Here is a 57,413-nt window from a genome sequence, read left to right as displayed (position 1 = left end):
GTCGTGGGCGGAGGTCTGGTCCGTCACGATGTCGATCGGGGCGCCCTCGGCGAGCATCTGCGGGAGGAGCTCGGCGGCGTTGCCGAGCAGGCCGATGGAGAGCGGCTTGCGGGCGTCGCGGGCCTCGGTGGCCAGCTGGAGGGCGTGGCGCAGGTTGTCGGCCTTGACGTCCAGGTAGCGGTGCTCGATGCGGCGGTCGATGGCGCGCGGGTCCACGTCGATGCAGATGGCGACGCCGTCGTTCATCGTCACGGCGAGCGGCTGGGCGCCGCCCATGCCGCCGAGGCCGGCGGTGAGGGTGATGGTGCCGGCGAGGGTCCCGTTGAACTTCTTGGCCGCCACGGCCGCGAAGGTCTCGTAGGTGCCCTGGAGGATGCCCTGGGTGCCGATGTAGATCCAGGAACCGGCCGTCATCTGGCCGTACATGGTCAGGCCCAGGTTCTCCAGGCGGCGGAACTCCTCCCAGTTGGCCCAGTCGCCGACGAGGTTGGAGTTGGCGAGCAGGACGCGCGGCGCCCACTCGTGGGTCTGCATCACGCCGACCGGGCGGCCGGACTGGACGAGCATCGTCTCGTCCTGCTTGAGGGTCTGGAGGGTGCGCACCATGGCGTCGTACGAGCGCCAGTCGCGGGCGGCCTTGCCGGTGCCGCCGTAGACCACGAGCTTGTCGGGGTGCTCGGCGACCTCGGGGTCGAGGTTGTTCTGGAGCATCCGCAGCGCGGCCTCCTGCTGCCATCCCAGGGTGCTCAGCTCGGTACCTCGTGCGGCACGTACGGGGCGGGGTCCTGACATGGCGGTGCCTCCTCCGGTGTTGGTTAATCCATTCACATACTTGCTCCCTGAATAGATTCAGTCAACAGCTGCGGGCGAACGCGCCGGGCGGCGGACCGGCGGACACTGACGGACATGGCAGACGAAACGCGTGCGCACACCGCCGGCGGGCCGGCCCTCCGGCGCGACCTGGCCGTGCGGGCCGCCGTCCGGCAGGGCCTGATCGACGAGGGGTCGCCCCTGGTCTGCCTGCTCGACGTGGCCGGCATCCGCACCTCCGCGGCCGCGCTGACCAGCGCCTTCGCCGAGGCCTTCGCGGCCGCCGGCGCCCCCGGCACCCCCGTCCTGCACGCCTTCGCCGTCAAGGCCGCCCCGCTCGTCCCGGTCCTGCGGCTGCTCGCCGACGCCGGGCTCGGCTGCGAGGTGGCCAGCCCCGGCGAACTGGCCCTGGCCCGCGCGGCCGGGGTCCCGCCGGAGCGCACCGTGCTCGACTCCCCCGCCAAGACGGCCGCCGAGCTGCGGGAGGCGCTCGCGCTGGGCATCGCGGTGAACGCCGACAACCGCCAGGAGCTGGAACGCCTGGACGGGCTCGTCGCCGGGGCGGGCGGGGCGGCGGGGGCGGGGGCGGCGGGGGCCTCCCCGATCGGTGTACGGATCAACACCCAGACCGGCGCGGGCAGCATCGGCGCCCTCTCCACCGCCACGGCCACCTCGAAGTTCGGCGTCGGCCTGCGCGATCCGGGCGCGCGCGAATGGCTCGTACGGGCGTACTTGGAACGGCCCTGGCTCACCCGCCTGCACACCCATTCGGGCTCCCAGGGGGTTCCGCTGCCGCTGATCGCCGAAGGGGTGCGGGAGCTGTACGCGCTGGCCGAGGAGATCAACGCGGCGGCCGGGCGGCGGCAGGTCGACACCCTGGACATCGGCGGCGGGCTGCCGGTGAACTTCGCCTCGGACGCGGTCGCGCCCACCTTCGCCGAGTACGTGGCGGCCCTGCGGGAGGCCGTCCCCGGGCTCTTCTCGGGCGCGTACGGGCTGGTCACGGAGTTCGGGCGGTCCCTGACGGCCAAGCACGGGCTCGTGCTCTCGCGCGTCGAGTACACGAAGACGACCGGCGGGCGGGCGATCGCGCTGACGCACGCGGGGGTTCAGGTGGCCACCCGTACGGTGTACGCGCCGGCGGCCTGGCCACTGCGGATCGTGCCCTACGACGCCGGGGGTGCTCCGCTGACGGGGCCGGACGTCGTCCAGGACGTCGCGGGGCCGGCCTGCTTCGCGGGGGACCTGCTGGCGGCCGGGCGGGAGCTGCCGCTGCTGTCCCCCGGGGACCTGATCGCCGTCCCCGACACGGGGGCGTACGCCTTCACCGCCCACTACGGCTACAACAGCCTGCCGCGGCCGGCGGTGCACGGCTTCACCGTCTCCCCGGCGGGCGGGGTCCGCTTCGCCCTGGCCCGCGCGGCGCAGTCACCGTCCACGATCCCCGCCGAAGCGGGCGGGGCCGCCCCGGACGCCCTCCTCTGACGGGGCGCGCCCGCCGCCCTCCCGAACCGGCGCCCTCCCGAACCGGCGCCCCCTCGGACCGGCGCCCTCCCGAAGCGCCGCCCTCCCGAACCGGCGCCCTCCCGAAGCGCCGCCCTCCCGGAACACCGCCATCCCGGACCGCTGCCCTCCCGGAACACCGCCCTCCCGGACCACCGCCCCTTCGGACCGACGCCCTCCCGGCCGCCGCCCTCCCGGACCGCTGCCCGGGCGCGCCCGCCGCTCTCCCGGAGCGCCGCCCGGGGTGACCCGCTGCACGGGGCAGGCCCTGTGCTCGGCCCGGGCCGAGCCGCTGCGCGGGGCGAGTCCCCTACCCGCCCTTCCACCGTTCCCCGAGCGCTGCCCGGAGCCCGGTCCTCAGGCGCCGGACGGGCTGGAAGGGGTCCCGGGCTCCGCCCTGACCCGCGGGCCCCGGGCTGCGCCCGAGCCCCTGGGGCTCCGCCCCAGACCCCGCTCCTCAAACGCCGGAGGGGCTGGATTTCGGCCAACGTCAGCCAAATCCAGGAGCGGGGGGCCGGCCCCCGGCAACGGCGCCGCGGCGTGCGCACGGACCGGCAGCACACTCCAGCCCTGCCGGCGATTGAGGCCGGGGCCGGAGGCCGGAGGCCGGGGCCGGAGGCCGGAGGCCGGGGCCGGAGGCCGGAGGCCGGGGCCGGAGGCCGGAGGCCGGGGCCGGAGGCCGGAGGCCGGGGCCAGAGGCCGGGGCCGGAGGCCGGAGGCCGGGGCCAGAGGCCGGGGCCAGAGGCCGGGGCCGGAGGCCGGAGGCCGGGGCCAGAGGCCGGGGCCGGGGCCAGAGGCCGGGGTCAGAGGCCGGGGCCGGGGCCAGAGGCCGGGGTCAGAGGCCGGGGCCGGAGGCCGGAGGCCGGGGTCAGAGGCCCGGGGCCCGGGGGCTACTCCACGAACAGGCCCCGTGCAGCGGCCCGGGCGTCGAAGGACTCCAGGCGGGCCTGCGCGTCCGGTAGGGCGTCCGCCATCGCCTCCAGCAGCACCCGCCCCAGCAGCATCGGCGCGCACGCGGTGTCGAAGGCCAGCCCGGTCCCGACCGGGGCGGGGATCAGCAGGTCCGAATGGCGGGCCACCGGCGCGAAGGCCGAGTCGGCGACCGTCACCACGGTCAGCCCGGCCGCCCGCGCGTGGTCCAGGGCCTCGGCGACCTCCTTCGGGTACCGGGGCAGCGCGAAGCACAGCAGGGCCGAGGCCCCGGCCGCCACGGTCGCGTCGATCCGGTCGGCGAGCATCGAGCCGCCCTCGTCGAGGAGCCGTACGTCCGGATGGACCTTCGCGGCGAAGTACGCGAACCCGCGCGCCTGCGAGGAGGCCGCGCGCAGCCCCAGTACGGGCAGCGGGCTCGACCCGGCCAGCAGCCGCCCCGCCTCCCGCACCGGCGCCGGGTCGGCGAGCATCGCGGACAGCCGGCGCAGGTTCTCGATCTCCCCCTGCACCGCCTGCTGGTACTCGTTGTACGAGTCCGCGTCCCCGGCCCCGGCCCGTTCGGCGGGGGCCACCTCCCGCAGGTGGCGGCGGAGCGCCGGATAGCCGTCGAAGCCCAGCGCCACCGCGAACCTCGTCACCGAGGGCTGGCTCACGCCGGCCAGCTCGGCGAGCTCCACGCTCGACAGGAACGGCACCTCCGCCGCACCGCGCACCATGCAGTGCGCGATGCGCCGCTGGGTCGGCGTCAGCCGGTGTCCCTCGAACAGCTTCTGCAGCCTCGCCGCAGGGCTCTCGCTCATCCCGTTCCCCTCCGTCCCGTCCGTCGCCGGTGGGATATTCAGTCACCGAGCACTCTGCATGCGGTTATGCAGGACGGCAACCCGCGCTCGCGATCCGGGACCTCCCGGACCCCGCCCGGAGCCCCGCGCAATTCGTTTGACGACCGAGGGCCCGCGCTTGATCCTCAAGTGCCGGCCACCGCGGTTCGCCCGGCCAACGCCCCCCACACCCAAGCGAATTGGCCCTCCATGGTGTCTTCGTCCGTCTCCGCCCCGCCCGTTCCCGGTGCCCGCCTCTGGACCAGGGACTTCGGTCTGTTCTTCACCGCCCGCGTCGTCTCGATGCTGGGCGACACGATGATGCCCGTCGCGATGGCCGTCGCCATGATCTCCCTCGGCTACGGGGTGAGCGGCATCGGGTACGCGCTGGGTGCGTGGATGGGGGCCTTCGCCCTCTTCGTCGTCTTCGGCGGGGTGTTCGCGGACCGGTTCCACCCCCTGCCCCAGATGATCGGCGCCGACGCGGTCCGGTGCGTGGCCCAGGGCTCCTTCGCCCTCTACCTCTGGCTCGGCCACCCCACCCTGTGGTTCGTCATCGGCGGATCGGTCCTCGGCGGCATGGCCACCGCGATGTTCCAGCCGGGCACCAACAGCCTCGTGCCCCAGGTCTCCGCCGACCCGACGCAGGCCAACGGGGTGCTGCGGGTGAGCGAGGGGATGTCCACGATGGCCGGTCCGGCCCTCGCGGGCGTCCTCGTCGCCGCCACCTCCACGGCCTGGGTGTTCCTGATCGACGCCACCACCTTCGCGGTGAGCGCGCTCTGCCTGCTGGCGCTGCGGCTGCCCCGCTTCGTGCCCGACCGCTCGGAGTCCACGCTCGCGAACCTGCGGGAAGGCTGGCAGGAGTTCCGCTCCAGGTCCTGGCTGTGGGCGGTCATCCTGATCTGGTGGGTGCTCGGCGTCTTCGTCTGGGGCCCGCTCACCCCGCTCGGCGCGGCCTCGGTCATCGCCGAACACGGCAAGGCGGCCTTCGGGTACGCCGAGGCCGCGTTCGGGGCCGGCTGCGTACTCGGCGGACTCGTCGCGATCCGGCTCCGCCCGGTCCGCCCGCTGCTCGGCGGCGGCTTCGCGATGTGCCTGTTCCCGATGATGCCGCTGGCGGCGGCCCTGGTCCCCGCCCTCCCGCTGCTCATGCTCGGCTACGCGGTCAGCGGCGTGGGCTGGGCGTTCTGGGGCGTCCAGTGGTCCACCACGGTGCAGACCCAGATCCCCCGGGACCGGCTCAACCGGGTGACCGCGTACGAGATCGGCGGCTCGATCCTCGCCATCCCCTTCGGGCAGGTCCTCTCGGGCCCCGCCAGCGCCCTGTTCGGCGTCCGCCCGCTCCTGCTGGCCGGCGCCGCCATCGGCCTCGGCTGCGCCCTCGCCCTGATCCTCGTACGCCCCGTCCGCACCCTCGTGCGACGCGATACGGGGGCTACCCCCAGTGCCGGGCCGGGCGGCGGTTCCTAGGCTGGCGGCATGGAGTCCCAAGAGCTGAAGAAGGAACTCTCCGCCACGCTCGACGCCCGGCGGGAGCTGGGGCCGGAGTACGAGGCCGCGCTGGTGGACTCGTTCGTGGAGAAGATCGACACGCAGGTCCGCCGGCGCCTCGCGGAGGAGCGCCTCACCGCGGCCCGCGGCGGGCCCGGGGCCGCGGCGGATTCCCCGGACGGGAACTTCGGCGAACGGTTCGGCTTCGCGATCATCACGCTGGTGCTGGCGGTCCCGCTGTCCGCGATCGGCGCCGCACAGGCCCATCTCAGCGGCCTGGTCGTCGCCTGGCTCGGCATCCTGGGCGTCAACTACGTCCACGCGGCGAAGTTCCGCGGCCGCCGTCACCAGCGGCCCGGCGGTCCCGACCCGCTCGACTGATCCGGGCCGACCGGAAGGGCCCGAAAAGGGCCTGACCCCGCCGGTCCTGGGCGCCGGGCCCCGGCCGTTCCGGGCCCGGAAAAGGAGTGAGCGCGGGGACCGCCGCACCCCGGTTGCCCGGGGGCGGGACGACGGCGGTCCCCGCGCTGGACACGGGCCGGGTCAGGGCCGTCCGCGCGTCCGTGGCGTCCAACGCGGTCCGGGAGCCGCTCCGGAAGTGCGTCGACGCCGTTCGTGGCGCCGGCCGGGTCCCGGTCTCCCGGGCTTCCCTGCCGACAACCACCACTGTGCCGGAGCCGTGTTAAGCGGGTGCTGCCGTCACGTGTCGGGCCCGTACCGATTGCGCGACGCCCGCGCGCGGCCCCGTACGGGCTACTTGGCGCCCTTCGCCAGGAACGCCAGCAGGTCCTGACGGCTCACCACACCGGTCGGCTTGCCCTCGACCAGCACGATCGCCGCGTCCGCCTCGCCCAGGACCGCCATCAGCTCGGACACCGGCTCGCCGGAGCCGACCTGCGGCAGGGGCGCGCTCATGTGCTTCTCCAGCGGGTCGGTCAGGGACGCGTGCTGCGCGAACAGCGCCGCCAGCAGCTCCTTCTCGACCACGGAGCCGATGACCTCGGCCGCCATCACGTCGGGGTGACCCGCGCCCGGCTTGACGATCGGCATCTGCGAGACGCCGTACTCGCGCAGCACCTCGATGGCCTCGCCGACGGTCTCCTCGGGGTGCATGTGGACCAGGGAGGGGATGCCGCCCGCCTTGTCCGCGAGCACGTCGCGGATGCGGGCGGAGGGGCCCGCGTCCTCCAGGAAGCCGTGTCCGGCCATCCACTCGTCGTTGAAGATCTTGCTGATGTATCCGCGACCGCTGTCCGGGAGCAGGACCACGACCACGTCGTCCGGGCCCAGGCCCTCGGCCGCCCGCAGCGCGGCGACGACCGCCATGCCGCAGGAGCCGCCGACGAGCAGGCCCTCCTCCTTGGCGAGGCGGCGGGTCATCTGGAAGGAGTCCTTGTCGGACACCGCGATGATCTCGTCCGTCACGTTGGGGTCGTAGGCGGTCGGCCAGAAGTCCTCGCCGACGCCCTCGACGAGGTACGGACGGCCCGAGCCGCCCGAGTAGACCGAGCCCTCGGGGTCGGCGCCGATGATCTTCACCTGGCCGCCGGACGCCTCCTTGAGGTACCTGCCGGTGCCGGAGATCGTGCCGCCCGTGCCGACGCCGGCCACGAAGTGGGTGATCTTCCCGGCCGTCTGCTCCCAGAGCTCGGGACCGGTGGTCTCGTAGTGGGAGCGCGAGTTGTTCGCGTTGCTGTACTGGTCCGGCTTCCAGGCGCCGGGCGTCTCGCGCACCAGGCGGTCGGACACGTTGTAGTACGAGTCCGGGTGCTCGGGGTCGACGGCGGTCGGGCAGACCACGACCTCGGCGCCGTACGCGCGCATGACGTTGATCTTGTCCGCCGAGACCTTGTCAGGGCAGACGAAGATGCACTTGTAGCCCTTCTGCTGGGCCACGATGGCGAGTCCTACACCCGTGTTGCCGCTCGTCGGCTCCACGATGGTGCCACCGGGCTTGAGCGCACCGCTCTGTTCGGCGGCCTCGATCATCCGGACGGCGATCCGGTCCTTCACGGACCCGCCGGGGTTGAAGTACTCAACCTTGGCAAGGACGGTGGCCTGCAGGCCTTCGGTCACACGGTTGAGCTTCACCAGCGGGGTGTTGCCGACGAGGCTGATCATCGAGTCGTGGAATTGCACCATGTTCTCCAAGGAGGGGACTCCACGGGTTCTCCGGGAGGCACCGCCAGACTAAGCGGAAAGGGATTGGCCGACCCGCACTACGGGGCAGGTAGGTCATCAGGACCGAGTGACAGAGGAAAGATCCGGCCGAGGGACCGAGGAGGTGGCTTGAAGGGTGTCCAGAGCGAGGACGGCCCGCCGCATCGCGGCGGGCGCGGCGTACGGCGGGGGCGGGCTCGGGCTCGTCGGGGCCGCCGCGGTGGGGCTGGTCGTGGCGGAGATGCAGTTCGCGAAGCGGACGGTCGGCACCGGACTGCCGGATCCGCCGCACGCGGACGGGCTGTACGGGAGCGAGTTCGGCGGGCCGGAGCTGAGTCCGGGCCCGCTGCGCCTGGGCATGCTGGGCGATTCCACGGCGGCCGGGCTGGGCGTGCGGCGGGCGCGGCAGACCCCGGGCGCACTGCTCGCCTCGGGGCTGGCGGCGGTGGCCGAGCGTCCGGTGGAGCTGCGCAACGTGGCGTTGTGCGGGGCCATGTCGGACGACCTGGACCGGCAGACGGGGCTGCTGCTGGACGGTGACGGGCCGGCCCCCGACGTGTGCGTGATCATGATCGGCGCCAATGACGTGACCCGGCGGATGCCGCCGACCCAGTCGGTACGGCTGCTGACCTCGGCCGTACGCAGACTGCGGCTCGCGGGCTCCGAGGTCGTGGTCGGCACCTGCCCGGACCTGGGCACCATCGAGCCGGTCTACCAGCCGCTGCGGTGGCTGGCCCGCCGGGTCTCGCGCCAGCTGGCCGCCGCCCAGACGATCGGGGTGCTCGCGCTGGGCGCCCGTACGGTCTCGATCGGCGACCTGATGGGGACGGAGTTCGCGGCGAACCCGCGCGAGATGTTCGGCCCGGACTCCTACCACCCGTCCGCGGAGGGGTACGCGACCGCCGCGATGGCCGTGCTGCCCACGCTGTGCGCGGCCCTGGGCGTCTGGCCCGAGTCGGACCGGCTGGACGTGTCGCGCAACGAGGACATGCTCCCGGTGGCCAAGGCCGCCTCGGCGGCTGCGGGGCAGGCGGGCACCGAGGTGACGGCGGCGCGCGGACCGTGGGCCCTGCTCAAGTACCGGCGCAGGCGCCGGGTGCCGGGCGAGGACCTCACGGAGCAGACCGGAGGGACCGGCGGGGCGGCCACGGCGGCGCGGACGGGCGGGAAGCCGTCCGGGACGGGCGGGACGGCCGGGAAGCCGTCCGGGACGGCGGCCGGGGGCGGGGCCAGAGCGACCGGTGTCACATCGCAAGGGCAGTGACCTCGACGGTACGGGGCGGTAACTTCGCATGCGGTCCCGGTACGACACCACCTCCCTTGGAGCCCCGATGCCCGAAGCCGTCATCGTTTCCACCGCCCGTTCGCCGATCGGGCGCGCTTTCAAGGGATCCCTGAAGGACGTCCGCCCGGACGACCTGACCGCCACGGTCATCCAGGCCGCGCTCGCCAAGGTCCCCGGGCTGGACCCCCGCGAGATCGACGACCTGATGCTGGGCTGCGGCCTGCCGGGCGGCGAGCAGGGCCACAACCTCGGCCGGATCGTGGCCGTGCAGATGGGCATGGACCACCTGCCCGCCACCACGATCACCCGCTACTGCGCCTCCTCGCTGCAGACCTCCCGGATGGCGCTGCACGCCATCAAGGCGGGCGAGGGCGACGTCTTCATCTCCGCGGGCGTGGAGATGGTGTCCCGGACCGTGAACGGCTCCTCCGACGGGATCCCGGGCACCCACAACCCGCTCTTCGCCGATTCCGAGGCGCGTACCGCCGAGGTCGCCCAGTCCACCGGCTCCTCCTGGCACGACCCGCGCGAGGACGGCCGGACCCCCGACGCGTACATCGCGATGGGGCAGACCGCCGAGAACCTGGCCCGCCTCAAGGGCGTGACCCGCGCCGACATGGACGAGTTCGGCGTGCGCTCGCAGAACCTGGCCGAGGAAGCCATCAAGAACGGCTTCTGGGCCCGCGAGATCACCCCGGTCACCACCCCGGACGGCACGGTCGTCTCGCAGGACGACGGCCCGCGCGCCGGGGTCACCCTGGAGGCCGTCCAGGGCCTCAAGCCCGTCTTCCGCCCCGACGGCCTGATCACGGCCGGCAACTGCTGTCCGCTGAACGACGGCGCCGCGGCGCTGGTCGTCATGAGCGACACCAAGGCGCGCGAGCTCGGCCTGACCCCGCTGGCCCGGATCGTCTCCACCGGCGTGACCGGCCTCTCCCCCGAGATCATGGGCCTGGGCCCGGTCGAGGCCTCCAGGCAGGCGCTGAAGCGGGCGGGCCTGACCGTCGGCGACATCGACCTGTTCGAGATCAACGAGGCCTTCGCGGCCCAGGTGATCCCCTCCTACCGGGACCTGGAGATCCCGCTGGAGAAGCTGAACGTCAACGGCGGGGCCATCGCCATCGGCCACCCCTTCGGGATGACCGGCGCGCGCATCACCGGCACGCTGATCAACAGCCTGCAGTTCCACGACAAGCAGTTCGGTCTGGAGACCATGTGCGTCGGCGGCGGTCAGGGCATGGCCATGGTGATCGAGCGCCTGAGCTGAGCCGATTCGGCCACCGGTTCGTCGGGATCAAGGGCCGATGCCAGGCGCCGTAAGGGATCCGCTTGATCCCTTGCGCCGTACTGACAGCGAATCTAACCCTGTCGCGGCCATTCTGTGACCAAATGTCCCCCAGGATGTGACATACGCCCTGGGGGATCATCGTTTCCGCAGGTCAGGCCGTGCTTGGGGGTGGCCGCCAGGCCTAAAGGCCTGTCCAATTCGTGACGTAATGCACTGCACGCCATTCCCAGGGCAGGACAAGCTGATGTAGGAAGTCGGGGGATCGAATCAATCAGGAGTTAGTCAGTGAGCGCCATGTCTCTTGCCCTACTGCTGACCACGGCCGCTGCCACGACCGTGGGCGCTGCTGCGCTGCACGCCGTCCACGGCCTGCGCAAGCAGGTCACGGCCCTTCGCGGTGAGCTGACGGTGGTGCACCCTCGCGGTGCGACCGTCCCGCACGCCCGCAGCGCCGTGGAGTCCCCCGCCGCCGAGATACGAGCCGCCGTCGCCGAGGCCCTGGCCGAGGAGCGCGAGCGCGAGCTCGCCGAGGCACGTGCCTTCTGGGCCGCCCAGGAGGCCCGTGACGCCGCGGACGCCCCCTCGCTGCTGGGCGGCCTGTCCGGCCTCGGCGAGGAGAGCCCGGTCTTCCTGCCCCGGCAGGCGGACATGGTCGGCCTGGAGCCGCTCCTGAGCGAGGAGGCCGAGGCTGCCGCCGAGTACCTCGCCTACCCCGAGGACTCGGCCGAGCTGGCCGCCGCCCGCCGGCGCCACCCCTCGCACCCCGACTTCGTGCCGGTCCAGGCCTCGCACCCCGGCGCCGACCACGAGCGCACGGTCAGCCGCCTGGAGGAGCTCGCGCACGCCCGTACGGCGCTCGCGGACGTCCGCCCCGGCCCGCTGGGCACCCTGGACGTGTACGTCTTCACGGACGGCACCACGCTCTGCATGACCCCGGGGCACCGGGAGACCGCCGAGCGCCTCGCCGAGGCCCTGCGCTCGGGCCGCGCGCCCGTCCTGCTGGGCGGCTCGGGCATCTCCGGCGCCTACGCCCTGACCTTCTCCTGCGGTGACTCCGAGGACCCGGACGGCAACGTCTACATCCTCGCGGACCGCGTCATCGCATCGCTCTGACTTCCGCCTGCTCCACCAGTCGAACGGCCTCGTCCAGCACCTCGGACGGGGCCGTCGCCACGTCTGCGGGGGCTGCGGTCGCGGAGCCTGCCGCCGCTGGGGCGGCCGTCGCCGGGGCGGCCGTCGCTCCCGCTCCGGACCAGGCGGCGTGGAGCGCCTCGGCGAGGTCCTGCCCGGCCACGGCGAGCTGGTCGCCGACGACGAAGATCCCGGCGTCCGGCATCCTGCGCGCCGGAGCCGCCCCCGCGCCGCCCCCGGCGGCCCCGGCGCCCCCGGTGGCCGCCTCCAGCCGCTGGGCCCGTACGGAGAGCTCCCGGGCCAGGTCCAGCGCCACCTCGGCGGCGCCCTGCTGGAGCCGGCTCTGCGGTGCGGCCCGCAGCCGGTCGGCGAAACGTTCCACGGCGGCGGTCAGGGGTGAGGTATCGAGCACGCGGCCGACCTTACGCGCCGCCCCGGCGCCATTGCCAACGGGCGAACTCTCCGGCACGGTGGCGTCAAGAGAGCAGCACGGCGATACCTCCGGAGGCGCCCATGTCCGTAGAGTTCTCCGAGCAGACACACCGCAACATGATCGACAGAATCCCGCAGACCACCGGTCGTGACGTGTCCGACTGGCTCCGGGCCGTGGACGAAGGTCCCTCCCTGGTCCGGTTCGAGGAGAAGGTCAGCTGGCTGCTCGGCGCGCACGAGCTGTCGTACGGCCAGGCCAAAGCGATCATCCACGAGTACGACCTGCGCCGCGCCGCCCGCAAGTTCGGCTGAGCCCGGCATGCGGGAAGGCCCCGCGAGCACGTGCTCGCGGGGCCTTCCTCTGCTCAACCGCTCAGCTGCTGAACCGGTCAAGGGGTACGGGCACTAGTCACCCTTGAGGATGGAGATCAGGCGCAGCATCTCCATGTAGATCCACACCAGGGTCATGGTGAGGCCGAAGGCCGCCAGCCAGGACTCTTCGCGCGGGGCGCCGTAGGTCACGCCGTCCTCGACCTGCTTGAAGTCGATGGCGAGGAAGCAGGCACCGAGGATGATGCCGATGACGCCGAAGAGGATGCCGAGGCCGCCGCTGCGGAAGCCGAGGCCGTCGCCGCCCCCGAAGGCGGAGAACAGCAGGTTGACGACCATCAGCAGCATGAAGCCGATGGCGGCCGCCGTCACGAAGCCGACGAAGCGCCGGTTCACGTTGATCCAGCGCATCCGGTAGGCGATCAGCACGCCGGCGAAGACGCACATCGTGCCCATCACGGCCTGGATCACCGTGCCCGGGCCGGTGTAGGTGCTGAAGGCCGAGCTGATGACGCCGAGGAAGACGCCCTCGAACGCCGCGTAGGCCAGGATCAGCGCGGGGACCGGCTTGCGCTTGAACGACTGGATCATCGCGAAGACGAAGGCGATGAGCGCGGCCCCGATGGCGATGCCGTACGAGGTCTTGAGGTTGGCCTGGTCGACGGGAAGCGCGATCCAGGAGATGGCCGCCGTCACGATGACCGTGCCGAGCGTCAGGGCCGTACGGCTCACGACGTCGTCGATGGTCATCGCGTTGCCACGGACCGGCGCCTGCGGCATACCCGTGGCCGGGTCGGTCGCGTAGGGGTTGGTCGCGTACGGGTTGGTGGCGGTCCCGGCCTGTGCCTGGGGCTGCTGCGTGCCGAAGCCCGCATAAGCACCGTTGTCGCGGCTGAACCCCCGTCGCGAGAAGACCGGGTTGCTGCTCCTCATCTCACTCCTCCGTGGCCACCGTGCGCGGCCTAGGTGTCAAGAGTAATGCGGACGCAAAGAAATCGCCCTACTGCTGAAGGAGGATCTTTCCCGGTGGTACCGGTGTGCTCTCGGGGGAAGGCGGGGGAACCCGTGGCGCCCCCGCCCCTCACGTGTTCCGGCCTGAAACGGAACGTCATCGTGCCCGAAGCCGGACTTGAACCGGCACGACCCGAGGGTCAGCGAGGTTTAAGCTCGCCGTGTCTGCATTCCACCATCCGGGCAGGGCGTAGCGGCCCCGTGGGAAAAGCCATGAACGCTGCGCCGAGCCTATCCGGAACGCTTACGCCCCGACCTGGGCGTCTCGCCGATGTTGTCTGATTTTATTGGTGATTGATGGGCAGTCAGGGTGGAGAAGGCGCGGTCGGCCCGCTCCGGGCGTCGATCATGGCCGTTGTGGGATTGACGGGATTTCGATGGCCCGCGCCACCCCGTACGCCACCCCTCTGAGCTCGGATCCTCTCGAAACCTCCGCGGGACCTCCCCGGGACCCCCCCAGGACCGCCCCGGGAGCCCGACCCCCACTCCCGGCCCGGCTCCCGTCATACCAAAGGAGGAGACGGACCCCTCCGCGATCAGACTCCAGTGGACCCGAGAACGGGCACCGCGGCTGATCCGCGGCGGGGGTGGGCGACGCGACGATGAAGGGGTCCCGCCGATCGCGGACGGTGAGCCCGGTCCGCAGCCCAAGGAGTCGCTCCGTGACCACCATGAACTACGCCCCGCACACCACCCAGGCCGTCGCCGCGCGCGCCACCGGCCTGTCCAAGGTGTACGGCCAGGGCGAGACCCAGGTGGTCGCCCTGGACAACGTCACCGTGGACTTCGCCCAGGGACAGTTCACCGCGATCATGGGCCCCTCGGGTTCGGGCAAGTCCACCCTGATGCACTGCGTAGCCGGCCTGGACACCTTCTCCGCCGGATCCGTCCGCATCGGCGACACCGAGCTCTCCACCCTGAAGGACAAGCAGCTCACGCAGTTGCGCCGGGACAAGATCGGCTTCATCTTCCAGGCCTTCAACCTGCTGCCGACCCTGACCGCCCTGGAGAACATCACGCTCCCCATGGACATCGCCGGCCGCAAGCCCGACAAGCGGTGGCTGGACTCGGTCATCTCCATGGTCGGCCTCTCCGAGCGCCTCTCCCACCGCCCCACCCAGCTCTCCGGCGGCCAGCAGCAGCGCGTGGCCGTCGCCCGCGCCCTGGCCTCCCGACCCGAAATCATCTTCGGCGACGAGCCCACCGGAAACCTCGACTCCCGCTCCGGCGCCGAGGTCCTCGGCTTCCTGCGCAACTCCGTGCGCGAGCTGGGCCAGACCGTCGTCATGGTCACCCACGACCCGGTCGCCGCCTCCTACGCGGACCGCGTCATCTTCCTCGCCGACGGCAGCATCGTCGACGAGATGCTCAGCCCGACCGCGGACGGCGTCCTCGACCGCATGAAGGCCTTCGACGCCAAGGGCCGCACCAGCTGAGGGACGACCGCCCTCGCAGACGTCCGTCCCCGCTGACCCCTTACCCCTGGACTCCTCCACCATGTTCCGAACCGCCCTGCGCAACGTGCTCGCGCACAAGGCCAGGCTGCTGATGACGGTGCTCGCCGTCGTCCTCGGCGTCGCCTTCGTCTCCGGCACCCTCGTCTTCACCGACACCCTCAAGAAGTCCCTGAGCGGCCAGTCCGCCAAGAGCTACGACGGCGTCGCCGTCTCGGTCACCTCCTACGGCGCCTCGCGCGGCGAGGACGGCCTCAAGCAGGGCGACCCCGGCATCAGCCAGCAGACCCTCGACAAGGTCAAGGCCCTGCCCGGCGTCGACTCGGCCTCCGGGCGCGTGACCGGCTTCGCCGGCGTCGGCGACGAGAGCGGCAAGCTCATCGGCCAGGGCTGGTCGAACAAGGGCTCCAACTTCGCCCCCGGCAAGGACGGCAAGGACCCGCGGTACACCTTCACGGAGGGCGCGGGCCCGGCCGGGGACGGCCAGATCGCCCTCGACAAGGAGACTGCGGCCGCCGGCAAGTACAAGGTCGGTGACAAGGTCCGCGTGGCCACCAACGGCCCGGTGAAGGAGTACTCCCTCGGCGGCGTCTTCACCACCGAGGACGGCGCGGTCCAGGCCGGCGGCAGCCTGGTCCTCTTCGACACCTCCGTGGCCCAGAAGCTCTACCTCCAGCCCGGCTTCTACGACGAGCTGGCCGTGGCCGCCACCTCCGGCACCTCCGCCGACAAGCTGCTCGCCGAGGTCAAGCCGCTGCTCGACGCCAAGAACACCAAGGCCCAGACCGGCGCCGAGCTCGCCAAGGAACAGGCCGAGCAGATCGGGAAGGTGCTCGGCGGCATGAGCACCATGCTGCTCGCCTTCGCCGGCATCTCCCTCTTCGTCGGCATCTTCCTGATCTACAACACCTTCACCATGCTGGTCGCCCAGCGCACCAAGGAGCTGGCCCTGCTGCGCGCCGTCGGCGCCAACCGCGGCCAGGTCATGCGCTCGGTGCTCGCCGAGGCCCTCGTCGTCGGTGTCATCTCCGCCGCCGTCGGTCTGGTGACCGGCATCGGGCTGGCCGTCGGCATGCGCTCCGCGATGGGCGCCTTCGGTGCGAAGCTCCCGGGCGGCGCCCTCGTCATCGCCCCGGGCACCATCGTGGCGGCCCTCGTCATCGGCGTCCTCGTCACCGTGGTCGCCGCGCTCTTCCCCGCCTGGCGCACCGGCCGGATCGCCCCGGTCGCGGCCATGGGCAGCGCCCACCTGCCCGCCAGCAGCAAGTCCCTCGTCGTGCGCAACGTCCTCGGCAGCCTCATCACCGTCCTCGGCTTCGCCGTGGTCTTCGGCGGCGTGGCCATGGGAGCCGACGGCCGGATGGTCATCGGTGCCGGAGCCTTCTTCCTGCTCGTCGGCCTGATCGTGCTGCTCCCGCTGCTGTCCCGGCCGGTCATCGCCGCCCTGCGGCCGCCGCTGGAGAAGATCTTCGGGGTCCCGGGCAAGCTCGCCGCGCAGAACGCCGTGCGCAACCCCCGCCGCACCGCCGTCACCGCCGCCTCCCTGGCCATCGGCCTGACCCTGGTCACCACGATGTCGGTCCTCGGCGTCACCATCGGCAAGGCCGTGGACAAGGAGACCACCGACAAGATCAAGGCCGACTACAAGGTCTCCATGGCCAGCGGCGGCAGCCTGGACAAGGCCGTGGCCGACACCCTCGCCAAGGCCCCCGGCATCAAGGCGGTCTCCCCGGTAGCCGAGGCCGGAGTGAGCCTCAAGGGCCAGGTCCGGTCGGTCTCGGGCGTCACCCCGGCCGCCATCGGCGAGATGCTGAACCTGGAGACCACCGGCGGCTCGCTGAGCGCGCTCGGCAAGGGCGAGCTCGCGGTCTCCGACAAGGCCGCCAAGGCCGATGGCCTGGCCGTCGGATCCTCCGTCGAGGCCCGGTTCGACGACGGCCAGAAGGCCACCCTCAAGGTCGGCACGGTCTACAAGGAACTCGGCGGGATGCTGGCCGCCCCGTACCTCCTCGACAACAAGGTGCTGAGCGCCCACTCCGACAGCCAGTACACCCTCGCCGTCTACGTGAACACCGACGGCGGCGAGTCCAAGGCCGGCGAGGCGGCGATCGTCGACGCCCTCGGCAAGAACCCGGCGCTCACGGTCGCCACCCAGCAGGACATGCGCAACGAGAGCGGCGGCCTCATCAACACGGCGCTGAACATCATGTACGGCCTGCTCGGCATGGCGCTGATCATCTCCGTCCTCGGAGTCGTCAACACCCTGGCGATGTCCGTGTACGAGCGGACGCAGGAGATCGGCATGCTGCGCGCCATCGGTCTCGACCGGAGCCGGGTCAAGAACATGATCCGCCTGGAGGCCGTCGTGATCTCGCTCTTCGGCGCGGTCCTCGGTGTCGCCGTCGGCATGTTCCTCGCCTGGGCGGTCGGCTCGACCCTCGCCAAGACGATCACGGACTACGAGCTGGTCCTCCCGTGGGACCGGATCGGCATCTTCCTCCTGCTGGCCGGCGTGGTCGGCGTCCTGGCCGCCATGTGGCCCGCCCGCAGCGCGGCCCGGCTGAACATGCTGACCGCGATCAAGACGGAGTAGCGGTACGGCGCCACCGCGCCACCGCCACCCGTACGAACGAAGGCCAAGGGCCCCGCGACCTCTCCCGTCGCGGGGCCCTTCGCCGTTCCCGTCCCGTACCCGTACCCGTACTCGCACTCGTACGCGCACCCGTACGGCTACGCCGGCCACTCCCGGGCGCGCAGCGGCATCCCGGACGCCGCCCGGGCCCCGGTGCGCACCGCGAGCACCTGGTTGACCCCGAGCCGGTTGTGCTCGAAGCCGAGCGCCGAGGCGGCCATGTACAGCTGCCAGACCCGGGCCCGCCCGGGCGAGGTCAGCCGTACCGCCTCCTCCCAGTGCTCCTCCAGCCGGGCCACCCAGGCCCGCAGGGTGAGGGCGTAGTGCTCGCGCAGCGCCTCCACGTCGCGGACCTCGAAGCCGGCCCGTTCCAGCTCGCCGACGGTGGTGCCGACCGGGGACAGCTCCCCGTCGGGGAAGACGTAGGCGTCTATGAACTCGTCGATCCGGTACGCCTCCTCGTCCGGCTCGGGCCGCCGCGCGATCTGGTGGTTCAGCAGCCTCCCGCCCGGCTTCAGCAGGCCGTACAGGGTGTGCGCGTACGTGCGGTAGCGCTCGGCGCCGACGTGTTCGGCCATCCCGATGGAGGAAATGGCGTCGTACGGACCGTCCTTGACGTCCCGGTAGTCCTGGACCCGGATCTCGACCAGGTCGGCCAGGCCCTCCTCCGCGACCCGCTTGCGGGCGTAGGCGGCCTGTTCGCGCGAGAGCGTGATGCCGGTGACCCGGGCGCCGTACTCCCGGGCCGCGTGCAGGGCCATGGAGCCCCAGCCGCAGCCGACGTCCAGGAGCCGGTCCCCGGGGCGCAGGGCGAGCTTGCGGCAGACCAGGTCCAGCTTGTCGCGCTGGGCGTCCTCCAGACTGCCGCCGGGGCTCCAGTAGGCGCAGGAGTAGACCATGGACGGGCCGAGGACCCGCTCGTAGAACTCGTTGCCCACGTCGTAGTGGTGGCTGATGGCCTGCTTGTCGCTGCCCTTGGTGTGCCGGGGGCCGCCGCGGCGGACCGCTTCCTCGGGCGGCGGTGCGGGCGCGGGCCACGGCCGGGCCAGACCCACGAGCGAGCGCACGGCGGCGCGGGCCGCCGGATCGCGCAGCAGGGCGGCGGGCCCGCGGCCGCCGCCGTCCTGCCCGGGAGCCGCGGGGTCGCGCTCCCAGAGCAGCCCGCCGACGCGGTCCAGCAGGTCGAAGAGGTCGCCCTCGACGGTCAGGTCCCCGGCCACCCAGGCGCGGGCCAGGCCCAGCTCGCCCGGCTTCCACAGGATCCGGCGCAGCGCGCGCCGGTGGTTCAGGACCAGCGTGGGACCGCTCGGGGGACCGGCCTCGCTGCCGTCCCAGGCCCGTATGCGGACGGGAAGGGGGGCGCCCAGCAGGGTTTCGGCTAAAGCGGCCAGCCGCGGCGCGGCGTCATTCATCGTAGGCACCTCCGATAAGTTCCGACGCGACGAACTACCCCGTTCCGAGCCCGGATAAGCGCACCCATTGGTTTCTTCGATGGGTGCGGGGGGTATTGCGCGCGCGGGAACGCCGAAGGGGCCGCCCGCACCACGGATGGCGGGCGGCCCCTTCGGGGTCACGCTGGGTCGAACGGGGTCACGCTGGTCCTGCGGGGTCACGCCGCTCCGGCCCGGGGGCCGGACCGGGTCAGGAGGCCTTGGCCTTCTCGGCCGGGGCCGTGACGGCGGCCGGAGCCGGCGCCGGCTTGGCGGCCTCGTAGAACTCCTCGCGGGGGGTCTCCAGGGCACCGAGGGAGACGACCTCGCGCTTGAGGAACATGGCGAGGGTCCAGTCGGCGAAGACGCGGATCTTGCGGTTCCAGGTCGGCATGGCCATGCCGTGGTAGCCACGGTGCATGTACCAGGCGAGCCGGCCCTTGAGCTTGATCTTCATCTTGCCCATGACGATCATCGCGACGCCCTTGTGGAGGCCGAGGCCCGCCACCGCACCCTTGTTGGAGTGCGAGTAATCGGCCTGCGGGAAGCCCCGCATGGCCGAGATGACGTTGTCGCCGAGGACCTTGGCCTGGCGCAGCGCGTGCTGGGCGTTCGGCGGGCACCAGGCGTTCGCCACGCCGGCCTTGCGGGCGGCGAGGTCCGGCACCTGGGCATTGTCGCCGGCGGTCCAGATGTAGTCCGTGCCCTTGACCTGGAGGGTCGGCTCGGCGTCCACGTGGCCGCGCGGGCCCAGCGGCAGGCCGTAGCGGGCCAGCACCGGGTTGGGCTTGACGCCGGCGGTCCACACGAGGGTGTTGGAGTCGACCTCGAGGCCGTTCTTCAGCACCACGTGGCCGTCCACGCAGGAGTCCATGGAGGTGTTGAGGTAGATCTCGATGCCGCGCGACTCGAGGTGCTCCTTGCCCCAGGTGCCGAGCTTGGGCCCGACCTCGGGAAGGATCTTGTCGGCCGCGTCGACCAGGATGAAGCGCATGTCCTCGCGCTTGATGCTGGAGTAGTACTTCGCGGCGTCGCGGGCCATGTCCTCGACCTCGCCTATGGTCTCCGCGCCGGCGAAGCCGCCGCCGACGAAGACGAAGGTGAGGGCCTTGCGGCGGACGTCCTCGTCCGTCGTGGACTCGGCCTTGTCGAGCTGCTCGAGGACGTGGTTGCGCAGGCCGATGCCCTCTTCGACGCCCTTCATGCCGATGCCCTGTTCGGCGAGGCCGGGGATCGGGAAGGTGCGGGAGACGGCGCCGAGCGCGATCACCAGGTAGTCGAAGGGCAGCTCGTACGCCTCGCCGACCAGCGGCGTGACGACGGCGACCTTGCGGTCCTGGTCGATGCTGGTGACCCGGCCGGTGAGGACCTCTGCCTTGGGCAGCACGCGTCGCAGCGGTACGACGACGTGCCGAGGCGAGATGCTGCCTGCGGCCACTTCGGGGAGGAAGGGCTGGTAGGTCATGTACGAGCGCGGGTCGACGACCGTGACGGTCGCCTCGCCGTAACGCATCTTCTTCATGATGCGCTTGGCTGCGTACAGGCCTACGTACCCACCTCCTACAACGAGGATCCTGGGACGCTCCGTGGTGCTCATGAGGAAAAGTATCCAGCACCCCAAGGGGTGACGCTCGTGAGCCCCTTCACAAGGACCTCTGGACCCTCTGCTACACTCCGCCGCCCACGTGATCGAGGTCATGGTGCGGAACGGGAACCAGGGTGTAACGGGAGTCGTTGTACACCAGTCCTGAACTGGCCTCCAGGCCGGTAAGCGGAGTAGACCACCCGCTTCGTGGATACCTACCGACAGACCCTCCCGGCGTCCGCCATTCGCACAAGCGCTCGCAAAAACAAGGCCCAGGGGCCTCCGGACTTGCCCAAATGGCTCCTCTGAGGCCCTCACAGGCATCTTTTCCTTGTGAAGAACTTCACGAACTTCATGTGGACGGCGGGACCTAGGGCCCCCGAACAGCCCCCGAACGGCCCCCGGAGCCTCTTCTGACCACGCGACCGGTAAGCCAACGCCTCGTTGCGGCGGGGAGTGCATGTGTACACAGCCCTGCGTACACTGACGTCATGAGTGAGAACGCTGTGACCGTGCGCGAAGCCCGCGCCCACCTTGCGGACCACATCAACCGCGCCGAGCAGGGCGCGCCGACCATAATCACCCGCAATGGCGCTCCCGTGGCCGCCTTGGTCCCCATCGCGGACTTCAACGCACTCGAAGAAGCGGCCGACGAACTGCTCGCACGCGAGGCCGAGGCCGTGCTGGCCGAAGGCGGGGCGACCGTGACCATGGCCGAGCTGCTGGCCGACCTGTTCAGCGAACGGCGTGACGGCGCAGCGTGAAGTACGCGTTTCGATTCACCACTGCGGCGCAACGACAGCTTCGGGCGATCGACAAGCCCGCGGCCATGCGCATCCTCGCCGCGCTGACCGCCCTGGGGGATGATCCCTACCGCGAGGACGCCGACGTCAAGAAGCTCACCGGACCGTCCGGCCTCTACCGCCTTCGGGTCGGCAGCTACCGGATCGCCTATCAGGTGCTGGACGGCGAGCTCGTCATCCTCGTCGTCAAGGTCGGCGACCGCCGCGACGTCTACCGCAACATCTGAGTACCACGGCGGCGCTCCGGTCAGCTGACCGGAGCGCCGCCGTTCAGTGGTGCTGCCGGTCAGGGCCGCTGCTTGTCGGCCTCGGCCTCTTGCGCGACCTTGATCGCGATGCCGTCGAGGATGTCGTGCTCCGAGACCACGACCTCCGTGGCGCCGACGCGCTCCATGATCGCCAGCAGGACCAGGGCGCCCGCGCCGATCACGTCGACCCGTCCCGGGTGCATCACCGGGATCGCCGCGCGCTCGGCGTGCGTCAGCGTCAGCATCCGCCCGCTGATCTCGCGGACCGCCGCGTACGGGATCCGGGAGTGGTGGATGGCCGCCGAGTCGTACTCCGTCAGGCCCAGCGCGATCGCGGCGACCGTGGTCACCGAACCGGCCAGCCCCACCAGGGTGCGGGCCTCGCCCAGCGGCACGCTCCCGGCGGCCAGGTCCAGCGCCGCCTCGATGTCGGCCCGCATGGCGGCCACCTGCTCGCCGGTCGGCGGGTCGGTGACGACCCCGTCCACCAGCAGGTGGCGCTCGGTCATCCGGACGCAGCCCACGTCGACGGACCGGGCCGCCCGCACGTGGTCGGAGCCGACCACGAACTCCGTGGAGCCGCCGCCGATGTCCACCACCAGGAACGGCTTCTCCAGGTGGTCGGTGCCGGTCAGCTCCTTGGTGGCGCCGGTGAAGGAGAACTCCGCCTCCTGGTCCCCGGAGATCACCTCGGGCTCGACGCCCAGGATGTCCAGTACGCCCCGGACGAACTCGTCCCGGTTCTCGGCGTCCCGGGACGCCGAGGTCGCGACGAAGCGCACCCGCTCGGCGCCGAGCTCCTTGATGACCGCCGCGTACTCGCGGCAGGCCGCGAAGGTGCGCTGCAGCGCCTCCGGGGCCAGCCGGCCCGTCTTGTCGACGCCCTGGCCGAGGCGGACGACCGTCATCCGCCGGTCCAGCTCGGTCAGCTCACCGGTCCGCGGGTCGCAGTCCGCGACGAGGAGCCGGATGGAGTTCGTACCGCAGTCGACGGCCGCGACCCGCGTCACGCGCCCGGCTCCGGCTGCTCGTCCTTCTGCTCGTCCTTCTTCTTTTCCTTCTTCTCCCCGCACGGGGTGACGCAGGCGCCCTTGGCCCACCACTCGGGCAGCCTCGCCAGCGCCTCGTCGCCGAACGGGTTCACGCCCGGGCCCGCGGCCAGCGAGTGCCCGACCAGCACGTGCAGGCACTTGACCCGGTCCGGCATGCCGCCGGCGCTCGGGAAGCCCTGGAGCACCTCGATGGCGTCGCGCCGGGTGATGTAGTCCTCGTGCGCGGCCCGGTAGGCGTCGGCCAGCTCCGGGTCCACGGCGAGCCGGGCCTGCATCTCCTTCATCACGCCGTTGGCCTCCAGCGTGCCGATCGCACCGGCGGCGCGCGGGCAGGTCAGGTAGTACAGCGTCGGGAAGGGGGTGCCGTCCGGGAGCCGCGGGGCGGTCTCCACCACGTCCGGCTGCCCGCAGGGGCAGCGGTGCGCGATGGCGCGCAACCCGCGCGGCGGGCGGCCGAGCTGCTGCTCGAAGGCCTCGATGTCGGCGTCGGTCGGCTCGGTCCGGTCGGTCTGGGGCGGGGGCGTCTGCATGCCTGGAAGAAGTCTTTTCGTTCTCGTGGATGGGTACGTGAGGGGTCGGGTACGTCTCAGTCGCCCGGGCGGTCGGCCTTGTCGACACCGTCCCAGACGTTGGAGTACCAGGGCCGGTCGGCGCCGGACTGTCCGCCGCGGCGGTGTTCGGGACCCTGCCCACCGGGGTCGGACATGATGTAGCTGATCTCCCCCGGCCGGACGAAGTGCAGGTGCTTGCGCGCCTGCTGCTCCGCGTACGCGTCGTCCTGCCAGCGGGCCTTCTCGTCGCGCAGCCGTTCCAGCCGGTCCCGCGCGGTGGCGGCGGCCTTCTCCTGCGTCGCGATCTCCGAGCGCTGGGACACGTACTGACGCATCGGATACGCGAGGGCGACGACCAGGGTACAGAGGACGAGGACGAGCAGGGCGGCCCGGCCGGTGAGCCGGCTGCGGCGGACCTGGCGGCGGGACTGCGAGCGGTACACGTGCGCCGCGGTCCGCTCGCCGAGCTGCTTGAGCCTGGTCGCGGTCGAGAACGTGGCGAACCGGTCCCGGTTCCCGGCCATTGATCCGCCTCCCCTATACACGCACTACGCAATACGTCCCCGCACACGGTACGGGACCGAGTGCGGGGACGTAGGGAGGCTTGCGCCCCTAAAGGACCGTTCAGCCCTTGAAGCGCGGGAAGGCGGAGCGGCCCGCGTACACCGCGGCGTCGTCGAGGATCTCCTCGATGCGCAGCAGCTGGTTGTACTTGGCGACGCGGTCCGAGCGGGCCGGGGCGCCGGTCTTGATCTGGCCGCAGTTCACGGCGACCGCGAGGTCGGCGATGGTGACGTCCTCGGTCTCGCCGGAGCGGTGCGACATCATGCACTTGAAGCCGTTGCGCTGGGCCATCTCGACGGCGTCCAGGGTCTCGGTGAGCGAGCCGATCTGGTTCACCTTGACGAGCAGGGCGTTGGCCGAGCCCTCTTCGATGCCGCGGGCGAGACGCTCCGGGTTGGTGACGAAGAGGTCGTCGCCGACGATCTGGACCTTGGCGCCCAGCTTGTCGGTGAGGGTCTTCCAGCCCGACCAGTCGTCCTCGTACAGCGGGTCCTCGATGGAGACGAGCGGGTACGCGGAGACGAGCTCCTCGTAGTACTCGGTCATCTCGGCGGCCGAGCGGGACTGACCCTCGAACTCGTACTTGCCGTCCTTGTAGAACTCGGACGCGGCGACGTCGAGCGCGAGCGCGATGTCCTTGCCCGGGACGTAGCCGGCCTGCTTGATGGCCTCGACGATGAGGTCGAGCGCGGCGCGGTTCGACTCCAGGTTCGGCGCGAAGCCGCCCTCGTCGCCCAGACCGGTCGAGAGGCCCTTGGTGTGCAGGACCTTCTTGAGGGTGTGGTAGACCTCGGCACCCCAGCGAAGGGCCTCGGAGAAGGACTCCGCGCCGATCGGGGCGATCATGAACTCCTGGATGTCGACGTTGGAGTCGGCGTGCGACCCACCGTTGAGGATGTTCATCATCGGAACGGGCAGCAGGTGCGCGTTCGGACCGCCGAGGTAGCGGAAGAGCGGGAGGTCGGAGGCCTCGGACGCGGCGTGCGCGACGGCGAGGGAGACGCCGAGGATGGCGTTGGCGCCGAGGGAGCCCTTGTTCTCGGTGGCGTCCAGGTCGATCATCGCCTGGTCGATCAGGCGCTGCTCGGTGGCGTCGTAACCGACGAGCTCCGGGCCGAGCTGCTCGATGACGGCGAGGACGGCCTTCTCGACACCCTTGCCCATGTAGCGGTTGGGGTCACCGTCACGGAGCTCTACGGCTTCGAACGCTCCGGTGGAGGCGCCGGACGGGACTGCAGCACGGCCGGTGCTGCCATCGTCGAGGCCCACCTCGACCTCGACCGTGGGGTTGCCTCGGGAGTCCAGGATTTCCCGGGCTACGACGACGTCGATGGACGGCACGAGCATCTCCTTCTGGGATGTGACGCTGAGTGTGCGGTGGCATGTCGGGCCGTGGGATGGCCTTGCCGCTTAGAGCCTAACCGGCTCCGGGCACTCGGCCAGCCGACCGCCCGGGTCCTGGGACGAAAAAGGGTCTGAATGCCCCCCTTACAGGACATAGGGCCCTTGATCATCAGTACCTGCGGATGATCCGTCAGCCCGGACGCCCGGGCACGCAGCACCGCCCGGCGCGCAGGGTGTTGCGCGCCGGGCGGTGGAATTACTGCGTGTCGCGGAAAGCCCTACGACTGTTGCGCCAGACTTCAGCTGAGCTTCAGCTTCTGACCCGGGAAGATCAGGTCGGCGTCCGACACGATGTCCTTGTTGAGCTCGAAGAGCTTCTCCCAGCCGCCGGCGACGTGGTTCGCCTCGGCGATGACGCCCAGGTTGTCGCCGGACTTGACCTCGTAGGAGCCGTTGCCGGTCTTCGGGGCCTCGGTCTTCGGGGCCTCGGTCTTCGGAGCGGCCGCCGGACGCTCGGAGCGGGTGGTCGGGGCCTCGGAGCGCTTGGTCTCCTTCTTCGGCTCGGCCTTCTTCTCCTGCTTCTTCGGCTCGGCCTTCGGCTTGGCGGGGGTCTCCGCCGCACCGCCGCCGTTGTAGGAGGCGTTGGACAGGCCGACGCCACAGGACGGCCAGGCGCCCTTGCCCTGGCCCTTGAGGACCTTCTCGGCGATCGCTATCTGCTGCGACTTGGAAGCCTGGCTGGCCTGCGCGGCATACGACTTGCCGCCGTACGCGGCCCACGTGGAGGACGAGAACTGCAGGCCGCCGTAGTAGCCGTTGCCCGTGTTGATGGCCCAGTTGCCGCCGGACTCGCACGAGGCGACGCGGTCCCACTCGGAAGTGGTCGCGGCGGAAGCGGTGCCCGCGGCCATCAGCGGCGCCGCCACGGCGACACCGGCGACACCGGCGAGCGTGACGATGCGGACGGCCCTGGAGCCGCGACGGTGCTTGCCCTTGCCGGAAAGCAGCATGGAGTTCTCCTCACCGACGCCTGCGAGGTGAGCTGTCGGGTTCGGGCGAGTGAGTGCCCGGACAAGCGACCTAGCGCTTGGCTTAACCCCAAGCCGGTTCCGTGACCGTCTCTCAACGGCCGGTTCCGGCGCCTACCTTGGTTCCCCCGCTCCTGCCTTCGGCGCTTGACGCGACGAGTGTTCCCTCCGTCCGCCGGCAGGATTCGGCGATGCGGTCGAAGGAGCCCGCGGTGGCGAGCGATTCAGAAGGTAGACAGGTCTCCCCCCGATGTTCAACGAGGGCCATCGGGGGAAAACGTGCCTACTTGCGCTTCCCGGAGGGGCGTTTGCGCAGGTGAGGGCGGGGTTTGCGGAACCCTCCGGGCCGGACACGCCAGTTGACCTGAAGAGACACATGTCTCACTTACAGAAAACGGACAATCAGCTGCTTCCGGGCGCCTGAAGTGCCGCTATTAGTGCGATAGATCCAGGTTCTGACCGGGCTTGATCAGGTTCGCGTCCTCGCCGATGACCTGCTCATTGGCTGCGTAGAGCGCGTTCCAGCCGCCCTTCACTCCGTTGGCGTCCGCGATCGTGGCCAGGCTGTCGCCCACCTTCACGGTGTACTGAGGGTCCGACGCGGCGTCAGCCGGGGCCGTCTCCTCAACGGCGGCCGGGCCGCGGTGCTTACCGCCGCCCTCGCTCGCACCGGCTGCCGGGGCGGCCGGATCGGTGGTGGCGCCGGGCGCCGCCGGATCGGCCGGGGCGGTGGACTGACCGGGCTGCGCGGACTCCGACGGGGCGCTCGGAACAGTCGGGTTCGCCGGATTCGTCGGATTCGCCGGGTCGGACGGGGTCACCGGAACCGACGGGTCCACGGGGGTTACGGGAACCACGGGCGCGGTCGGGTCCGTGGACGGCGCCGTCGGAACGGTGGGGTCCGCCGGGGTCGTGGGAGCCGTCGGGTCCCCCGGGAGCCCGGGAGGGGCCGTCGGGAGGTCCGGCGGGGGCATGACGGGCAGTCCGCTGGGCGGGCCGATCGGATAGTCGGGCAGCAGGGAGGACGGCGAGGGCCCGGGAGCGGGAGCAGTCGGGGCCCCGAAGTCCGTGGACGGCGCGCCCGAGCCGAGGTAGGGCACGGAGTCGTCCGGGCGGGACGGGGTGGGGGTGATGGATTCGGAACCGCGGGGCAGGCCCGGGTCCACCTCGGCGGCGGGCGCCTGCTGCGTCAGCCCCGCCGACGCTCCGCACAGCGGCCAGGCCTGGGGGCCCTGGGAGGCCAGGACCCGCTCGGCCACGGCGATCTGCTGGGAGCGGCTGGCGAGGTCGGCGCGCTCGGCGAAGTCGAGCCCGCCGGCGTTCTTCCACTGCTCCTGGCTGAACTGCAGCCCGCCGTAGGAGCCGCTGCCGAAGTTGGCGCTCCAGGTTCCGCCGCTCTCGCACTCGGCGACCTTGTCCCATGTGGAGGTCTCCGCGGCGTTCGCGCCCGTGGCGGCGAGCAGCGGCAGGGCCAGCGCGGAGCCTGCGACTCCGGCGGTGACGACAAGTGCGGGCACTTGTCGGGGTCGTCTGTGGCGGCCGTTCCCGGAACGCATGAGGGTGCACCTTTCGCATAACGGCGGGGTAACGGCAGAACCTAGCGGCCTTCGAACGCCTGTCACAAGTTTGGGCGGCAACTGGCTTCCAGTCCGCCTGGTTTCACCTGTTTTGGGGCGTGAAATGGACCGGAAGCGTGCGCAGCCCCCGCATGATGAGCCCGCCGCGCCAGCGCAGCTCCTCCGGCGCCACGGCCAGTTGCAGATCGGGCAGCCGCGTCAGCAGGGTCGCGAGCGCCGTCTGCCCTTCGAGCCGGGCGAGCGGGGCACCCAGGCAGTAGTGGATGCCGTGCCCGTATCCGAGGTGCTGGTTGTCGGTCCGCGAGAGGTCCAGGGTGTCCGGGTCGGCGAACCGCTCGGGGTCCCGGTCGGCGGCCGCGAGGACCACCAGCACCGGATCGCCCGCCGCGATCCGCTGACCGCCCAGGGTCACGGGCTCGGTGGCGAACCGCCAGGTGGCCAGCTCCACGGGGCCGTCGTAGCGGAGCAGCTCCTCCACGCCGGTGGCCAGCAGCCCGCTCTCGCCGGCCGCGAGGGAGAGCTGGAGGCGCTCGCGCTGCTCCGGGTTCATGAAGAGGGAGTGGACGCCGTTGCCGATCAGATTGACCGTGGTCTCGAAACCGGCGAAGAGCAGGATGAAGGCCATCGCGGTGGCCTCGGCCTCCGTCAGGTGGTCCCCGTGGTCGCTGGCCCGGATCAGATCGGAGATCAGGTCGTCGCCGAGGTCGTCGCGCTTGCGGTGGATGAGCTCGCCGAGGTAGGTCCGCATCTGCTTGACCGACCGGGCCACTCCGCCGCGGGGGCCGCCGCCGTGCCGGATCATCATTCCCGCCCAGTCGCGGAAGTCGTCCTGGTCCTCGCGCGGTACGCCGAGCATCTCGCAGATGGCGTAGATGGGGAGCGGAAAGGCGAACTCGTGGATGAGGTCCGCCTCCCCCTTCTCACAGAAGCCGTCGATGAGGTGGTCGGTCAGCTCCTGCACCCTCGGGGTGAACTCGGCGACCCGGCGCGGGGTGAACGCCTTCGACACCAGCCGCCGCAGCCGGGTGTGGTCCGGCGGGTCGATGTTGAGCAGGTGCGTCATCAGCTCCGCCTTGCGCTCCCCCGGGATCCCGGTCCTGCCCTTGGCGTGCGCCGACCCCTCGTGGTGGGCCGGGTTCTTGCTGAGCCGCTGGTCGGCGAGGGCCTGGCGGGCATCGGCGTACCGGGTGACCAGCCAGGCCTCGACCCCGCTGGGGAGCCGGGTGCGGTGCACGGGCGAGTGCTCGCGCAGCCAGGCGTACGCCGGGTACGGGTCGGTCGCGAACTCCCAGTCGAACAGGGTCGGGCCGGATCCGTCGGCCGGAGGGCCGGCGGCGGACCCGTCCACGGAGTGGGCGGCGGCGGGCTCTTCTGGGGCTGCGGGGGTCTGCTCAGGCACCTGGAGACCGTATCCCGCCCGGCAGCCACCGCCCCGAATAGGGTGTTTGTCGCGGCTGTCCGTAGATCCGCCATCGCTTGACCTCACGTTCCCCGGCATTCCTACTTTCGGTTTTGTGGATGTGAGGATCTTGAAAAGCAGCTTCGAGGTGGTGGAGAGACGGGCCGAGCACGCGGTCAAGTTCTTCTACTCCCACCTCTTCTGGCACAACCCCGGAGTCCGTGAGCTCTTCCCGGCCTCCTTCGAAGACATGGAGCGGCAGCGGGACCGGCTCTTCGCCGCGCTCACCCATGTGATCGCCCACCTGGAGAACGACACGCTCGTCCCCTATCTACGCGACCTCGGCCGCGACCACCGGAAGTTCCTGGCGGGCCCCGAGCACTACGCGGCCGTGGGCACCAGCCTGATCGCGGCGCTCGCCGAGGCCTCCGGGTCCGCCTGGCACCCTCAGACGGAAAAGGCCTGGTCAGAGGCGTACCAGTTCATCGCCGACACGATGATGGCCGGAGCCCGCGCCAGCGAGGACCCGCCCTGGTGGGACGCGGAAGTCGTACGACACCTGCTGTACGGGCAGGACATCGCCGTCCTCACCCTCCGCCCGCACGCCCCCTTCCCCCATGTCCCGGGCCAGTACGCGAGCGTGAGCAGCGGCCGGGTCCCGACGACCTGGCGCACGTACTCCCTGGGGAACGCGCCCCGCCCCGACGGGACGGTCGACCTCCACGTCAGCCGGATCGAGGGCGGCCGGCTCAGCACCTCCCTGGTCCGCGAAGCGCTGCCCGGGGACGTGCTCAGGCTCGGGGCGGCCGGCGGGCAGCTGACGTTCCGCCGCGAGGACCGCCCGGTCAGCTTCATAGCCGCCGGCACCGGATGGGCCCCGATCCGCGCCATGCTGGAGGAGCTGGCGGACCGCCCTCCCGATCAGGACGTACGCCTCTTCGTGGTCGCGCGGGACGCCGCCCACCTCTACGACCGCCCGCTCATCGACCAGTGCGCGGCCGCCTTCGGCTGGCTGAGCGTCACCTACATCACCCCCGCCCCCGGGCAGCACCGCAACGAGGCCACCGGCCGGCTGGCCACCGCGCTCAGCAACCGCGGGCTCTGGCCCGACCAGGACGTCTACCTCAGCGGTCCGCCGCAGTTCATCGAGGAGACCGCGTACCTCCTGGAGGGGCTCGGCGCGCGGCCCGACCGGATCTTCTACGACTCCGTACCCGTCAGCGGCCAGGGCCAGGGCCAGGGCCAGGGGAACCGGCCGATGGGCTTCGGCGAGTGGTTCCTGAACCGCCCCGACCCGCACTGGCACAACCCGTCGGGCCGCGCGCCCCGGGAGTACTGAACGGCGGACCCCTCTTCCGCCGCGCCCGGGGGCTACTCGCCGACGCCCTCGGCGCCGCGGATCGCGTCCCGGTAGACCCGGGCCGCCGCGCGCAGCGCGGTCTCGGGGTCGGTGCCCGCCGCCTCGGCGCGCGCCGCCAGCTCCAGCAGCTCGTACCCGACGCCCTCGCCGCGCGGGAGCTCCACGGCCATCCCGCCCGCCCTGACCCGGCCGGCGAGTTTGGCCGCGAGCGCGAGAGCGGGCTGACCGACCGGAATCCCGTCGGTCACCGACTCCCGCCGCTTCTCCACCTGCTTGGTGCGCTGCCAGTGGGCGTTCACGTCCTCCGGGGTCTGTGCCGTGGCGTCGCCGAAGACGTGCGGGTGCCGGTGGATCAGCTTCTCGACGAGGGCCCCGGCCACGTCGTCGATGGAGAACGGCTCGTCCTCCTCGCCGGGGCCGCCCTCCTCCGCGATGCGCGCGTGGAAGACCACCTGGAGCAGGACGTCCCCGAGCTCCTCGCGCAGCTCCTCGCGGTCCCCGTCCTCGATGGCCTCGACCAGCTCGTACGCCTCTTCGATGGCGTACTTCACCAGCCCCTCGTGCGTCTGCTCCGAGGTCCACGGGCATTCGCGCCGGACCCGGTCCATCACCTGGACGAGGTCGAGCAGGCGCGCGCCCGGCAGATCGTAGGAGCCCGGCAGCAGCTCCAGGTCCGGTACGGCCACCCGGCCGGACCCGGCGAAGCGGGACAGGCCGTCGGTGAGCCGCCGGTCGCCCTCGCCGCTCAGGAGCACGACGACCGTGCGCCCGCCGGCACACTCCTCGATCAGCGCCTGCGCGTCCGGGGACTCCAGCGCCACCTCCACACCAGCCTCGCGCAGGTACGGCAGCTGCGCGTGGCCCGGGTCGGCGCACAGCACCCGGTCCGCGGCGTGCAGGGTCCGCCAGGCCGGCCAGGACAGCACGCCGGGGGCGACCCGGTGGCTGGTGGTCAGCAGCACGATGCGGCCGGTGGGCTCGGAGGGCTCGGAGGGTACGTCGTCAGTCACCCTCCGAACCTACCTCCGGGCGGCCCGCTCAGGCCCCGGCGGGGGGCTGCTCGGGCCGGGTGACCTGGGTGATCCAGGGGGTCTCGGACTCGCCGAGGGTGACCCGCTGGGGGTCCCAGACGCCGTAGCGCGGGTTGACCTGGATGCCGAGCTTCGACGCCGCCTTCGAGGCGGGCTCGGCGAGCTTGCCCTCGCCGTACTTGGCGTTGAGCTTGCTGAAGAGCACCTGGTCGCGGACCCAGCGGTCGATCTGGTCGGGGGCGATGGCGGCCTTCTGCAGGATCGCCTCCTCGAAGGCCTCGGCCCCGCGGTTGTTCTGGTCGTAGGACTTGCGCTCGTCCTCCAGCTCCTTGGGGGTGAGCGTGATGCCCGCGTCCTTCGCCATCCGGTCGAGGATGCGGCTCTGGAGCATCGTGCTGAGCTTGACCCGGTCCAGCTGCGGGACGGCCGCGATCAGCTCGGCGGAGTGTTCGGAACGGTTCTGCGCGGAGCGGACGTCGTTCACCTGGGCCTGGAGCGCGGAGGTGGTGATCCGTTCGCCGCCGATCACGGCCGCGGTGCCGGGGCGGGCTTCGCCCGAGCACGCGGACAGCAGAGGGGCCGCCAGGAGCAGGGCGGCGGAGACGGAGAGCGCTGTGCGACGGTGCAAAGGAGCCTCCAGGGCCGGGAGATTGTGCTTCGGTGCACAAGGGCCGTGCGGTGATCGATGTTATGCAGTCGAGGTGGCCGGAGCCACCTGTTCGACCAACGATTCCGGGGGTGTTGGGGTTCGCGTTCACCCGGTGGCCACCCTTCGGTCCACCGGCACTGCCAAGGTCGGGCCACCATGCCGACTCCGCACCGCTCCCCGCGCCGCCCGAGCCTGCTCGGCTCGGCGCTCGCCGCCCTGATCACGACGGTGGCCGTGTGCGCCGGAGACGCGGTCGCGCGCGTCTTCCCGTACGGGCCCCGCCACCGCAGCATCAACGACCTCGGCAATCAGTTCGTGCCCTTCCACGCGCACCTGTGGGACCTGCTGCACGGGCGCGCCGCGGGCGGACTGCTGCTGAACTGGCAGTCCGGGTACGGAAGCAGCTTCCTGCCCGATTTCGGGACGTACCTGACCAGTCCGTTCGCGGTGCTGGTGGGGGTCTTCCCGCGGCAGGACGTGGACCTCGCGGTGTACGTGGTCACCGTGCTCAAGACGGCGGCCGCGGCGGCGGCGATGGCCTGGCTGCTGCGCACCCAGCGGCGCGGTCCGGCGTGGGCGGCGGGGCTGCTCGGGGCCTCGTACGCGCTGTGCGGCTGGTCGGTGATCGAGGCCTCGTACAACCCGATGTGGCTGGACGGGCTGATCGCCTTCCCGCTCCTGTGTCTGACGGGTGAATGGGCGCTGCGCTCGCGCCGCCCGGCGGCCGCCTCGGTGGTCGTGGCGCTCTGCTGGACGGCGAACTTCTACACCGCCTACATGGCGACGCTGGGCGCGGCCCTGGTGCTGCTGGTGCGGGTGCTGCTCGCCCGGGAGGGCGCGGGCCCGCGCGTACGGGTCCTCGCGCGGGCGGCACTGACCACGGTGCTGGGCATCGCCCTGTCGGCGCCGGTCCTGGTCCCCCTCTTCCTCAGCTCGAAGCAGGCCTACCCGGGGTGGTTCAAGCCGTTCCGGCCGGTGGGGACCGAGGACCTGCTGGCCCGGCTGCTGCCCGCCACCTACTCCTTCTCCACCCCCGCCCTCTTCATCGGCACCGGGACCCTGCTGCTGGTGGCGGCCCTGCCCTTCCACCGGGCGGTGGCGGGGCGGGCCCGGCTCGCCTGGGCGGGGCTCGTCCTGCTGGTGCTGCTGTCCTTCCAGTGGATGCCGACGCACCTGGCCTGGCACCTCTTCGCGACGCCGAACGGCAGCCCGTACCGGCAGACCTTCGTGCTGGCCGGGATCGTCGTGATCGCCGCCTGGGCGGGACTGTCGGCCGGCCTGCCGGGGCCCCGGGCACTGGCGGGCGGCGCGGGCGTGCTGGCGGCCGTGGCGCTCGCGGCGAGCGGGAGCGGGCTGGCGACGGCCTGGGGCCTGGCCCTGTTCGGCGGCGGCCTGGCCCTGGCGGCCGCGGCCTGGTGGGCGCTGCGCCACCGGCGCCTCGCGCTCCCGGCGGCGGGCGTGCTGGCGCTGGTCCTGCTGGCCCAGGCCGCGGCGACGACCGCGTACGGGGAGAAGGGCAAGCTGGCGGGCCTGGACGACTATCCGGTGTGGGGCCGGGCCCACACGGCGCGGGCCGGGGCGCTGGCGGCCGCCGAGGGCTGGCCCGCGTACCGCACGGACGCCGGGCGTCCGGCACTGACCGGCAACGACCCGATGCTGCTGGGCGGGGAGGGCGGCGCGTACTACAGCAGCCACACCCCGGACCTGTTCACCCGGACCATGGTGGCCCTCGGGGCGGGCTGGACCTCGCGCGGCCGCAACGTGCAGAGCCTGGACAACCCGGTGACGGACGCCGTCTTCGCCGTCGGCGCGCGGCTGCGGCCGGACGGCACGATCGCCCGCGCCGAGGTCCCGCCGCTGGTCACCACCCGCCCGCCGGGCCCCGAGCCCGTCTTCGGCGACTCGCCCTTCGCCAACCAGGAACTCCTGCTGGGCGCCCGGGTCTACGAGGATCCGCTCTCCCCCGGTGTCTGCCGGGCGGGTACGGAGGCCTTCCTGTGGGCCCCGCAGTACAACGCGACGGCCCGCCTCGCGGACGGACCGGCCTTCCGGCTCAACGCCAACCCACCGCGCAACCGGGCCGCCCTGCAGCCCATGGGCGTCTCGCACGGCCCGGCCTCAGAGCTGGTCTTCGAGCAGGCCGCCCCGGCGCAGTGGCAGTTGTCCTGTCTGGACCGCCCCCGGCTGACCGCGGCGGTCGCCCGGCTGCGCGCCACGGCGGCGCTCTCCGTGCGGGCCGGCTCCTCGGGCGTGCGCGCCGTGCTCCCGGCGGGCAGCACGGGCACGGCGGTGCTCTCCGCCCCCGCCATCGCGGGATGGAGCTGCAACGGCCGCCCGGCCGCCAGCCACCTGGGTCTGGTCGCGATCCCCCTGGACGGTCACACCACCACCGTGACCTGCACCTTCCGCCCGCCGGGACTCGCCCCGGGCCTCGCGGCCGCGGGGGCGGCCCTGCTGGTGATCCTGGCGTTCCCGGCCCTGCTGCGGACGGGCCGGCGGGGCGCTGCGGGTACCGCGCGGATTGCGGGTACTTCGGGTACTGCGCCTACTACTTGACCGGGCCCAGGCAGAGGACGACCTCCGCTCCCCGAGGAGATGCCCAGTCGTGATCCGGACAGCGTCAGCGCACCTGTCCCAGCCACTGGAGGGTGCGCCGGACCTCCGCGGAGAAGGGGTGCGCGGGGCCGTGCAGGCGTTCCGCGTCGAAGAGGAGGCGGGCCAGGGTGTCGTGGGCCGCCGGGCGGTCGCCGAGGGAGAGCAGCAAATGGGCTATCCGGCGGCGGACCTCCAGGGGCAGTCCCGGGTCCGGGTTCGCGTAGTGGTTCTCGAAGAGCGGCAGCAGCGCGCGGTACTCGGCGAGCGCGGCCGCCGGTTCGCCGAGCTGCTCCAGGCACTGGGCCGCGTCGTAGCGGAAGCGCAGGGAGCTCGGATCGCCGGCCGGGAACTCCTCGGCGAGCCGGCGCAGTTCGGGCAGGGCCCGGCGGTACTGGCCGTCGTCCATCAGCGTGGCCGCGTACTGCTTGCGCAGGGAGCGGACCACCGGCGAGTGTTCGCCGTGCTGCTCGGCCGCGGCCGGGAGGATGCCCCCGAGGATGTCCACGGCCTGGGTGAGCATGCCCTGGTCCAGGAGCTTCTTCGCCTCCTCGACGGCCGCCGGGACGTCCGGCCTCGGCGGCGCGGGCGGGGTGGCGGGCCGGGGCGGGATCACGGTGGCCCGGTCGGGCCAGGGGGCCTGCGGGCGCAGGAAGGGCCGGGTCGGGTCGAGCGGTCCGGTGGGGGCGCCCGAGCCGTGGTGGGGCAGCAGCGGCGCGAGGGCCGCGTACACCGCCTGCGCGGAGGCCGGCCGGTCCTGCGGGTCCTTCGCCAGGAGCCGCAGGAGTACGGCTTCCAGCTGCTGCGGGACCTCGGGGCGCAGCTGGCGCACCGGGAGCGGGGGCTCGTACAGGTGGCGGTGGAGCACCCCGAGCGCCGTGGATCCGGCGAAGGGGACGTTGCCGGAGAGGAGCTCGTACAGCACGACGCCGAGCGCGTACAGATCGGTGTGCGGGCCGACGGCCCCGCCCATGGCCTGTTCGGGCGCCATGTACGCGGGGCTGCCGATCGGCGAACCGGTGCTGGTGAGGCGGGTGGTGTCGGTGTCCATCACCGAGGCGACGCCGAGGTCCAGGACCAGCACGGTCCCGTCGGGGCGGACCATCACGTTGCGCGGCTTCAGGTCGCGGTGCACGATCGGCACCGCGTGGACGGCCGACAGCACCGAGCACAGCTGCGCGATCACCGAGACCGCCCACGGCCACGGGTACGGATCGTGCTCGGCGAGGTGGTCGGCGAGGTCGGCGCCCTCGACGTACTGCATGACGAGGTAGAGCTCGTCGCCGTCGTTGCCCGCGTCGTGCACGGTGACCAGCCCGGGGTGGTCCACCTGCGCCGTGACCCGGCATTCGCGCACGAAGCGGCGGCGCAGCTCGTCGGCGACGGAGCCGGGGCCGGCCACCTTGTCGGGGCGCAGCAGTTTGACCGCGACGCGGCGGTCCAGGCGCCGGTCGTACGCCGTCCAGACCTGGCCCATGCCGCCCTGGCCCAGGATGGTGGCGAGCTGGTAGCGGTCCCCGATGAGCCGGTCCGTCACGGGCGGGGGCCCTCGTTGTGGGGCGGCTGCTGCCGGCGCAGGAGCTCGCTGAGCTCGTCGAGTTCGGCGCGGACCTGCCCGATGCGCGGCGGCGCTGCCGGGGCGGCCCCGGGCTCCGGGGCCTGCTGCGGGGCGGGCTGCTGCGGCTGCTGCTGCGGCTGCGGGACGGGCTGCGAGGTCTGCTGGGCCTGCGGGTACCCGTAGGAGGGCTGGGGCGGCAGGTACGGGGCGGCGGGCGGCGGGTACCACCCGGCGGCGGGTACGGCCTTGTGCGCCTCGTAGTGCCGGATGTCGGCGACGAGGTAGTACGCGCACACCGCGAAGCCGGTCAGGATCGTGCCGAACGCCCCGGTGTTGCCCTGCCAGCCGCTCGTGTCGGGTGTCGGGTCGGCGCCGATCAGCGCCACCCAGAAGACCTCGAGCCCGCCGGTCGCCGCCAGCAGCCCCCAGTCCCGGGGTTTGCGGGTGACCAGCGCGAGCCGCAGCATCGTCCCCCAGGCGAGGAACCCGCAGCTCAGGAAGGGCAGCAGCGTGAACAGCACGCGGAGCGCCACCACGCCCCCGGTGCTGGGCTGGTGTCCGTGGGGCGGCGGTGTGCCGGGGCCGTGCATCGCTGCTCCTGACGGGCCGTGCGGAGGAAGGTTCGGGTCCTGAGCGTATACAGCGTTTCCGGCCGGGAGTGAGGGGATGCGCCCAACCGTTGCACGGTCGCAGCCCGGCGGGCGGACCCGCGCGGTGCGCGGGCTCATTCCGGGCGGACCGTACCGTCCGACAGACCGTCGTACAGCCCCTGTACGAGCTGCTCCCCCAGCCGGGCGGCCAGCCGCAGGGCGTCCTCGAACTCGGCGAGCGCCCGGAACCGCGCCCCGTAGACCTCCTGCTCGGCCAGGGGCAGCCGGGGCAGTTCGAGGCGGCGCACGTCGAGCCTCGCCGTGCTGAAGGCGTGGCTGCTGGCGCGGCGGTTGTTGGCGGTGGCGCGCAGGAATCCGGCGAGGAACCAGGGGTCCAGCGCGGCCGGGTCGGCGCGCAGCAGCTGCAGCCCCCGGCCGGGAACCGCGCCCGCGGTGGCCGCGTCGATCACCCGGGCGGTGCCCGCACCGCCGGTGACGGGCACGACCACGTCGCCGGGCTCGGTGAGCAGCGGTTCGTCCGCGGCGGCGGCCAGGATCCCCGAAGGCCCCGTCCCGGCGCTGACGTCGTACTCGGTCAGGACGGGGGCCCGGCCCGCGCCGCTGCCGGTGCCCGCGTGCAGCAGCAGGGCCCCGGCGCGCACGAGTTCGCCGACGGTGGTCGGCGCCGGGCGGGGCCGCGGGGCGGCCGCCGGGTCGGTGGGGCCGGCGGAGTCGGCAGAGTCGGCAGGTGAGGCGGCGGACCCGGAGGGCCCGGCGGGCCGGTCCGCGGAACCGGCGGCCGGGGCCGGGGCCGGGGCCGGGGCCGGGGCCGGGGCCGGGGTCTGCGGGGTGAGCCGGGCCGCGCGGGTCAGCGTCGCGTCGAGCCGGTCCCGTACGGCGGCCAGCTCGGCCACGCCGCCGCCCGCGGCGGGCGGCGGCAGGTGGCGGGCCGGGGTCAGGTCCACGTCGTCGTCGAGCAGGTCCACGAGGGGTACGACGCGGCGCACGCCCGGGACATCCGGGGCCGCGCCGCCGCGTTCGTACGCCGTCCAGGCCTCCTCCACCGCGCCGTGCACGGCGGCCCACCCGGCCCGGCCCTGCCCCTCGGCGCCGAGCGCGGCCGCGTCCACGAGGAGCAGTCCGGAGGCGGGCGCCGCCTGCGGGGCGGGCCTGCGCAGCACCCACAGGTGGAGCGGGATCCCGTAGGGCGGCGCCGCGCCGGCCGGGAGGGCGACGACGGCCCGCAGCGCGCCCCGGCGCAGCAGGTCGGCCCGGATGCGGCGGCCGGAGCGGCGGGCGGCCGCGGCGGGCGGCATCAGCAGTACGGCGGTGCCGCCCTCGCGCAGGTGGGCCAGGGCGTGCTGGACCCAGGCGAGTTCGGATTCGGCGCGGGCCGGCAGGCCGTACTCCCAGCGCGGGTCGTAGGCCAGTTCCCCGTGCCCCCAGTTGCGTTCGTTGAACGGCGGGTGGCAGAGCACGGCGTCGACCCGCTCGGCGCCGGGGGGCGGGAAGGCGTCCGCGCGCAGGCTGTCGGCGGCGGCCGCGCGGACCTGGGCGTCCGCGTGCAGGGCGAGGCGCAGGGCGGCGAGGGAGGCGAGCTCGGGCGAACTGTCCTGCGCGTAGCGGACGGTGGCTCCGGGGACCGCCCTCAGCAGGGTGCCGGCGCCGCAGGCCGGGTCCAGGACGGCCTGGACCCCGGGTCCGGCGAGGGCGGCCATGAGGGTGGCGACCCGGTCCGGAGTGGGCGCGTACTGGCGGGGGTTGGCTTCGAGGTGGCGGCCGAGGAGGAACTCGAAGGCGCCGCGGGTCCCGAGCTCGGCGGCGAGTTCGGCGGTGGCCCGCAGGAAGGGCATCGCGGCGGCCTGCGGGGCGGCGGCGCCGAGCGGGTGCGCGGGGCCGAGCCGCAGGGTGAGGACCCGGTCGAGGGCGGGCCCCAGCAGGGCGGCCATCCGCTCGTCGGAGACGGCCGCGGCCTCCAGCCACTCCCGGGGCCGCTCGCGTACGAGGAGCAGCGCGCTCCCGGCCGTGACGAGCGCGGCCACGGAGCCGCCGGGGTGGGCGGCGGCGTACCGCCAGACGCGTTCGCGCAGCGGCACCTCGGCGAGCTTGCCCTGGACCCGGAGCCAGTCGGTGACGGCCGGGAGGGCGAAGGAGGGGCTCGTCTCCGTACCCCCGACGGGCGGGGGGAAATCGGCATGGCGGCGGCGCCAGTTGCTCACGGCGGCGCGTCCGACTCGGGCGAGCCGGGCGATCTCCGCGGCGGTGACTTCTGGGGCGGGCGTCGGCTCCGGCATGGCGTGAGTGTAGCGGCCGAGGAGGCGAGAGACCGATTCACAGCGTGAATTCACGGATCCAAGACAATCCCGTTGACTCGGTTCACACGCTCCCGCGATTTCGGGACGTTACGACCCTCCGGCGGGCGAACCACGGGAAACGCGCGTACCGTCGCAAGCGGGATTACGGAAGGAGCCCAAAACATGGGGATCTTTGACAGGTTCAGGGACCAGGCCAAGGACAAGGCCAAGGACATCTCCGACAACGTCGAGGCCGAGGTCAACGAGAAGACCGGCAACAAGTACGCCGACACCGTAGACAAGGCCCAGCAAACGATGGAGCAACAGCTCGGCATCGACGACGACCCCAAGAAGTAACCCCGCGCGGTATCGCGAACGGCCGCGGCCGGGGACCGTGAAGGTCCCCCGCCGCGGCCGTCGCCACGTCCCGGGGGCGGGGCGTCGCCACGACCGCCCCGCACCCCCTACGGGGTCAAGAGCCGAGGATCGTGGCGAGGAACTCCCCGGTCCAGCCCAGCAGTTCCCGCCCGACCAGCGGCTTCCCGCCGACCCTGGCCGTCTTCGGCCGCGGGATCAGCACCTGCGAGGCGGCCGGCTTGAGCACGGCCCCCGGGTAGAGGCGCTTGAGCCGCAGCTCCTGCGATTCGCGCAACTCCACCGGCCCGAAGCGGATGTTGGGTCCCTGGAGGGTGATGTCACCGACCCCGCAGGCGCGGGCGAGCATCCGCAGTCCGGCCACCAGCAGCAGGTTCTCCACCGGCTCCGGCAGCTTGCCGTAGCGGTCGGTGAGCTCCTCGCGGACGGCCTTGACGTCCTCCTCGGAATTGGCCGACGCGATGGACCGGTACGCCTGGAGGCGCAGCCGCTCGCCCGGCGCGTAGTCGTGCGGGACGTGCGCGTCGACCGGCAGCTCGATCTTGACCTCCAGCGGCGGCTCCTCCTCCACGCCTCCGTCGACGGCGGACCGGTAGTCGGCCACGGCCTCGCCGACCATGCGGATGTAGAGGTCGAAGCCGACGCCCGCGATGTGACCGGACTGCTCACCGCCGAGCAGGTTGCCCGCGCCGCGGATCTCCAGGTCCTTCATCGCCACGTACATGCCCGCACCCATCTCGGTGTGCTGGGCGATCGTCGCGAGCCGCTCGTGCGCGGTCTCGGTCAGCGGCTTCTCCGGCGGGTAGAGGAAGTACGCGTACCCGCGCTCACGGCCACGGCCCACCCGGCCGCGCAGCTGGTGGAGCTGGGAGAGGCCGAAGTTGTCGCCGCGCTCGACGATGAGGGTGTTGGCGTTGGAGATGTCGATGCCGGACTCGACGATCGTCGTCGAGACCAGGACGTCGAACTTCTTCTCCCAGAAGTCCACCACGACCTGCTCCAGGGCCTGTTCCGACATCTGCCCGTGCGCCGTCGCGATGCGCGCCTCGGGCACGATCTCGCGGAGCTTGGCGGCCGCCCGGTCGATGGACTCGACCCGGTTGTGGATGTAGAAGCACTGGCCCTCGCGGAGCAGCTCGCGGCGGATCGCGGCGCCGATCTGCTTCTCCTCGTAGGGGCCGACGAAGGTCAGGACCGGGTGGCGCTCCTCCGGCGGGGTGGTGATCGTGGACATCTCGCGGATGCCGGTGACCGCCATCTCCAGGGTGCGCGGGATCGGGGTCGCGGACATCGTCAGCACGTCGACGTTGGCGCGCAGCTTCTTCAGCTGCTCCTTGTGCTCGACGCCGAACCGCTGCTCCTCGTCGACGATGACCAGGCCCAGGTCCTTGAACCTGGTCTCCTGCGAGAACAGCCGGTGCGTGCCGATGACGATGTCGACCGAGCCCTCGCGCAGCCCCTCCAGGGTCGCCTTGGACTCGGAATCGCTCTGGAAGCGGGACAGCGCCTTCACCTTGACCGGGAACTGCGCGTACCGCTCGGAGAAGGTCCCGAAGTGCTGCTGCACCAGCAGCGTGGTGGGGACGAGTACGGCCACCTGCTTGCCGTCCTGCACCGCCTTGAAGGCGGCGCGGACCGCGATCTCGGTCTTTCCGTAGCCGACGTCCCCGCAGATCAGGCGGTCCATGGGGACGGACTTCTCCATGTCCTCCTTGACCTCGGCGATGGTGGTGAGCTGGTCGGGCGTCTCCGCGTACGGGAAGGCGTCCTCCAGCTCGCGCTGCCAGGGGGTGTCGGGGCCGAAGGTGTGGCCGGGCGCGGCCATGCGGGCGCTGTAGAGCCTGATCAGGTCGGCGGCGATCTCCTTGACCGCCTTCTTCGCGCGCGCCTTGGTCTTGGTCCAGTCGGCGCCGCCGAGCCGGTGCAGGGTCGGGGCCTCGCCGCCGACGTACTTGGTGACCTGCTCCAGCTGGTCGGTGGGGATGTAGAGCCGGTCGCCGGGCTGACCGCGCTTGGCCGGGGCGTACTCGACGAGGAGGTACTCGCGGGTGGCGCCCTGCACGGTGCGCTGCACCATCTCGATGTACCGGCCGACACCGTGCTGCTCGTGGACGATGTAGTCGCCGACCTCCAGGGTGAGGGGGTCGATCGTCTTGCGGCGCCGGGTGGGCATCCGGCCCAGGTCCTTGCTGGCGGTGCGCTGGCCGGTCAGATCGGTCTCGGTGAGCACGGCGAGCTTGAGCACCGGGTCCACGAAGCCGTTGTCCAGGGAGCCGCACGAGACGTGGACCAGCGAGGGCTCCAGCGCGGAGACATCGGCCTCCAGGCGGGCCGCGATGCCCTCGCCGCCGAGCACCTCGACGGTACGGGCGGCCGGGCCGTGGCCCTCGGTGAGGTAGACGGTGCGCCAGCCGTCGGAGATCCAGGCCTTGGTGTCGGCGAGCGCCCGGGCGGTGTCGCCGCGGTAGGCCTCGGGGGCGTGCATGCCGAGGGTGAGGCTGTCGCGGCCCACGGCTGCGTCCTCGTCGGCGGCGAAGGGGGAGACCGACCACCACATCATGCCGAGCTCGCGCGCGTGCTCCCGTACGTCCGCGATCCCGCGCAGCGAGGCCGCACCGACGTCGATGGGGGCCTCGCCGCCGCCCGCGGTGGCCGCCCAGGAGGCCATCAGGAACTCCTGCGAGGTCGCCACCAGGTCGGAGGCCCGGGTGCGCACCCGCTCCGGATCGCACACGACGGCCATCGCGCCGGCGGGCAGTACGTCGATCAGCAGCTCCATGTCGTCGACCAGGACCGGGGCGAGGGACTCCATGCCCTCGACCGCGATCCCCTCGGCGATCTTGTTCAGCAGCTCGCCGAGCTCGGGGTGCAGCTCGGCGAGGGCCGCGGCGCGCTCGCGCACCTCGTCGGTGAGCAGCAGCTCGCGGCAGGGCGGGGCCCACAGACCGTGCTCGGCGATCTCCAGGGAGCGCTGGTCGGCGACCTTGAAGTAGCGGATCTCCTCGACCTCGTCGCCCCAGAACTCCACGCGCAGCGGGTGCTCCTCGGTGGGCGGGAACACGTCGAGGATGCCGCCGCGCACGGCGAACTCCCCGCGCTTCTCCACCAGCTCGACCCGGGCGTACGCGGCCGCGGCGAGCGCGTGCGTCACCTCGCCGAGGTCCACGCTGGCGCCCTGGCGCAGGCTCACCGGGACCAGCTCCCCGAGGCCCTTGACCTGCGGCTGGAGCACGGACCGGATCGGCGCGACGACCACGGACACCGGGCCCGCCGCCGGGTCGTCCTTGCTCGGGTGCGCGAGGCGGCGCAGTACGGCGATCCGGCGGCCCACGGTGTCGCTGCGCGGGCTCAGGCGCTCGTGCGGCAGCGTCTCCCAGGACGGGTACTCCGCCACCTCGTCCGGCGGCAGGAGGGAGCGCAGGGCCGCGGCCAGGTCCTCGGCCTCCCGCCCGGTGGCGGTGACGGCGAGCACGGTCCGGCCGGTACGGGAGGCCAGCGCGGCGATCGCGAAGGGCCGCGCGGCGGCCGGGCCGACGAGGTCCACGTGCATGCGGTTGCCGTCCCCGGCCGCGGTGACCGCCTCGGTGAGTGCGGGGTCCCGGGTGACGGCGTCGAGCAGTCCGTGCAGGCTCATGAAGGCGGCTTTCCATCCGGTGAGGTGCGGTTGAGATGCCGTGGGGCGGCAACGCGAAGGGCCCGACACGTCTCACGGGCCGGGGGCTCCCACCCTACGACGCGGGACCGACAGGCGCGCGGGAGATCGGCGGCGCCGGGGACCCCCCGGCGCGCTCCGGGACCCGGCGGGCCGTCGTGGGCCCGGAAACGCCGACCGGCCCCGGTCCGCCCGAAGGGGTGGACCGGGGCCGGGGCGTTCCCCCGTACGACCGACCGGCGACTACTCGCTGGCGATCGCGTTCAGGATGTTCATCCGGCCCGCCCGGAAGGCCGGGAAGAGCGCGGCCAACAGGCCGACCAGGGCCGATCCGGCGAAGACTCCGAGGATCGTCGCCCACGGGATCTCGAGGATCTTCATGCCCTCCAGCGCGAGGAGCTGGTGGGCGGTGGCGCCCCAGCCCATGCCCAGGCCCAGGCCCAGCAGGGCGCCGAAGAGGGCGATGACCACCGACTCCAGCCGGATCATGCGGCGCAGCTGGCGGCGGGAGAGACCGATGGCGCGCATCAGGCCGATCTCACGGGTCCGCTCGACCACCGAGAGGGCCAGGGTGTTCACGACGCCCAGGATCGCGACGATGATCGCGAGTGCCAGCAGGGCGTAGACCACGTTCAGCAGCTGGCCGACCTGGTCCTTCAGGGCCTGCTTGTAGTCCGTCTGGTTGAGCACCTGGTACTGCGGGTACTCGGCGAGCGTCGACTTGACCGCCGCGTACGCGGCGTCGTCCTGGCCGTCCTTCGCGGTGGCCAGCAGCATGAAGGGCCGGGGCATCTTGTCGGCCGGCAGGTTCGCCGCGGCGGTGGCGGTGCTGACGTACTTCATGCCCTTGTCGAGGTTGCCCTCGTCGCTGGTGATCGCCGCGACCTTGAGCTTGGTGGTGCTGCCGCCGGTGAAGGCGACCGTCAGCTCGTCACCGAGCTTCACCTGGTGCTTGCCGGCCCACTCGGAGCCCACCGACATCGCGCCCGGTCCGTACGCCGCCGCGTGCTCGCCGGCGATCATCTTGCGGCGGATGTCCTTGGCGTACGTCGGGTCCTGGACGCCGAGCCCGGACAGCTCGGAGCTGCCGTCGGGAGCGGTGATCTTGGCATCCACCTCCCGGTACGCCGTGACGTGGGCCAGGCCCTGGGTCCTGCGCAGCGCCTCCTCGGCCTGGGGGACGACCGGCTGGCCGGTCTGGGACTGGACGATGAAGTCGGCGCCGACCGACTTGTCGAGCTCGTCGGTGGCGGAGGCCACCATCGAGGAGCCGACCACCGAAAGGCAGGCGACCAGCGCGAGGCCGATCATCAGCGCGGCGGCGGTGGCGCCGGTGCGGCGCGGGTTGCGCAGCGCGTTGCGCTCGGCGAGGCGGCCTATGGAGCCGAAGGGTCGCAGCACCGGGGCGGACAGTGCCCGGACCACGACACCTGCGAGGAGCGGGCCGATCACGATGAAGCCGATGAGGGTGAACAGGACGCCCAGACCGAGCCACTGGGCTCCGGTGCCGGCCGTGTCCGCGGTGGAGGCGAGGTACAGGGCCGCGGCGCCGATGCCGGTGAGGGCCAGACCGATGGCGGCACGGATCCGGCCGGCCTTCTTGTCGCCGGGGGTGCCGACCTCGCGCAGGGCGGCCATCGGGGAGACCTTGCCGGCCCGCCGGGCCGGTATGTAGGCGGAGACCACGGTGACGAGGATGCCGAGGACCATGCCGGCCACCGGGGTGGTCCAGGCGATCGTCAGGTCGTCGGTGGACAGGCTCATGCCCAGCTGGCCCATGAGCTTCATCAGGCCGACGGCCAGGCCGATGCCCGCGCCGACGCCGAGGGCCGAGCCGACGACCCCCAGCAGGAAGGCCTCGATGACCACCGATTTGAGGACCTGTCCGCTGTCGGCGCCGATGGCGCGCATCAGACCGATCTCACGGGTGCGCTGGGCGACCAGCATCGAGAAGGTGTTGAAGATCAGGAAGATGCCGACGAGGAAGGCGATCGCGGCGAAGCCGAGCATCACCCACTTCATGATGTCCAGGAAGGACATGTCCTTGCGGTTGGCGTCCGCCGCTTCCTTGGCGGTCTGCAGCTGGTAGGTGTCCGCGCCGACGGCGGCGGCGACGTCCTGCTTCAGCTGGGTGTCGCTGACCCCGTCCTTGGCGGTGACGTTGAGGTGCGAGAAGACGTCCGGGGCGCCGAGCAGCTTCTGCTGCGCGGTGGCGGTGTCGAAGTAGACGACCGTCGCACCCGGGTTGGTCACGGTGAAGGCGGCGATGCCGCTGATCTTGGAGCGGATGTCGCCGGTGACGGCGATGGTGCGGATGTCGTCACCGAGCTTGAGGTGGTGCTTCTTCGCGGTGTCGCCGTCGATCATCACCTCGGTGGGGCCGCGCGGGGCCTGGCCCTCGATGATCTTCATCGACTTCAGCTCGTTCTCGGTCCAGTTGCCCGCGAAGGTCGGGGCGCCGGTGGTCGAGCCGAGGTTCTCGTTCTTGGCGTTGACGACGGTGACGGCCATCGAGGCGACGCCGCCCTCGACGGACTTCACGCCCTGCGCCTTCTTCACCTGCTCGACCACCGAGGCGGCCAGCGTCTGCGGCTTGCCGGTGTCCGGGGTCTCCCCGCTGGTCTCGACCTTCTTCGGGGTGACCGTGACATTGGAGTTGGTGACGGCGAAGAGCTTGTCGAAGGTGGTGTTCATGGTGTCGGTGAACACCAGGGTGCCGCAGACGAAGGCGACGGAGAGCATGACGGCCACGGCGGAGAGCGCCATCCGGCCCTTGTGCGCGAAGAAGTTGCGCCGCGCGGTCTTCATGACGGTCATGAGGTCCGCCCGCGCGCGTCGAAGTCCTTCATGCGGTCCAGGACCTGGTCGGCGGTGGGCGTGTGCATCTCGTCCACGATCCGGCCGTCGGCGAGGAAGATGACGCGGTCGGCGTAGGAAGCGGCGACCGGGTCGTGGGTGACCATGACGATGGTCTGGCCCAGCTCGGTCACCGAGCGGCGCAGGAAGCCGAGCACTTCGGCCCCGGCCCGGGAGTCGAGGTTTCCGGTGGGCTCGTCGCCGAAGATGATCTGGGGGCGGGAGGCCAGGGCGCGGGCGACGGCCACGCGCTGCTGCTGACCGCCGGAGAGCTCGGTCGGCCGGTGCTTGAGGCGGCCGGCCAGACCCACGGTCTCCACGACCCGGTTCAGCCACTCGGTGTCGGGCTTGCGGCCGGCGATGTCCATGGGGAGCGTGATGTTCTCCAGGGCGTTGAGCGTCGGCAGCAGGTTGAACGCCTGGAAGATGAATCCGATCCGGTCCCGGCGCAGCTGCGTGAGCTTCTTGTCCTTGAGGCCGGTGATCTCGGTGTCGTCCAGGAAGATCTCACCGCTCGTCACCGTGTCCAGCCCGGCCAGGCAGTGCATCAGCGTGGACTTGCCGGAGCCCGAGGGGCCCATGATCGCGGTGAACTGGCCGCGCTGGATGTCCACGTCCACCGAGTCGAGGGCGACGACCCGCGTCTCGCCGGAGCCGTAGGCCTTGACGACCTTCCGCGCCCGCGCCGCGACGGCTGCATGCCCTCCAGTACCCCCGTGCCTGGTTTCGGTCATAGCCGTTGTCACGGTGTTTCCCCTCGCTCGAGTCGTACGTCGTCGGTTCATTTGAAGTCTGCTGGCCGGGGAGCTCCGGCGCGCTGGTGCCAAGCGCCGTATCCGTAGGGGTGCTAGCCCTACCCCCCGCTTCCCGTCCTGTAGTAACCAGTTAAGGACCGCATCGGCCGGACTTCCTCCTCCCCCGGGACGAAGCGTCCCTGGATCCTTGTGAGGAGCAACCCCTAGGGGATCTCGCCCGTTGGGACGAGGCGCCCTGAGGGGATACCCCCCTGTCGCACGGTGGTGAGAGGGTGTCTGCGCAGGTACGCACGGGGGGGAAGGGTTTTTCATGGGCTCAGGGGAGAGCACGGGAGCGAGTACCGGCGGCGGCGCAGGGGGCATACCCCGGGACGGATCCGCGGGGCCGGGTTCCGCCGGGTCGCGCGGGAAGGGGGCCGCCACCCCGCCACCCGCGCGCCCCCGTACGGCCGTCGTCGCCGCGCTGATGCTGACCATGGGCCTCGTCGCCCTGGACGGCGCCATCGTCTCCACCGCGGTCCCGCAGATCGTCGGCGACCTCGGCGGCTTCGCCGTCTTCTCCTGGATCTTCTCCGGCTACATCCTGGCCGGAACCGTCACCCTGCCCGTCTACGGCAAGCTCTCCGACACCTACGGCCGCAAGCCCGTCCTGCTCTTCGGCATCAGCCTCTTCCTGATCGGCTCACTGCTGTGCGCGGCCGCCTGGAACATGGCCGCCCTCATCGCCTTCCGGATCCTCCAGGGCCTGGGCGGCGGTGCCCTGCAGGGCACCGTCCAGACCCTGGCCGCCGACCTCTACCCGCTCAGGGAACGGCCGCGCATCCAGGCCCGGATGTCCGTGGTGTGGGCGACCTCGGCCCTGGCCGGACCGGCGCTCGGCGGTCTGATCGCCTCGTACACCGACTGGCGCTGGATCTTCCTGCTCAACCTGCCGCTGGCCGCAGCCGCCCTGTGGATCATCAGCCGGCACCTGGCCGAGCCCACCCGGCCCCCCGGCCGCCGCGGGCCCGTCGACTGGGCGGGGGCACTGGCCGTCTTCGCCTGCGGCGGACTGCTGCTCTTCGCGCTCGTGCAGGGCGGGGTCGCCTGGCCCTGGCTGTCACCGCCCTCGCTGGGGCTGCTGGGCGCGAGCGCGGTCCTGGGCGTACTCGTCGTCCGCATCGAACGCCGGGCCGCGGAGCCCATCCTGCCCGGCTGGGTCTGGCGCCGGCGCACCATCGCCGCCGTCAACCTCGCCATGGCCGGGCTCGGCCTGCTGATGGTCGCCCCGATGGTGTTCATGCCGACGTACGCCCAGACCGTGCTCGGCCTCGGCCCCACCGGCGCCGGGCTGGTCACCTCCGCGATGACCCTGAGCTGGCCCATCAGCGCCGCCCTCGCCCAGCACGTCTACCGGCGCATCGGCTTCCGCAACACGGCCGCCACCGGGGTCGGTCTGGCCGCCGTCGTCCTCGGCTCCTTCACCCTGCTCCCCTATCCAGCCCCGGTCTGGCAGCCCGCGCTGATCATGCTGCTGCTGGGCGGGGCCCTCGGCCTCTTCCAGCTCCCGCTGATCGTCGGGGTGCAGTCCACGGTCGGCTGGGAGGAGCGCGGCACCACCACCGCCTCGGTGCTGTTCTGCCGCAACGTCGGCCAGAGCGTCGGAGCGGCACTGCTCGGTGCCGTGGCCAACGCCACCGTCGCGGCCCGGCTGGCGGACGCCCCGGTGCCCGGGCTCCCCACGCGCCTGGACGACGCCTCCAAGGCCCTGACCCACCCCGGGCTCCTCCCGCCGGCCGCCGCCGAGTACCTGCGGCAGGCGGTGGCCGCCGCCGGGGACCACATCTTCCTCGGCGCGACGCTGGCGGCGGCCTCGTCCGCGCTGGTGCTGCTGCTGGTGGCGCCGCGGCGGTTCCCGGTGCTGCCGGAGCAGCGGGAGGAATGACGGGGAACGGGCGGCGGGCGGCCGCGGGATCCCGGCGCGACTTGTCATGCCCCGGCTGAGGCGGTAACCCTCTGTGGAGACCACACTCCCGGGGGGACCAGAGCACATGACGTCCGCACTCTTCGCACTCGCCTTACTCGCCGCCCTCGCGGCCCCGATCGTCCTGCGCCTCGTACGCCGCCCCGGGCTGGTCACCGGCCGCGACGGCCGCCTCTCCACCTCGATCACCCTGGCCCTGGCCTGGACGGTGATCCTGGTCTGGCTGCTGCTGGCGACCCTCGGCTACGGGCTCACCGCGGGCGGCGGCACCGACTGGTTCCAGGGGCCCGACGGGCCCCTGTCCTGCCTGACGACCGTCTACCTCCCCCTGCTCGGGGGCCCGTACACCGCCCTGATCGCGGCGAAGGCGGTGGTCGGGCTACGGGTGGAGAACGGCAGCATGGCCAAGCCCGGGCCCAAGGGCACCGGGCGGCGCCCGCTGCACGATCTGATCGCGAACGACGGCGGGCGGACCGACCTGGTCGACCTGCAGTACGTCGCGCTGAGCGCGGTCACGATGCTGTACGTGGTGGCGTTCTTCGTGACGGACGTCGGGGGCGGGCTGCCGAAGCTCCCGGCGGAGATGTGGGCATTGACGGGGGCGCCCGCAGGGGCGTACCTCCTGAACAAGATGGCCGTCCGGGCCAACCCGGTGATCACGCGCGTCTCCGTGACGGAGGGTCTGCTGACCGTCGAGGGCGGGGGCTTCGGGGACGATCCGCGGATCGAGGTGGACGGCACGGTGCTGGCGACCGCCGTCACCCCGGCGGGTGCGCTGGCCGCGGCCCTGCCCGTCCCGGCGCCGCCCGCCTTCACCGTGGTGGTCACCACCCGCGGCCTCCGCAGCGACCCGTCCCCGTACGCTCCGGCGGCCTGACCCCTGCGGTGACGCCGGCCGGAATCCTGCCCCGCCGGCGTTCGAGGCGATCTTTTTCAGCCCCTCCGGCAGTTGAGGAGCCGCGGGGCGGGGGCTGGTCACCCGTGGCGGCGCGCGGCCGTCGCGGGGCTCCGCCCGGGGGTCAGCCCTCGGCCGGGGCGCGGCCCGTCAGGGCGGCGAGGCTGGAGCGGACGTGGTCCATGTGCGCCCGCATCTCCTCCTGGGACTCCCCGTGCTCGCGCAGGATCCGGTCCGTCTCCCGCCCGACCCGCTCCTCCCGCACCCGCGCCTCCGCGATCAGCTCCGCCGCCCTCGCCTCCGCGTCCTCCTGACCGTGCCGCGCCGTCTCCTGCGCCTGCGCGAACGCCCGCTTCGCCTCCGCCAGCCGGGACTCCGCGTACCGCTCCAGCTCGACGTGGCGCGCGTCCAGCTCCGCCGCCCGCGCCGCCAGCTCCCGCTCCGCCGCGTCCCAGCGCTCCGCGTGTTCCTGTTCGCGCTCCGCCAGCAGCGCGTCCGCCCGGCGCCCCGTCTCCGCCAGCGCGGCGGCCGCTTCCGCCCGCCACGCGGCGGCGTCCTCCCTCGCCTCCGCCCGCGCGCCGTCCGCCTCGCGCCCCGCCCGCAGCAGCCCCTGCCGTGCCCGGACCTCGGTCTGCTCACGCACCGCCTCCGCGTCGGTGCGCGCCAGCCCGGCCACCCGGTCGGCGTGCGCCTCGGCGGCGCCCGCCGTCGCCAGCGCGTCCGCCCGCGCGTCCAGCCGTAGCGTCTCGGACTCCTCCTCGGCCAGCAGCAGGATCCGGCGGGCCCGCTCGCCCAGCACCTCGTACGACTGCGGGGCCAGTCCGGAGACCTCCGCGCGCAGCCGCTCCGCCTCCGCCCCCATCTGCCTGGCCAGCACGGTCAGCCGGGCCACCCGCTCCCAGGCCTCGTCCCGGCTCCCCGACAGCCGGGCGAGGTACCGGTCCACCTCTTCCGTCCGGTAGCCGCGGCCGCGCACGGTCGTAAAGGGTGCACTCATCCTGGAAGCGCCTCTCTCGCGGGGATTCCTGCCAAGGATGCGTCATTTGCTCCCAGAAGCCCGAATGGCCGGGCCGAGACCCCGTTCGAGGGTCCCGACCCGGCCATCCGGTTCAGGCGACGGTCAGAGGAGTCCGTCCCACATCTGCTCCAGCAGCACCGCCCACCAGTTCTCCGGCGAGGCCAGCGCAGCGCTGTCCAGCCCCGCCAGATTCGCCTGGAAATCGACGGTCCAGCGGCCCGCCTGCTCCGGCGTCAAGTGCTGGCGCAGCCGCCACATGTGACCCAGCATCGCCAGTGACCGCACGAACTGCGGCAGCGAGGAGTTCACGAACTGCGGAGGCACCGGCGCCCCGCCCGGACCGCCCTCCACGGGCACCGCCACGATGTGCGCGGTGCCGTACTGCACGCAGAGCGCCTTGCCGAAGTCGCTGCCGACGACGAGGTACGAGCCCGCGTCCGAAGCCGGCTGCACCTGCCGCTGCGCGGCCAGTTCGGCCAGCGTGGGCAGCGGGGCACCCGGTACGGCCTGGGCCCAGAAGAACGGCCCGAAGTCGACCGGCAGACCCGACCACATCAGCGTCTGCGCCACGATCTCCGGCACGCCCTGCCGGGACACGGCGCGCTGCTCGAAGCGGAAGACCCCCTGCGGCCCGAACGCCCCCGCCAGCTCGTGCGCGATCGCGTCCAGCGGGATCGCCGGCTGCAGCGGCACCTGCGGCAGCGGGGCGCGGACCGGCGCGGGGCGCGCCGGTCCGTCCGCCACCTGGTGCAGCTCTCCCTGGTGGGTCAGCAGGTGCTGCATCCCCTGCCGGCGGCCCGCGTGGTCCGTCCCGTACGGGGCCACGCTCGTGATCCGGACCTGCGGCCAGGTCTCCCGGATCATGCGCGCGCAGTAGCCGCCGGGCAGCTCGCACGAAGCCAGCTCGGTGTGCAGTTCCAGCACCTGCTGCGGCGGCACGTTCATGGCGCGCAGTTCGTACAGGATCTGCCACTCCGGGTGCGGGGTGCCGGGCGCGGAACGGCGGATGAGCTGCTGCTCGGAGCCGTCGGGCGCGCGGTAGCGCAGGACGGCCTGGTAGCCGGGACCGACCGTGGGCACCCCGGGCTGCGGTGCGGGTACGCGGCCCTGCGGCGCGGGACCGGGCGGGCCGGGCGGCGCGGGCGGCTGCCCGGTCACGGCCGGACCGGCCAGCATCGTCGCGGCATGGTCCAGCCCGGCACCGGGAACACCGGGGGCACCGGGAGCCCCAGGCGCCCCGGGGGCACCCGGCGGACCGGGCGGCTGGGGTACGCCGGGACCCGCGAGCATCGTGGCCGCCTGGTGCGCGCCCGCGCCGGGCACGCCGGGGGGACCGGGCGGCTGCCCGGCACCGGGGGCCCCGGGAGGACCGGGCGGACCCGGCTGCTGCGGTCCGCCGGGGCCCGCCAGCATGGTGGCGGCGTACGCGTCCCCGCGCCCGCCGGACGCTCCGGGCCCACCGGGCGCCCCCGGCGGGCCCGGCGGGGCGGGCGGCTGCCCGGTCACGGCCGGACCGGCCAGCATCGTCGCGGCATGGTCCAGCCCGCCACCGGGAACACCGGGAGCCCCGGGGGCCCCGGGCGGACCCGGCGGCGCGGGCTGCTGCGGCCCGCCGGGAGCCGCGAGCATCGTGGCGGCGTACGAGGGCGGCTCCGAACCGCCGCCCGGAGCACCCGGAGCACCGGGCGGACCCGGCGGGGTCACGGGCCCGGGCGCGGCGGACCGGTTGACCCGGGCCTTGCTCGTCGGCGCGTCGGCGATGTCCCCGGAAGCCGCACCGGGCCGGGAAGCCGGGCCGGCGCCCGGCCGGGCGCCCGGGCCGGAAGCGGAACCGGAAGGGGAAGCGGAACCGGCATTGACCCCGGCCTCCGGATCCAGCGCGGGCACCACGGCGGTCTTCGGCAGCTCGCTGCCCCTCGGCATCAGCGTCGTGCGCGCCTCCGGGCCCGGCCCGGACGGCGACAGCGCGTCGTCCTGGTCCGACCCGGACAGCGGCGGCGCGAACACCGTCGCCGGCAGCGGCACGGACACGGAGTCCGCACCGTTCACATCGGTACCGGCCCACGGCGTGGCCCCGGCCGGAACCCCGGCCGGCACCCCGTCGTTGGCGGTGGGCTCGTACGGGACCTCGCCCCCGCGCCGCAGCGGCACGGGCTCGGAAGCCACCGGCTCCGAAACCACCTGAGCCGCGGCGACGGGAACAGCGGGATCCGCAGGAGCCGCGGGAGCCGCGGGAGCCGCGGGAGCCCCCGGGATCCCGGCCCGGTCCGCCGCCTCCTGCAGCCACTCCGGCGGGCTCAGCATGAACGAGGTCTGTTCCGAGTCGATGCGCGACACCGGCACCGAAGCCTCGGCCTGCGCGGCCGACGCCCCGTACTCCTCCTCGTAGCGGCGGATCACCTCGCCCACCGGCAGCCCCGGCCAGAGCGTGACTTCCCCGCTGTCCCGCGCGATGACCAGCCGCTGCCGGCCGGCACCGGACACCGGTCCGGCCGCGCGGTCCTCGGCCCACACCACGAAACCGAGCCCGAACTCCCGTACGCGCACCTCGCGGTGCTGGTACCCGGGCACGTCCCCGTTGATCCATTCCTCGGCGCGCTCCTGCGCCTGCGCAAACGTCACCATCGCGCCGTCACCCCTCCACCGGTGCGGATGCCGACCCGACACCCGGAACCGAACGCTCCGCCGGACCCGCACCCGCACCCGGACCCGACACGGGAACCGAGCGCGCGAATCCGCCGTCCACCATCAGACCGGCCACCGTTTCCAGCTCCGGCGGATTGCCCGCCAGCCGCTCCAGGAAGGCGTCGAAATCCGCACCGCACGGCAGCAGCAACCGCTCCACGCGTTCTTGCACCGACCAGCCGTCCTGGTCGCGCGCATCGTCGTACGGGGAGAACCAGACCGAGCCGACCGCATCGCCCCGCACCTTCACCGCGAGCAGCCCGCCCTGCACGAAGGCCACGCACAGGTAGTCCTTCGTCAGGTGGTCCCGCAGGCACTTGTTGACGTAGACGAGGTCGTTGACCGCCGCTTCCTCGCGCACGGTGAAGAACGGCTGGTCCACCAGCAGACCCAGCTCCACGTCCAGTCCCGCGCCCACCGGGGCGCAGCCGCCCGCCGCCTTCAGGAAGGAGCGGTACGCCTCCGGGAGCCGGTAGCCGAGGTCCTCCTCGACGCCCTGGACCTGCTGCTCGGACACCGAGACCACCGTTTTGGGCAGCCCCAGGTGCACCGGGTGCGTCTCCTGCAACGCCCGCGTGCCGCGCTTGCCGTGGTCCACCGGTGCCGTCACCAGACCGGCGTGGTGCCGCAGCAGCGCCTTCACCTCGACCGGGACCAGCTCCATCCGGCGCGTGCCGGACACGTGGTGCCAGGTCCAGCCGTGCGGGGTGGCCACCGGGCCGACCGTGTCCCACAGTTCGTGGCCGGTGGCCCGCATGGCGGCGTTCGCGGACACGCAGTCCGTCAGGCGCAGCTCGTCCACGCCGAAGCCCTCCGGCGGATCGGCGATCTCCACCGCCGCGCGCGCGTAGGGCGCGAAGTCGGGATGCCCGTTCGCGCCGATGCGGACTCCGTGGGGATGGCGCGCGGCCCGGACCGGGTCCGGGAAATGCACGACCTGCCCCGAATAAGCGGCGTTGGGTGGCGCGGCCTGATGCCCGAGCCGACCTGTCGTCATGGCGGTAGCCCCCTGCTGGATCTGGCTGGTTCACCACAGCCTATGTGCTCCGGCAAGGGCCTCACCCGCTCGTACCAGAGGCGCCCGCGCGACGGCCGGGAAGATCCGAATTGATACGAATATTCGACCCCGCTTCCACAACTCACGGGACATTTGACAGGCTGTCCCCACAGCACGGGGGCGTGCGCGACAGCGGTCTCCACCGCCGCCACGGGAGGGAAAGCGCAACCATGCAGAACACGGCAACACGCACAGAAGCGGCCGACGCCCACTCAGGACCCACCGGCCCCACGGTCACCCACGGTCCCACGGGCCCCACGGGCCCCACGGGAGCCGGTGGTCCGACGGCGGTCCCGGCGCAGGGCCACCCCGCGCCCGACGGCGACCCCCGGTTGCGCTGGGGCGGCGGCGGTGACGGCCGGCCCGTGGTGCCCGCGCTCCGCTTCCGCCGCGACGGCATCCTGCCCACCGTGGCCGCCGCCCTGTCCGTACGGGGCGAAACCCTCACCGGCACCGCCGGCAAGGCCGACCAGCCGCCCGTGCTGCACGCGCTCGTCCAGGACTTCCTGGACACCCTCACCAGCGGCCAGCGCGAACGTTTCACCGGCCGATGTCCGGAGGCGATCCTGCTCTCCCGCCACCTGGCCTCCGTCGAGGGCGCCCGCAGCAAGCGCGCCTCGCGCAAGCCGCTCACCCCCAGCGAGGCCCGCCGCTCGCTGAAGCACTCCAAGATCACCGCCCGCCGCATCCGCGAGGACGGCGACCCGCTCCACGGCAGCTACGCACCTCCCTGCCGCTCCTGCGAGGCCCTCCTCGCCCACTTCGGCGTACGTCCCGTCGACCTCACCCACCCCGAGTAGCCACCATGACCGCCACCTCCGCTTCCTACGACCGCTCCTCGGCCGCCCGCTTCCCCGTGGCCGTGGACTCCGCCCTGCGCACCGCCGGCTGGGAGCCGGGCCGCTGGGACATCAAGCAGGCCGAGTACTGGGCCGACGCCCTGCGCGACCACACCACTCCCGCCGGGCACCGCCACACGGTCTTCCCGGCCGCCGTCGAGGCCTGGGCGGAGTTCGGGAACCTCACCGTCGCCGCCCCGGGCACCGGCCGCCAGATCGCGCCCACCGCCGTACGACTGGACCCCCTCACGGGCCTGCACCTCGCCCGGACCTTCGCCGACCTCGGCCGCGCCCTGTCCACGCAGCTGTGCCCCCTCGGCGTCGAGGCCGACGGGACCTCCCACCTCGCCCTGGACCGCGAGGGCCGCGTCTACTGCGTCGACCACACCGGCGACTGGTACCTGGGCGCCGGCCTCGACGAGGCCCTCACCCTCCTGCTGACCGGCCTCCAGCCGACCCGCCTGACGACCGCCTGACGCCCGCCCGAGGGGTCCCCTTCCGGGACCTCCCGGGCCCGCGCCGTCGCGGGCCCGGCAAGATCCGAAAGAGACCGCCTAGGCGCCCAGCTCCGGAAGCCGCTCCCCGGTCACCGGGTAGCGGCCCTCCTCCAGCCGGAAGAGGTACGTCCGCAGATCACCGGCGAGGGCGCCCGAGAGGTGCGCCCGGAACTCCCGGGCCCCGGCGGCCGCGTCCCGGTCCGCGGGGTGGACGCTGTCCCCGTACTCCGCCAGCGTGGCCGTCAAGTGCTCCTCGACCCGCCCGCGCCCGGACCACCACCGGCGCACCGCGTCCGGGGTCCACCAGCGGTCCCCGTCGCAGGCGTACTCCTGGAAGGGCTCCTCGTCGGCCGCGTCCACCATCCGGCGGACCTCCGCCCGGTCGCGGGGCTGGCGGAAGACGTACTCGAGACTGCCCTCGGTGCTCGCCGCGTACATCACGTTGTCCGGCGCGTTGAGCCGCCCGGTCCAGCACGTGTCCGTCTCGCCCGTATAGAAGGGGCCCGGCACGTTCAGCCAGAGCCGCTTCTCCCACCGCCCCTGGAACAGCTTGCGGTCCTCGCCCGTCAGCTCCGCCACCGGATCCCAGCCCACCGTCATCCCGCTCTCCCCCTGTACGCCGCGCCTCACAGCTCCGGCAACCGCTCCCCGGCCTCCGGGTACCGGCCTTCCTCCAGCCGGAAAACATACGCCCGCAGGTCCCCGGCGAGACCACCGGCCAGATAGGCCCGGAATTCCCGCACCCCGCCGGCCGCCTCGGCCGAGACCTCGCCGCCTCCCCCCTCGAAGTCGGCGAGCGACTCGGCCAGGTGCTCGGCGGCCCGTCCCCGGCCCGCCCACCACGAGCGGACCCCGGCCGGGGTCCAGCACAGATCCCCGTCGCAGTGGTACTCCCCGCGGGGATCGGCCCAGGCCGCCTCGGCCACCGCCCGCACCTCGGCGGGATTCCTCGGCTGCCGGAACACGTACTCGGTGCAGTAGGCGCTCTCCGCCGCGTACAGCACGTTGCCGGGCGCTTCCATCCGGCCGGTCCAGCAGTTGTCCGTCTCACCCGTATAGAACGGCCCGGGCACGTTCAACCACAGCCGCTCCCCCTCCTGCCCGCCCCTCGCGAAGTGCGTGCGCTCCTCGTCCGTCAGCTCCGCCACCGGATCCCAGGCCATCGTGCTACCCCCTGCCGCCCGGCAGGACCGCCGAGACCTTGAAGCCGCCGTCGTCCGTCGGCCCGGACACGAACACCCCGCCCAGGCCGAGCACCCGCTCGCGCATTCCGACCAGGCCGTTCCCACCGCTCGGCAGGCCCGGCTCGGCCGCCTTCCCGTCGCACGGCCCGTTCTCCACCTGCATGGCCACCTCCCCCTCCCGGTGCGCCAGCCGTACGAAGACCCGCGCGCCCGGAGCGTGCTTGTGGCAGTTGGTCAGCGCCTCCTGCACCACCCGGTAGGCCGTCTGCTCCACCTCCGCCAGGTACGCCGGGTACTCCCCGCGCACGTCCAGCTCCACGACCATCCCGGCCGCCCTCGACTGCCCGACGAGCGTCTCCAGTGCGCCCAGCGTCGGCCCGTCCTCGAAAGACCCCACGAGGGCCACCGGGGCCACCGCGGCCCCCGGCGCCCTCGACGCCGCCGACGGCGCCGACGGCGCCGGGGCGACCCGCTTGGGCGCCTCCGCCCGCAGCACGCCGAGCATCTCCCGCAGTTCCGTCAGCGCCTGGCGGCCCATGTCACCCACCAGCGCGGCGTTCTTCACGGCCTTCGCGGGGTCCTTGACGGCGATCGCCTGGAGCGCCGCCGCGTGCACCACCATCAGCGACACCCGGTGCGCGACGACGTCGTGCATCTCCCGCGCGATCCGGGTCCGTTCCTCCGTACGGGCCCACTCGGCC

Annotated in this window: 45 protein-coding genes, 1 tRNA gene, 1 pseudogene and 1 riboswitch (2 of these 48 only partly in view); of the genes and pseudogenes, 18 read left to right on the top strand and 29 right to left on the bottom strand. The window is 72.8% G+C overall.

All coding sequences use genetic code 11. The features are described from left to right. Positions 1–792 carry the 5' portion of a urocanate hydratase gene (hutU, locus tag OG904_RS18120; RefSeq protein ID WP_405492186.1) on the bottom strand. 873 nt of this gene lie to the left of the window's left edge, so the window shows 792 of its 1,665 coding nt (coding positions 1–792); the start codon lies at positions 790–792; its stop codon lies off the left edge, out of view. A gap of 114 nt (positions 793–906) precedes the next feature. On the opposite strand from hutU, the gene OG904_RS18115 reads away from it, so the two are divergent. Continuing rightward, the gene (locus OG904_RS18115) at positions 907–2,295 is read left to right on the top strand and encodes a diaminopimelate decarboxylase (RefSeq protein ID WP_405492184.1); all 1,389 of its coding nucleotides are present in this window, start codon (positions 907–909) and stop codon (positions 2,293–2,295) included. Between the two features lie 908 nt (positions 2,296–3,203). Here the strand turns inward: OG904_RS18115 and OG904_RS18110 are convergent. After that, positions 3,204–4,046 carry a MurR/RpiR family transcriptional regulator gene (locus OG904_RS18110; protein ID WP_405492182.1) on the bottom strand — a complete coding sequence of 281 codons (843 nt, stop codon included), beginning with the start codon at positions 4,044–4,046 and terminating at the stop codon, positions 3,204–3,206. Positions 4,047–4,274: 228 nt separating this feature from the next. On the opposite strand from OG904_RS18110, the gene OG904_RS18105 reads away from it, so the two are divergent. Further along, positions 4,275–5,537, top strand: a complete 1,263-nt coding sequence (locus OG904_RS18105; protein WP_405492180.1) for an MFS transporter — start codon at positions 4,275–4,277, stop codon at positions 5,535–5,537. Between the two features lie 9 nt (positions 5,538–5,546). Further along, positions 5,547–5,939, top strand: a complete 393-nt coding sequence (locus OG904_RS18100; RefSeq protein WP_405492178.1) for a hypothetical protein — start codon at positions 5,547–5,549, stop codon at positions 5,937–5,939. A gap of 372 nt (positions 5,940–6,311) precedes the next feature. Here the strand turns inward: OG904_RS18100 and OG904_RS18095 are convergent, their stop codons facing one another. Next, positions 6,312–7,697, bottom strand: a complete 1,386-nt coding sequence (locus OG904_RS18095; protein WP_405498096.1) for a cystathionine beta-synthase — start codon at positions 7,695–7,697, stop codon at positions 6,312–6,314. 157 nt (positions 7,698–7,854) lie between these two features. On the opposite strand from OG904_RS18095, the gene OG904_RS18090 reads away from it, so the two are divergent. The 3 genes from OG904_RS18090 (at position 7,855) to OG904_RS18080 (ending at position 11,404) form a co-directional block, all read left to right on the top strand. Beyond that, positions 7,855–8,982 carry an SGNH/GDSL hydrolase family protein gene (locus OG904_RS18090; RefSeq protein WP_405492176.1) on the top strand — a complete coding sequence of 376 codons (1,128 nt, stop codon included), beginning with the start codon at positions 7,855–7,857 and terminating at the stop codon, positions 8,980–8,982. Between the two features lie 67 nt (positions 8,983–9,049). Continuing rightward, complete coding sequence (locus tag OG904_RS18085; RefSeq protein WP_405492174.1) at positions 9,050–10,270, top strand: acetyl-CoA C-acetyltransferase; 1,221 nt, start codon at positions 9,050–9,052, stop codon at positions 10,268–10,270. Positions 10,271–10,585: 315 nt separating this feature from the next. Beyond that, positions 10,586–11,404, top strand: a complete 819-nt coding sequence (locus tag OG904_RS18080; protein ID WP_405492172.1) for a hypothetical protein — start codon at positions 10,586–10,588, stop codon at positions 11,402–11,404. A gap of 142 nt (positions 11,405–11,546) precedes the next feature. Here OG904_RS18080 and OG904_RS18075 read toward each other — a convergent pair. Further along, positions 11,547–11,834, bottom strand: a pseudogene (locus OG904_RS18075) (hypothetical protein); the annotation flags it as partial. A 101-nt stretch (positions 11,835–11,935) separates the two neighbouring features. Here OG904_RS18075 and OG904_RS18070 point away from each other — a divergent pair. Next, the gene (locus OG904_RS18070; protein WP_405492170.1) at positions 11,936–12,166 is read left to right on the top strand and encodes a DUF4287 domain-containing protein; all 231 of its coding nucleotides are present in this window, start codon (positions 11,936–11,938) and stop codon (positions 12,164–12,166) included. A gap of 93 nt (positions 12,167–12,259) precedes the next feature. Here OG904_RS18070 and OG904_RS18065 read toward each other — a convergent pair whose 3' ends face one another. Further along, a complete protein-coding gene (locus tag OG904_RS18065) occupies positions 12,260–13,117 on the bottom strand; it encodes a Bax inhibitor-1/YccA family protein (RefSeq protein WP_405492168.1) in 858 nt (285 codons plus the stop codon). 181 nt (positions 13,118–13,298) lie between these two features. Next, positions 13,299–13,380 (bottom strand) — tRNA-Leu (locus OG904_RS18060). Positions 13,381–13,866: 486 nt separating this feature from the next. On the opposite strand from OG904_RS18060, the gene OG904_RS18055 reads away from it, so the two are divergent. Both OG904_RS18055 and OG904_RS18050 read left to right on the top strand, forming a co-directional pair. Next, a complete protein-coding gene (locus tag OG904_RS18055) occupies positions 13,867–14,631 on the top strand; it encodes an ABC transporter ATP-binding protein (protein ID WP_405498094.1) in 765 nt (254 codons plus the stop codon). Positions 14,632–14,692: 61 nt separating this feature from the next. Next, the gene (locus OG904_RS18050; RefSeq protein WP_405492166.1) at positions 14,693–17,242 is read left to right on the top strand and encodes an ABC transporter permease; all 2,550 of its coding nucleotides are present in this window, start codon (positions 14,693–14,695) and stop codon (positions 17,240–17,242) included. A gap of 137 nt (positions 17,243–17,379) precedes the next feature. Here OG904_RS18050 and OG904_RS18045 read toward each other — a convergent pair whose 3' ends face one another. Next, positions 17,380–18,693 (bottom strand): class I SAM-dependent methyltransferase, encoded by a 1,314-nt coding sequence (locus tag OG904_RS18045; protein ID WP_405492164.1) that lies wholly within the window; start codon positions 18,691–18,693, stop codon positions 17,380–17,382. A 229-nt stretch (positions 18,694–18,922) separates the two neighbouring features. Next, positions 18,923–20,308 carry an NAD(P)/FAD-dependent oxidoreductase gene (locus OG904_RS18040; RefSeq protein WP_405492162.1) on the bottom strand — a complete coding sequence of 462 codons (1,386 nt, stop codon included), beginning with the start codon at positions 20,306–20,308 and terminating at the stop codon, positions 18,923–18,925. A gap of 479 nt (positions 20,309–20,787) precedes the next feature. On the opposite strand from OG904_RS18040, the gene OG904_RS18035 reads away from it, so the two are divergent. Continuing rightward, positions 20,788–21,060 carry a type II toxin-antitoxin system Phd/YefM family antitoxin gene (locus OG904_RS18035; RefSeq protein WP_405492160.1) on the top strand — a complete coding sequence of 91 codons (273 nt, stop codon included), beginning with the start codon at positions 20,788–20,790 and terminating at the stop codon, positions 21,058–21,060. Then, on the top strand, positions 21,057–21,326 hold the full coding sequence (locus OG904_RS18030) for a type II toxin-antitoxin system RelE/ParE family toxin (protein ID WP_385587998.1): 270 nt from the start codon (positions 21,057–21,059) through the stop codon (positions 21,324–21,326). Before OG904_RS18035 ends, OG904_RS18030 begins: the two co-directional genes overlap by 4 nt. Before the next feature lie 59 nt (positions 21,327–21,385). Here the strand turns inward: OG904_RS18030 and OG904_RS18025 are convergent, their stop codons facing one another. The 7 genes from OG904_RS18025 to OG904_RS17995 form a co-directional block, all read right to left on the bottom strand. Then, positions 21,386–22,357 carry an exopolyphosphatase gene (locus tag OG904_RS18025; protein ID WP_405492158.1) on the bottom strand — a complete coding sequence of 324 codons (972 nt, stop codon included), beginning with the start codon at positions 22,355–22,357 and terminating at the stop codon, positions 21,386–21,388. Then, the gene (locus OG904_RS18020; protein WP_405492156.1) at positions 22,354–22,929 is read right to left on the bottom strand and encodes a DUF501 domain-containing protein; all 576 of its coding nucleotides are present in this window, start codon (positions 22,927–22,929) and stop codon (positions 22,354–22,356) included. Before OG904_RS18020 ends, OG904_RS18025 begins: the two co-directional genes overlap by 4 nt. A 56-nt stretch (positions 22,930–22,985) precedes the next feature. Then, positions 22,986–23,474 carry a septum formation initiator family protein gene (locus tag OG904_RS18015; RefSeq protein WP_405492154.1) on the bottom strand — a complete coding sequence of 163 codons (489 nt, stop codon included), beginning with the start codon at positions 23,472–23,474 and terminating at the stop codon, positions 22,986–22,988. A gap of 100 nt (positions 23,475–23,574) precedes the next feature. Next, complete coding sequence (eno, locus tag OG904_RS18010) at positions 23,575–24,861, bottom strand: phosphopyruvate hydratase (RefSeq protein ID WP_266908150.1); 1,287 nt, start codon at positions 24,859–24,861, stop codon at positions 23,575–23,577. A 296-nt stretch (positions 24,862–25,157) separates the two neighbouring features. Beyond that, a complete protein-coding gene (locus tag OG904_RS18005) occupies positions 25,158–25,868 on the bottom strand; it encodes a transglycosylase family protein (protein WP_405492151.1) in 711 nt (236 codons plus the stop codon). Between the two features lie 2 nt (positions 25,869–25,870). Next, positions 25,871–26,042: riboswitch (cyclic di-AMP (ydaO/yuaA leader) on the bottom strand. Positions 26,043–26,320: 278 nt separating this feature from the next. After that, positions 26,321–27,403: a transglycosylase family protein gene (locus tag OG904_RS18000; RefSeq protein WP_405492149.1), complete on the bottom strand. Its 1,083-nt coding sequence runs from the start codon at positions 27,401–27,403 to the stop codon at positions 26,321–26,323. A gap of 142 nt (positions 27,404–27,545) precedes the next feature. Further along, entirely contained in the window at positions 27,546–28,811 is a 1,266-nt protein-coding gene (locus OG904_RS17995) for a cytochrome P450 (RefSeq protein ID WP_405498092.1), read from the bottom strand. Between the two features lie 172 nt (positions 28,812–28,983). On the opposite strand from OG904_RS17995, the gene OG904_RS17990 reads away from it, so the two are divergent. Next, positions 28,984–30,201 (top strand): globin domain-containing protein, encoded by a 1,218-nt coding sequence (locus tag OG904_RS17990; protein WP_405492147.1) that lies wholly within the window; start codon positions 28,984–28,986, stop codon positions 30,199–30,201. 32 nt (positions 30,202–30,233) lie between these two features. Here OG904_RS17990 and OG904_RS17985 read toward each other — a convergent pair whose 3' ends face one another. Together OG904_RS17985 and OG904_RS17980 are read right to left on the bottom strand one after the other, a co-directional pair. Continuing rightward, positions 30,234–31,232, bottom strand: coding sequence for a nucleoside triphosphate pyrophosphohydrolase (locus tag OG904_RS17985; protein WP_405492145.1), 999 nt, complete (start codon positions 31,230–31,232; stop codon positions 30,234–30,236). A 28-nt stretch (positions 31,233–31,260) separates the two neighbouring features. Continuing rightward, positions 31,261–31,881, bottom strand: coding sequence for a SurA N-terminal domain-containing protein (locus OG904_RS17980; protein WP_405492143.1), 621 nt, complete (start codon positions 31,879–31,881; stop codon positions 31,261–31,263). 177 nt (positions 31,882–32,058) lie between these two features. Here OG904_RS17980 and OG904_RS17975 point away from each other — a divergent pair, with 177 nt between their 5' ends. Next, positions 32,059–34,458: a YfhO family protein gene (locus OG904_RS17975; protein WP_405492141.1), complete on the top strand. Its 2,400-nt coding sequence runs from the start codon at positions 32,059–32,061 to the stop codon at positions 34,456–34,458. Positions 34,459–34,522: 64 nt separating this feature from the next. Here OG904_RS17975 and OG904_RS17970 read toward each other — a convergent pair whose 3' ends face one another. The 3 genes from OG904_RS17970 to OG904_RS17960 form a co-directional block, all read right to left on the bottom strand. After that, complete coding sequence (locus tag OG904_RS17970; protein ID WP_405492139.1) at positions 34,523–36,031, bottom strand: protein kinase domain-containing protein; 1,509 nt, start codon at positions 36,029–36,031, stop codon at positions 34,523–34,525. Continuing rightward, positions 36,028–36,642: a hypothetical protein gene (locus OG904_RS17965; protein WP_405492137.1), complete on the bottom strand. Its 615-nt coding sequence runs from the start codon at positions 36,640–36,642 to the stop codon at positions 36,028–36,030. Before OG904_RS17965 ends, OG904_RS17970 begins: the two co-directional genes overlap by 4 nt. A 134-nt stretch (positions 36,643–36,776) precedes the next feature. Further along, on the bottom strand, positions 36,777–38,936 hold the full coding sequence (locus tag OG904_RS17960) for an N-6 DNA methylase (protein WP_405492135.1): 2,160 nt from the start codon (positions 38,934–38,936) through the stop codon (positions 36,777–36,779). Between the two features lie 183 nt (positions 38,937–39,119). Here OG904_RS17960 and OG904_RS17955 point away from each other — a divergent pair, with 183 nt between their 5' ends. Beyond that, positions 39,120–39,293 (top strand): Rv0909 family putative TA system antitoxin, encoded by a 174-nt coding sequence (locus tag OG904_RS17955; RefSeq protein ID WP_405492133.1) that lies wholly within the window; start codon positions 39,120–39,122, stop codon positions 39,291–39,293. A gap of 115 nt (positions 39,294–39,408) precedes the next feature. Here OG904_RS17955 and mfd read toward each other — a convergent pair whose 3' ends face one another. From mfd to OG904_RS17940, 3 genes are all read right to left on the bottom strand, one after another. Further along, positions 39,409–42,945: a transcription-repair coupling factor gene (mfd, locus tag OG904_RS17950; protein WP_405492131.1), complete on the bottom strand. Its 3,537-nt coding sequence runs from the start codon at positions 42,943–42,945 to the stop codon at positions 39,409–39,411. A 261-nt stretch (positions 42,946–43,206) separates the two neighbouring features. Next, positions 43,207–45,780 (bottom strand): ABC transporter permease, encoded by a 2,574-nt coding sequence (locus OG904_RS17945; protein WP_405492129.1) that lies wholly within the window; start codon positions 45,778–45,780, stop codon positions 43,207–43,209. Beyond that, positions 45,777–46,553 carry an ABC transporter ATP-binding protein gene (locus tag OG904_RS17940; protein ID WP_405492127.1) on the bottom strand — a complete coding sequence of 259 codons (777 nt, stop codon included), beginning with the start codon at positions 46,551–46,553 and terminating at the stop codon, positions 45,777–45,779. The genes OG904_RS17945 and OG904_RS17940 overlap by 4 nt, the downstream gene beginning before the upstream one ends. A 331-nt stretch (positions 46,554–46,884) precedes the next feature. Here OG904_RS17940 and OG904_RS17935 point away from each other — a divergent pair, with 331 nt between their 5' ends. Continuing rightward, positions 46,885–48,498 carry an MFS transporter gene (locus tag OG904_RS17935; RefSeq protein ID WP_405492125.1) on the top strand — a complete coding sequence of 538 codons (1,614 nt, stop codon included), beginning with the start codon at positions 46,885–46,887 and terminating at the stop codon, positions 48,496–48,498. 106 nt (positions 48,499–48,604) lie between these two features. Further along, positions 48,605–49,414: a hypothetical protein gene (locus OG904_RS17930; RefSeq protein WP_405492123.1), complete on the top strand. Its 810-nt coding sequence runs from the start codon at positions 48,605–48,607 to the stop codon at positions 49,412–49,414. Between the two features lie 142 nt (positions 49,415–49,556). Here the strand turns inward: OG904_RS17930 and OG904_RS17925 are convergent, their stop codons facing one another. The 3 genes from OG904_RS17925 to OG904_RS17915 form a co-directional block, all read right to left on the bottom strand. Then, positions 49,557–50,429, bottom strand: a complete 873-nt coding sequence (locus OG904_RS17925; protein WP_405492121.1) for a DivIVA domain-containing protein — start codon at positions 50,427–50,429, stop codon at positions 49,557–49,559. A 123-nt stretch (positions 50,430–50,552) separates the two neighbouring features. Continuing rightward, the gene (locus tag OG904_RS17920; RefSeq protein ID WP_405492119.1) at positions 50,553–53,075 is read right to left on the bottom strand and encodes an SUKH-4 family immunity protein; all 2,523 of its coding nucleotides are present in this window, start codon (positions 53,073–53,075) and stop codon (positions 50,553–50,555) included. Between the two features lie 7 nt (positions 53,076–53,082). After that, complete coding sequence (locus OG904_RS17915) at positions 53,083–54,132, bottom strand: SMI1/KNR4 family protein (RefSeq protein ID WP_405492117.1); 1,050 nt, start codon at positions 54,130–54,132, stop codon at positions 53,083–53,085. 230 nt (positions 54,133–54,362) lie between these two features. Here OG904_RS17915 and OG904_RS17910 point away from each other — a divergent pair, with 230 nt between their 5' ends. Both OG904_RS17910 and OG904_RS17905 read left to right on the top strand, forming a co-directional pair. After that, entirely contained in the window at positions 54,363–54,992 is a 630-nt protein-coding gene (locus OG904_RS17910) for a YwqJ-related putative deaminase (RefSeq protein WP_405492115.1), read from the top strand. A 5-nt stretch (positions 54,993–54,997) separates the two neighbouring features. Further along, positions 54,998–55,507, top strand: coding sequence for an SUKH-3 domain-containing protein (locus tag OG904_RS17905; RefSeq protein WP_405492113.1), 510 nt, complete (start codon positions 54,998–55,000; stop codon positions 55,505–55,507). Positions 55,508–55,585: 78 nt separating this feature from the next. On the opposite strand, the gene OG904_RS17900 is transcribed toward OG904_RS17905, so the two are convergent. The 3 genes in view from OG904_RS17900 to OG904_RS17890 are tightly spaced (at most 26 nt apart) and all read right to left on the bottom strand, a layout consistent with a single transcriptional unit that may run on beyond the window. Continuing rightward, positions 55,586–56,128 carry a hypothetical protein gene (locus OG904_RS17900; RefSeq protein WP_405492111.1) on the bottom strand — a complete coding sequence of 181 codons (543 nt, stop codon included), beginning with the start codon at positions 56,126–56,128 and terminating at the stop codon, positions 55,586–55,588. A gap of 26 nt (positions 56,129–56,154) precedes the next feature. Further along, positions 56,155–56,691 (bottom strand): ferredoxin, encoded by a 537-nt coding sequence (locus OG904_RS17895; protein ID WP_405492109.1) that lies wholly within the window; start codon positions 56,689–56,691, stop codon positions 56,155–56,157. A 4-nt stretch (positions 56,692–56,695) separates the two neighbouring features. Then, positions 56,696–57,413: the 3' portion of a sensor histidine kinase gene (locus OG904_RS17890; RefSeq protein WP_405492107.1), read on the bottom strand. The gene runs 590 nt beyond the window's last position; only the last 718 of its 1,308 coding nucleotides appear in the window; its start codon lies beyond the right edge, outside the window; the stop codon is at positions 56,696–56,698.

Source organism: Streptomyces sp. NBC_00096 (assembly GCF_045041305.1).
Taxonomy (GTDB): Bacteria; Actinomycetota; Actinomycetes; order Streptomycetales; family Streptomycetaceae; genus Streptomyces.
Note: the sequence above shows the minus strand (reverse complement) of the source record. Positions and strands in the feature narration are given on the sequence as shown.

Bases quoted from the DNA above. Each gene is read 5' to 3' on its own strand.
- OG904_RS18115 (WP_405492184.1), top strand. From the start codon at position 907: ATGGCAGACGAAACGCGTGCGCACACCGCCGGCGGGCCGGCCCTCCGG.
- OG904_RS18110 (WP_405492182.1), bottom strand. From the start codon at position 4,046: ATGAGCGAGAGCCCTGCGGCGAGGCTGCAGAAGCTGTTCGAGGGACAC.
- OG904_RS18105 (WP_405492180.1), top strand. From the start codon at position 4,275: ATGGTGTCTTCGTCCGTCTCCGCCCCGCCCGTTCCCGGTGCCCGCCTC.
- OG904_RS18100 (WP_405492178.1), top strand. From the start codon at position 5,547: ATGGAGTCCCAAGAGCTGAAGAAGGAACTCTCCGCCACGCTCGACGCC.
- OG904_RS18085 (WP_405492174.1), top strand. From the start codon at position 9,050: ATGCCCGAAGCCGTCATCGTTTCCACCGCCCGTTCGCCGATCGGGCGC.
- OG904_RS18080 (WP_405492172.1), top strand. From the start codon at position 10,586: ATGTCTCTTGCCCTACTGCTGACCACGGCCGCTGCCACGACCGTGGGC.
- OG904_RS18070 (WP_405492170.1), top strand. From the start codon at position 11,936: ATGTCCGTAGAGTTCTCCGAGCAGACACACCGCAACATGATCGACAGA.
- OG904_RS18065 (WP_405492168.1), bottom strand. From the start codon at position 13,117: ATGAGGAGCAGCAACCCGGTCTTCTCGCGACGGGGGTTCAGCCGCGAC.
- OG904_RS18055 (WP_405498094.1), top strand. From the start codon at position 13,867: ATGAACTACGCCCCGCACACCACCCAGGCCGTCGCCGCGCGCGCCACC.
- OG904_RS18050 (WP_405492166.1), top strand. From the start codon at position 14,693: ATGTTCCGAACCGCCCTGCGCAACGTGCTCGCGCACAAGGCCAGGCTG.
- OG904_RS18045 (WP_405492164.1), bottom strand. From the start codon at position 18,693: ATGAATGACGCCGCGCCGCGGCTGGCCGCTTTAGCCGAAACCCTGCTG.
- OG904_RS18040 (WP_405492162.1), bottom strand. From the start codon at position 20,308: ATGAGCACCACGGAGCGTCCCAGGATCCTCGTTGTAGGAGGTGGGTAC.
- OG904_RS18035 (WP_405492160.1), top strand. From the start codon at position 20,788: ATGAGTGAGAACGCTGTGACCGTGCGCGAAGCCCGCGCCCACCTTGCG.
- OG904_RS18020 (WP_405492156.1), bottom strand. From the start codon at position 22,929: ATGCAGACGCCCCCGCCCCAGACCGACCGGACCGAGCCGACCGACGCC.
- OG904_RS18015 (WP_405492154.1), bottom strand. From the start codon at position 23,474: ATGGCCGGGAACCGGGACCGGTTCGCCACGTTCTCGACCGCGACCAGG.
- eno (WP_266908150.1), bottom strand. From the start codon at position 24,861: ATGCTCGTGCCGTCCATCGACGTCGTCGTAGCCCGGGAAATCCTGGAC.
- OG904_RS18005 (WP_405492151.1), bottom strand. From the start codon at position 25,868: ATGCTGCTTTCCGGCAAGGGCAAGCACCGTCGCGGCTCCAGGGCCGTC.
- OG904_RS17975 (WP_405492141.1), top strand. From the start codon at position 32,059: ATGCCGACTCCGCACCGCTCCCCGCGCCGCCCGAGCCTGCTCGGCTCG.
- OG904_RS17965 (WP_405492137.1), bottom strand. From the start codon at position 36,642: ATGCACGGCCCCGGCACACCGCCGCCCCACGGACACCAGCCCAGCACC.
- OG904_RS17960 (WP_405492135.1), bottom strand. From the start codon at position 38,936: ATGCCGGAGCCGACGCCCGCCCCAGAAGTCACCGCCGCGGAGATCGCC.
- OG904_RS17955 (WP_405492133.1), top strand. From the start codon at position 39,120: ATGGGGATCTTTGACAGGTTCAGGGACCAGGCCAAGGACAAGGCCAAG.
- mfd (WP_405492131.1), bottom strand. From the start codon at position 42,945: ATGAGCCTGCACGGACTGCTCGACGCCGTCACCCGGGACCCCGCACTC.
- OG904_RS17945 (WP_405492129.1), bottom strand. From the start codon at position 45,780: ATGACCGTCATGAAGACCGCGCGGCGCAACTTCTTCGCGCACAAGGGC.
- OG904_RS17940 (WP_405492127.1), bottom strand. From the start codon at position 46,553: ATGACCGAAACCAGGCACGGGGGTACTGGAGGGCATGCAGCCGTCGCG.
- OG904_RS17935 (WP_405492125.1), top strand. From the start codon at position 46,885: ATGGGCTCAGGGGAGAGCACGGGAGCGAGTACCGGCGGCGGCGCAGGG.
- OG904_RS17930 (WP_405492123.1), top strand. From the start codon at position 48,605: ATGACGTCCGCACTCTTCGCACTCGCCTTACTCGCCGCCCTCGCGGCC.
- OG904_RS17925 (WP_405492121.1), bottom strand. From the start codon at position 50,429: ATGAGTGCACCCTTTACGACCGTGCGCGGCCGCGGCTACCGGACGGAA.
- OG904_RS17920 (WP_405492119.1), bottom strand. From the start codon at position 53,075: ATGGTGACGTTTGCGCAGGCGCAGGAGCGCGCCGAGGAATGGATCAAC.
- OG904_RS17915 (WP_405492117.1), bottom strand. From the start codon at position 54,132: ATGACGACAGGTCGGCTCGGGCATCAGGCCGCGCCACCCAACGCCGCT.
- OG904_RS17910 (WP_405492115.1), top strand. From the start codon at position 54,363: ATGCAGAACACGGCAACACGCACAGAAGCGGCCGACGCCCACTCAGGA.
- OG904_RS17905 (WP_405492113.1), top strand. From the start codon at position 54,998: ATGACCGCCACCTCCGCTTCCTACGACCGCTCCTCGGCCGCCCGCTTC.
- OG904_RS17900 (WP_405492111.1), bottom strand. From the start codon at position 56,128: ATGACGGTGGGCTGGGATCCGGTGGCGGAGCTGACGGGCGAGGACCGC.
- OG904_RS17895 (WP_405492109.1), bottom strand. From the start codon at position 56,691: ATGGCCTGGGATCCGGTGGCGGAGCTGACGGACGAGGAGCGCACGCAC.